The organism is Roseicyclus sediminis, assembly GCF_025515305.1.
Taxonomy (GTDB): Bacteria; Pseudomonadota; Alphaproteobacteria; order Rhodobacterales; family Rhodobacteraceae; genus Roseibacterium; species Roseibacterium sediminis.
Map to the genome: position 1 here is coordinate 1 of NZ_JAOPHT010000007.1, position 54,685 is coordinate 54,685.

58 protein-coding genes (1 of these 58 cut by a window edge) are annotated in these 54,685 nt (G+C 68.6%); 22 read left to right on the plus strand and 36 right to left on the minus strand.

The annotated features are described in order from the left end of the window. A partial coding sequence (locus N8I71_RS10685; protein ID WP_262877972.1) for a 2-oxo acid dehydrogenase subunit E2 occupies window positions 1–904 on the plus strand: 904 nt, incomplete at its 5' end. Window positions 905–1,067: 163 nt separating this feature from the next. Next, window positions 1,068–1,403, plus strand: coding sequence for a carboxymuconolactone decarboxylase family protein (locus N8I71_RS10690; RefSeq protein ID WP_262877973.1), 336 nt, complete (start codon window positions 1,068–1,070; stop codon window positions 1,401–1,403). 51 nt (window positions 1,404–1,454) lie between these two features. Here N8I71_RS10690 and N8I71_RS10695 read toward each other — a convergent pair whose 3' ends face one another. The 4 genes from N8I71_RS10695 to polA are packed head-to-tail and all read right to left on the minus strand — an operon-like array spanning window position 1,455 to window position 5,765. Continuing rightward, the gene (locus N8I71_RS10695; RefSeq protein ID WP_262877974.1) at window positions 1,455–2,018 is read right to left on the minus strand and encodes a YdeI/OmpD-associated family protein; all 564 of its coding nucleotides are present in this window, start codon (window positions 2,016–2,018) and stop codon (window positions 1,455–1,457) included. Beyond that, complete coding sequence (locus N8I71_RS10700) at window positions 2,015–2,596, minus strand: pseudouridine synthase (protein ID WP_262877975.1); 582 nt, start codon at window positions 2,594–2,596, stop codon at window positions 2,015–2,017. Before N8I71_RS10700 ends, N8I71_RS10695 begins: the two co-directional genes overlap by 4 nt. After that, on the minus strand, window positions 2,593–2,952 hold the full coding sequence (locus tag N8I71_RS10705) for an MmcQ/YjbR family DNA-binding protein (RefSeq protein ID WP_262877976.1): 360 nt from the start codon (window positions 2,950–2,952) through the stop codon (window positions 2,593–2,595). The genes N8I71_RS10700 and N8I71_RS10705 overlap by 4 nt, the downstream gene beginning before the upstream one ends. Continuing rightward, the gene (gene polA, locus N8I71_RS10710) at window positions 2,952–5,765 is read right to left on the minus strand and encodes a DNA polymerase I (RefSeq protein WP_262877977.1); all 2,814 of its coding nucleotides are present in this window, start codon (window positions 5,763–5,765) and stop codon (window positions 2,952–2,954) included. The genes N8I71_RS10705 and polA overlap by 1 nt, the downstream gene beginning before the upstream one ends. Here polA and N8I71_RS10715 point away from each other — a divergent pair. Beyond that, entirely contained in the window at window positions 5,745–6,254 is a 510-nt protein-coding gene (locus N8I71_RS10715) for a hypothetical protein (RefSeq protein ID WP_262877978.1), read from the plus strand. The genes polA and N8I71_RS10715 overlap by 21 nt on opposite strands. A gap of 4 nt (window positions 6,255–6,258) precedes the next feature. Here N8I71_RS10715 and N8I71_RS10720 read toward each other — a convergent pair whose 3' ends face one another. The 3 genes from N8I71_RS10720 to N8I71_RS10730 all read right to left on the minus strand — a co-directional run bounded on the left by N8I71_RS10720 (window position 6,259) and on the right by N8I71_RS10730 (window position 8,615). Continuing rightward, complete coding sequence (locus N8I71_RS10720) at window positions 6,259–6,453, minus strand: zinc-finger domain-containing protein (RefSeq protein WP_262877979.1); 195 nt, start codon at window positions 6,451–6,453, stop codon at window positions 6,259–6,261. Window positions 6,454–6,641: 188 nt separating this feature from the next. Further along, entirely contained in the window at window positions 6,642–7,022 is a 381-nt protein-coding gene (locus N8I71_RS10725) for an HIT domain-containing protein (RefSeq protein ID WP_262877980.1), read from the minus strand. A 15-nt stretch (window positions 7,023–7,037) separates the two neighbouring features. Continuing rightward, window positions 7,038–8,615: a beta-1,6-N-acetylglucosaminyltransferase gene (locus N8I71_RS10730; RefSeq protein WP_262877981.1), complete on the minus strand. Its 1,578-nt coding sequence runs from the start codon at window positions 8,613–8,615 to the stop codon at window positions 7,038–7,040. Window positions 8,616–8,798: 183 nt separating this feature from the next. On the opposite strand from N8I71_RS10730, the gene N8I71_RS10735 reads away from it, so the two are divergent. The 3 genes from N8I71_RS10735 (at window position 8,799) to N8I71_RS10745 (ending at window position 11,822) form a co-directional block, all read left to right on the plus strand. After that, window positions 8,799–9,617 (plus strand): sulfotransferase family protein, encoded by an 819-nt coding sequence (locus tag N8I71_RS10735; protein ID WP_262877982.1) that lies wholly within the window; start codon window positions 8,799–8,801, stop codon window positions 9,615–9,617. Window positions 9,618–9,748: 131 nt separating this feature from the next. Further along, window positions 9,749–10,975 (plus strand): tetratricopeptide repeat protein, encoded by a 1,227-nt coding sequence (locus N8I71_RS10740; protein WP_262877983.1) that lies wholly within the window; start codon window positions 9,749–9,751, stop codon window positions 10,973–10,975. Between the two features lies 1 nt (window position 10,976). Further along, complete coding sequence (locus N8I71_RS10745) at window positions 10,977–11,822, plus strand: FecR family protein (RefSeq protein WP_262877984.1); 846 nt, start codon at window positions 10,977–10,979, stop codon at window positions 11,820–11,822. A 9-nt stretch (window positions 11,823–11,831) separates the two neighbouring features. Here N8I71_RS10745 and N8I71_RS10750 read toward each other — a convergent pair whose 3' ends face one another. The 4 genes from N8I71_RS10750 to nth all read right to left on the minus strand — a co-directional run bounded on the left by N8I71_RS10750 (window position 11,832) and on the right by nth (window position 17,237). Next, entirely contained in the window at window positions 11,832–14,027 is a 2,196-nt protein-coding gene (locus tag N8I71_RS10750) for a CHASE2 domain-containing protein (protein WP_262877985.1), read from the minus strand. A gap of 376 nt (window positions 14,028–14,403) precedes the next feature. Then, window positions 14,404–15,114, minus strand: coding sequence for a cyclic nucleotide-binding domain-containing protein (locus N8I71_RS10755; RefSeq protein ID WP_262877986.1), 711 nt, complete (start codon window positions 15,112–15,114; stop codon window positions 14,404–14,406). 453 nt (window positions 15,115–15,567) lie between these two features. Beyond that, window positions 15,568–16,560, minus strand: coding sequence for an adenosine kinase (locus tag N8I71_RS10760; RefSeq protein WP_262877987.1), 993 nt, complete (start codon window positions 16,558–16,560; stop codon window positions 15,568–15,570). Then, complete coding sequence (gene nth, locus N8I71_RS10765; RefSeq protein ID WP_262877988.1) at window positions 16,557–17,237, minus strand: endonuclease III; 681 nt, start codon at window positions 17,235–17,237, stop codon at window positions 16,557–16,559. The genes N8I71_RS10760 and nth overlap by 4 nt, the downstream gene beginning before the upstream one ends. Before the next feature lie 276 nt (window positions 17,238–17,513). Here nth and N8I71_RS10770 point away from each other — a divergent pair, with 276 nt between their 5' ends. The 3 genes from N8I71_RS10770 (at window position 17,514) to N8I71_RS10780 (ending at window position 20,055) form a co-directional block, all read left to right on the plus strand. Then, window positions 17,514–18,368: a bifunctional helix-turn-helix domain-containing protein/methylated-DNA--[protein]-cysteine S-methyltransferase gene (locus N8I71_RS10770; protein ID WP_262877989.1), complete on the plus strand. Its 855-nt coding sequence runs from the start codon at window positions 17,514–17,516 to the stop codon at window positions 18,366–18,368. Window positions 18,369–18,542: 174 nt separating this feature from the next. Beyond that, window positions 18,543–19,196, plus strand: a complete 654-nt coding sequence (locus N8I71_RS10775) for an OmpA family protein (RefSeq protein ID WP_262877990.1) — start codon at window positions 18,543–18,545, stop codon at window positions 19,194–19,196. 91 nt (window positions 19,197–19,287) lie between these two features. Next, window positions 19,288–20,055: an FCD domain-containing protein gene (locus tag N8I71_RS10780; RefSeq protein WP_262877991.1), complete on the plus strand. Its 768-nt coding sequence runs from the start codon at window positions 19,288–19,290 to the stop codon at window positions 20,053–20,055. A 126-nt stretch (window positions 20,056–20,181) separates the two neighbouring features. Here N8I71_RS10780 and N8I71_RS10785 read toward each other — a convergent pair whose 3' ends face one another. Both N8I71_RS10785 and N8I71_RS10790 read right to left on the minus strand, forming a co-directional pair. Beyond that, window positions 20,182–21,402 carry a mandelate racemase/muconate lactonizing enzyme family protein gene (locus N8I71_RS10785; protein WP_262877992.1) on the minus strand — a complete coding sequence of 407 codons (1,221 nt, stop codon included), beginning with the start codon at window positions 21,400–21,402 and terminating at the stop codon, window positions 20,182–20,184. 13 nt (window positions 21,403–21,415) lie between these two features. After that, entirely contained in the window at window positions 21,416–22,498 is a 1,083-nt protein-coding gene (locus tag N8I71_RS10790) for a zinc-binding dehydrogenase (protein ID WP_262877993.1), read from the minus strand. A gap of 155 nt (window positions 22,499–22,653) precedes the next feature. Here N8I71_RS10790 and pcaD point away from each other — a divergent pair, with 155 nt between their 5' ends. The 3 genes from pcaD to N8I71_RS10805 all read left to right on the plus strand — a co-directional run bounded on the left by pcaD (window position 22,654) and on the right by N8I71_RS10805 (window position 26,103). Next, entirely contained in the window at window positions 22,654–23,457 is an 804-nt protein-coding gene (pcaD, locus tag N8I71_RS10795; protein WP_262877994.1) for a 3-oxoadipate enol-lactonase, read from the plus strand. Continuing rightward, window positions 23,454–24,797: a lyase family protein gene (locus N8I71_RS10800; RefSeq protein ID WP_262877995.1), complete on the plus strand. Its 1,344-nt coding sequence runs from the start codon at window positions 23,454–23,456 to the stop codon at window positions 24,795–24,797. The genes pcaD and N8I71_RS10800 overlap by 4 nt, the downstream gene beginning before the upstream one ends. Window positions 24,798–24,864: 67 nt before the next feature. Continuing rightward, entirely contained in the window at window positions 24,865–26,103 is a 1,239-nt protein-coding gene (locus tag N8I71_RS10805) for a TCR/Tet family MFS transporter (protein ID WP_262877996.1), read from the plus strand. A gap of 2 nt (window positions 26,104–26,105) precedes the next feature. On the opposite strand, the gene N8I71_RS10810 is transcribed toward N8I71_RS10805, so the two are convergent. From N8I71_RS10810 to N8I71_RS10820, 3 genes are read right to left on the minus strand one after another with little or no spacing between them, the layout of a single operon-like run. Then, on the minus strand, window positions 26,106–27,077 hold the full coding sequence (locus N8I71_RS10810) for a threonine ammonia-lyase (protein ID WP_262877997.1): 972 nt from the start codon (window positions 27,075–27,077) through the stop codon (window positions 26,106–26,108). Then, window positions 27,074–27,910: an alpha/beta fold hydrolase gene (locus N8I71_RS10815; RefSeq protein ID WP_406676094.1), complete on the minus strand. Its 837-nt coding sequence runs from the start codon at window positions 27,908–27,910 to the stop codon at window positions 27,074–27,076. The genes N8I71_RS10810 and N8I71_RS10815 overlap by 4 nt, the downstream gene beginning before the upstream one ends. Continuing rightward, window positions 27,907–28,596: a haloacid dehalogenase type II gene (locus N8I71_RS10820; RefSeq protein ID WP_262877999.1), complete on the minus strand. Its 690-nt coding sequence runs from the start codon at window positions 28,594–28,596 to the stop codon at window positions 27,907–27,909. The genes N8I71_RS10815 and N8I71_RS10820 overlap by 4 nt, the downstream gene beginning before the upstream one ends. Window positions 28,597–28,771: 175 nt before the next feature. Between N8I71_RS10820 and N8I71_RS10825 the strand changes: the two genes are divergently transcribed. Continuing rightward, entirely contained in the window at window positions 28,772–29,200 is a 429-nt protein-coding gene (locus N8I71_RS10825; protein ID WP_262878000.1) for an FKBP-type peptidyl-prolyl cis-trans isomerase, read from the plus strand. Window positions 29,201–29,273: 73 nt separating this feature from the next. Continuing rightward, entirely contained in the window at window positions 29,274–29,879 is a 606-nt protein-coding gene (locus N8I71_RS10830) for a hypothetical protein (protein WP_262878001.1), read from the plus strand. A 6-nt stretch (window positions 29,880–29,885) separates the two neighbouring features. Here N8I71_RS10830 and N8I71_RS10835 read toward each other — a convergent pair whose 3' ends face one another. Then, window positions 29,886–30,647, minus strand: a complete 762-nt coding sequence (locus N8I71_RS10835; protein ID WP_262878002.1) for a LytTR family DNA-binding domain-containing protein — start codon at window positions 30,645–30,647, stop codon at window positions 29,886–29,888. A 153-nt stretch (window positions 30,648–30,800) separates the two neighbouring features. On the opposite strand from N8I71_RS10835, the gene N8I71_RS10840 reads away from it, so the two are divergent. Beyond that, on the plus strand, window positions 30,801–31,289 hold the full coding sequence (locus N8I71_RS10840; RefSeq protein ID WP_262878003.1) for a helix-turn-helix domain-containing protein: 489 nt from the start codon (window positions 30,801–30,803) through the stop codon (window positions 31,287–31,289). Window positions 31,290–31,313: 24 nt separating this feature from the next. On the opposite strand, the gene N8I71_RS10845 is transcribed toward N8I71_RS10840, so the two are convergent. From N8I71_RS10845 to fabA, 3 genes are all read right to left on the minus strand, one after another. Then, entirely contained in the window at window positions 31,314–32,102 is a 789-nt protein-coding gene (locus tag N8I71_RS10845; protein ID WP_262878004.1) for an enoyl-ACP reductase FabI, read from the minus strand. 9 nt (window positions 32,103–32,111) lie between these two features. Further along, window positions 32,112–33,341 carry a beta-ketoacyl synthase N-terminal-like domain-containing protein gene (locus tag N8I71_RS10850; RefSeq protein WP_262878005.1) on the minus strand — a complete coding sequence of 410 codons (1,230 nt, stop codon included), beginning with the start codon at window positions 33,339–33,341 and terminating at the stop codon, window positions 32,112–32,114. A gap of 148 nt (window positions 33,342–33,489) precedes the next feature. Then, window positions 33,490–33,999 (minus strand): bifunctional 3-hydroxydecanoyl-ACP dehydratase/trans-2-decenoyl-ACP isomerase, encoded by a 510-nt coding sequence (fabA, locus tag N8I71_RS10855; protein ID WP_262878006.1) that lies wholly within the window; start codon window positions 33,997–33,999, stop codon window positions 33,490–33,492. 208 nt (window positions 34,000–34,207) lie between these two features. Here fabA and irrA point away from each other — a divergent pair, with 208 nt between their 5' ends. From irrA to N8I71_RS10870, 3 genes are all read left to right on the plus strand, one after another. Continuing rightward, a complete protein-coding gene (gene irrA, locus N8I71_RS10860) occupies window positions 34,208–34,627 on the plus strand; it encodes an iron response transcriptional regulator IrrA (protein ID WP_262878007.1) in 420 nt (139 codons plus the stop codon). Between the two features lie 141 nt (window positions 34,628–34,768). Then, window positions 34,769–36,589, plus strand: a complete 1,821-nt coding sequence (typA, locus tag N8I71_RS10865) for a translational GTPase TypA (RefSeq protein WP_262878008.1) — start codon at window positions 34,769–34,771, stop codon at window positions 36,587–36,589. A 66-nt stretch (window positions 36,590–36,655) separates the two neighbouring features. Then, on the plus strand, window positions 36,656–37,312 hold the full coding sequence (locus tag N8I71_RS10870) for a hypothetical protein (RefSeq protein WP_262878009.1): 657 nt from the start codon (window positions 36,656–36,658) through the stop codon (window positions 37,310–37,312). 86 nt (window positions 37,313–37,398) lie between these two features. On the opposite strand, the gene N8I71_RS10875 is transcribed toward N8I71_RS10870, so the two are convergent. The 15 genes from N8I71_RS10875 to N8I71_RS10945 all read right to left on the minus strand — a co-directional run bounded on the left by N8I71_RS10875 (window position 37,399) and on the right by N8I71_RS10945 (window position 51,740). Beyond that, window positions 37,399–37,917, minus strand: a complete 519-nt coding sequence (locus N8I71_RS10875; RefSeq protein WP_316249249.1) for a GNAT family N-acetyltransferase — start codon at window positions 37,915–37,917, stop codon at window positions 37,399–37,401. Between the two features lie 4 nt (window positions 37,918–37,921). Next, window positions 37,922–38,731, minus strand: coding sequence for a serine O-acetyltransferase (cysE, locus tag N8I71_RS10880; protein ID WP_262878010.1), 810 nt, complete (start codon window positions 38,729–38,731; stop codon window positions 37,922–37,924). A 203-nt stretch (window positions 38,732–38,934) separates the two neighbouring features. After that, window positions 38,935–39,645, minus strand: a complete 711-nt coding sequence (locus N8I71_RS10885) for a DUF2793 domain-containing protein (protein WP_262878011.1) — start codon at window positions 39,643–39,645, stop codon at window positions 38,935–38,937. Then, on the minus strand, window positions 39,638–42,025 hold the full coding sequence (locus tag N8I71_RS10890) for a baseplate megatron protein TIM-barrel domain-containing protein (RefSeq protein WP_262878012.1): 2,388 nt from the start codon (window positions 42,023–42,025) through the stop codon (window positions 39,638–39,640). The genes N8I71_RS10885 and N8I71_RS10890 overlap by 8 nt, the downstream gene beginning before the upstream one ends. After that, complete coding sequence (locus N8I71_RS10895) at window positions 42,006–42,401, minus strand: hypothetical protein (RefSeq protein WP_262878013.1); 396 nt, start codon at window positions 42,399–42,401, stop codon at window positions 42,006–42,008. The genes N8I71_RS10890 and N8I71_RS10895 overlap by 20 nt, the downstream gene beginning before the upstream one ends. Window positions 42,402–42,635: 234 nt before the next feature. Further along, window positions 42,636–43,799, minus strand: a complete 1,164-nt coding sequence (gene mltG / locus N8I71_RS10900) for an endolytic transglycosylase MltG (protein ID WP_262878014.1) — start codon at window positions 43,797–43,799, stop codon at window positions 42,636–42,638. A gap of 4 nt (window positions 43,800–43,803) precedes the next feature. Beyond that, entirely contained in the window at window positions 43,804–45,060 is a 1,257-nt protein-coding gene (gene fabF / locus N8I71_RS10905; RefSeq protein ID WP_262878015.1) for a beta-ketoacyl-ACP synthase II, read from the minus strand. A gap of 239 nt (window positions 45,061–45,299) precedes the next feature. Further along, complete coding sequence (locus N8I71_RS10910; protein ID WP_262878016.1) at window positions 45,300–45,902, minus strand: VPLPA-CTERM sorting domain-containing protein; 603 nt, start codon at window positions 45,900–45,902, stop codon at window positions 45,300–45,302. A 428-nt stretch (window positions 45,903–46,330) separates the two neighbouring features. Beyond that, the gene (locus N8I71_RS10915; RefSeq protein ID WP_109664228.1) at window positions 46,331–46,564 is read right to left on the minus strand and encodes an acyl carrier protein; all 234 of its coding nucleotides are present in this window, start codon (window positions 46,562–46,564) and stop codon (window positions 46,331–46,333) included. A 185-nt stretch (window positions 46,565–46,749) separates the two neighbouring features. Further along, entirely contained in the window at window positions 46,750–47,487 is a 738-nt protein-coding gene (gene fabG / locus N8I71_RS10920; protein ID WP_262878017.1) for a 3-oxoacyl-ACP reductase FabG, read from the minus strand. 80 nt (window positions 47,488–47,567) lie between these two features. Further along, entirely contained in the window at window positions 47,568–48,143 is a 576-nt protein-coding gene (locus N8I71_RS10925; protein WP_262878018.1) for a hypothetical protein, read from the minus strand. Window positions 48,144–48,148: 5 nt separating this feature from the next. After that, a complete protein-coding gene (gene fabD, locus N8I71_RS10930) occupies window positions 48,149–49,090 on the minus strand; it encodes an ACP S-malonyltransferase (RefSeq protein WP_262878019.1) in 942 nt (313 codons plus the stop codon). 136 nt (window positions 49,091–49,226) lie between these two features. Continuing rightward, window positions 49,227–50,423, minus strand: coding sequence for a hypothetical protein (locus tag N8I71_RS10935; protein ID WP_262878020.1), 1,197 nt, complete (start codon window positions 50,421–50,423; stop codon window positions 49,227–49,229). A gap of 208 nt (window positions 50,424–50,631) precedes the next feature. Next, window positions 50,632–51,288, minus strand: a complete 657-nt coding sequence (locus tag N8I71_RS10940; RefSeq protein ID WP_262878021.1) for a hypothetical protein — start codon at window positions 51,286–51,288, stop codon at window positions 50,632–50,634. A 152-nt stretch (window positions 51,289–51,440) separates the two neighbouring features. After that, window positions 51,441–51,740 carry a hypothetical protein gene (locus N8I71_RS10945; protein WP_262878022.1) on the minus strand — a complete coding sequence of 100 codons (300 nt, stop codon included), beginning with the start codon at window positions 51,738–51,740 and terminating at the stop codon, window positions 51,441–51,443. A gap of 236 nt (window positions 51,741–51,976) precedes the next feature. Here N8I71_RS10945 and rpsF point away from each other — a divergent pair, with 236 nt between their 5' ends. From rpsF to N8I71_RS10965, 4 genes are all read left to right on the plus strand, one after another. Continuing rightward, window positions 51,977–52,345, plus strand: a complete 369-nt coding sequence (gene rpsF, locus N8I71_RS10950; protein WP_262878023.1) for a 30S ribosomal protein S6 — start codon at window positions 51,977–51,979, stop codon at window positions 52,343–52,345. A gap of 15 nt (window positions 52,346–52,360) precedes the next feature. Continuing rightward, window positions 52,361–52,588: a 30S ribosomal protein S18 gene (gene rpsR / locus N8I71_RS10955; RefSeq protein WP_262878024.1), complete on the plus strand. Its 228-nt coding sequence runs from the start codon at window positions 52,361–52,363 to the stop codon at window positions 52,586–52,588. 13 nt (window positions 52,589–52,601) lie between these two features. After that, the gene (gene rplI, locus N8I71_RS10960; RefSeq protein WP_262878025.1) at window positions 52,602–53,222 is read left to right on the plus strand and encodes a 50S ribosomal protein L9; all 621 of its coding nucleotides are present in this window, start codon (window positions 52,602–52,604) and stop codon (window positions 53,220–53,222) included. 104 nt (window positions 53,223–53,326) lie between these two features. Next, window positions 53,327–54,553, plus strand: a complete 1,227-nt coding sequence (locus N8I71_RS10965; protein ID WP_262878026.1) for a PQQ-dependent sugar dehydrogenase — start codon at window positions 53,327–53,329, stop codon at window positions 54,551–54,553. Window positions 54,554–54,626: 73 nt separating this feature from the next. On the opposite strand, the gene N8I71_RS10970 is transcribed toward N8I71_RS10965, so the two are convergent. Further along, on the minus strand, window positions 54,627–54,685 hold the end of the coding sequence (locus N8I71_RS10970; protein WP_262878027.1) for a hypothetical protein. The gene runs 394 nt beyond the window's last position; 59 of the gene's 453 nt are visible here — the last part of the coding sequence; its start codon lies off the right edge, out of view; its stop codon occupies window positions 54,627–54,629.

The following is a 54,685-nucleotide window of genomic DNA, read 5'->3' on the forward strand; positions in this document are numbered from 1 at the left end:
CATCGCGGCTGACAAGGGCCTGGATCTCTCGGCGATCAAGGGGTCAGGGCCCCATGGCCGCATCGTGAAGGCCGACGTCGAGGGCGCGGCCGCTGCTCCCGCGGCAGCCGCCGCACCGGCACCGGCTGCCGCCGCGCAGGCCGCTGCGGCCCCTGCGGCCGCCATGCCCACCGGCCCGGGCGCCGCGCAGGTCGCCAAGATGTACGAGGGCCGCGAATACGAGGAAATCAAGCTCGATGGCATGCGCAAGACCGTCGCCGCCCGCCTCACCGAGGCCAAGCAGACGATCCCGCATTTCTACCTACGCCGCGACATCCGCCTCGACGCGCTGCTGAAGTTCCGCTCGCAGCTGAACAAGCAACTGGAAGGCCGTGGCGTGAAGCTTTCGGTCAACGACTTCATCATCAAGGCCTGCGCCAACGCGCTTCAGGCCGTACCGGACGCCAACGCGGTCTGGGCGGGCGACCGGATGCTGCGGCTCAAGCCCTCGGACGTGGCGGTGGCCGTGGCGGTCGATGGCGGCCTCTTTACCCCGGTCCTGAAGGACGCGCACCAGAAGTCGCTCTCGGCGCTTTCGGCCGAGATGAAGGACCTCGCCACCCGCGCCCGCGACCGCAAGCTGGCGCCGCATGAATACGTGGGCGGCTCCTTTGCCATCTCGAACCTCGGCATGTACGGGATCGACAATTTCGACGCCGTCATCAACCCGCCCCACGGCGCGATCCTCGCGGTCGGCGCGGGCGTGAAGAAGCCGGTGGTGGGCGCGGACGGCGAGCTTGCCGTCGCGACCGTGATGAGCGTGACGCTCAGCGTCGATCACCGGGTCATCGACGGCGCGCTCGGGGCCGAGCTTCTGCAGGCCATCGTCGACAATCTCGAGAACCCGATGGTGATGCTCGCCTGAGGACAGGAACCGCGACGCCGGGGAGGATCGGCGGCGCATCTCGCGGGGCCCGGGCGGAGACGCCCGCGGCCCCGTTTCCTTTGAAGCGTTTGATCTGCCGCAAGGAAATGCCGACGGGGGGCGCCTATGCGGGTCCGGACCGATGCCCCGGAAAGGACCCCAGATGGACTGGAAAGACACGCTCCGCCACACCTCCTCGATCCTGAGGCCGATGCGCGCCGAGGAGGCCGCCACGGCTCAGGGCTTCCATGCCCTGCACGAGGCGGCACTCGCGGAAGGCGCCCTCTCGACCAAGCAGAAGGAGCTGATCGCGCTCGCCATCGCGGTGTCGAAGCAATGCGTCGATTGCATCGGCTTCCACGTGAAGGCCGCGATCCGTGCCGGCGCGACGCGGTCCGAGGTGGCCGAGATGGTGAATGTCTGCGTCCTGATGAACGGGGGCCCGGGCTACATGTATGGCGCCAAGGTGATGGAGGCCTACGACCAGCTTTCGGGCTGAAACGGCCCTGAAAGACCATGGTTTCTTGCGCGTTTCTCCGTGAAACGCCCGCTAGCGTCGGAACGGCGAGGGCCTCAGGCCCTCCCCCGCGCTCTCGACCACGTCGGCGATGCGTTTCCCGCGCGTCTCCGGCGTCTTGGCCGTCTTGATCCATTCCAGCGTGCCGCGCCTGACGCTGCGCGGCCAGCTTTCCCACAGCGGCGCATGCCCGCCCAGGGCTGCGGCGAGGTCCTCAGGCACTTCCAGGCGTTCGACATCGTCGAGGAAGGACCACATGCCGTTTTCCACGGCCAACGCGATCACCGCCTCGCCCGCCGCCGCCATCCGCCCCTCGGCCCGCATCCGCGCCACGATCTCCTTGTTCACGGCCGACCAGGCCGAGCGCGGATTACGCGGCGCGCAGCGATGGCGCATCCGGTCCTCGTCGAGGGCCGCGACCTGCCCGTCGACCCACCCCCAGCACAGGAGCTCCTCCACGGCCTCGCCCCAAGGCAGGTAAGCCGTCGTGTGCTTCTTGTAGCTGGCGATCCAGACGCCGGGCGACGTCGCGTGATGCGCCTCAAGCCAGTCGCGCAGCGCCGCGCGGCTTTCGACGGTGACGATCTCGTCACTCATGCCTGCAACTCCTTCCAGCCGCCGGGCGGCAAACCTTCCAGCGTGTGCGGCCCCACCGACCAGCGGATGAGGCGCAGGACCGGCAGGCCCACATGCGCGCACATGCGCCGCACCTGCCGGTTCCGGCCCTCGGTGATGGTGAGCTTCAGCCAGGCGTCCGGCACCGACTTGCGGAAACGCACCGGCGGATCGCGCGGCCAGAGCCAGTGGGGCTCCGCGACCGCCTCCACCGCGGCAGGCCGCGTCGGGCCATCGTTCAGCGTCACACCCCGGCGCAGCGCCGCCAGCGCCTCCTCCCCCGGAACACCCTCGACCAGCACGAAATAGGTCTTCGGCGTGTTCGCCTTGGGGCTCGTCAGCCGCGCTTGCAGACCGCCGTCATTGGTCAGGAGCAACAGTCCTTCACTGTCGCGGTCGAGCCGCCCGGCCGGATAAAGCCCCGGCATCTCGAGCACCCGCCCCAGCCCCGGCCAGTTCCCGTCATCGGTGAACTGGCTCAGCATGTTCATCGGCTTGTTGAACGCGACGAGGCGGGTCGGACCCCGCTCGCCCCTCGGCCTCGGGCGCGGACGGCTCATGCGGCGCCGGCCTTCCATTTGGCCAGCCATCGCTTCGGCGCCGCTTCCTCCCATGTGCGTCGCAGCCGCGCCTCGGCCCAGTCCCGGTCGATCCGGCCGGCGGCGACGAGGATCAGGCCATGGTTCGCGTAGTGGTCGTGGTGGACGAATGTCTCGGGGTCGGCGGCACGCAGAATCTCGCGCTCCTCGATCGTGCCCTTGAAGACGGCGGCATCGACGTAGGGGCTCCACCAGCACCACATCCTGCCATGCGCCTTGAGGTTCGGGTTGCCCCAGCTGACGGCGTCCTCGACCTTGGGCAGGCCGAGCGACAGGGCGAGGGAGCGCAGCTCCTCCCAAGACGCGATGGCGGCCATCAATGCGCCTCGGCCCAGTTGGCCCCCTGCCCCGCATCGACGACAAGCGGCACGTCGAGATGCACCGCCGGATGCGCAGCCCCCTCCATCACCTCACGCGCCGCCGCGATGAGAGGATCGACGGCCTCGGCGTCGACCTCGAAGAGCAGTTCGTCGTGCACCTGCAAGAGCATCTTGGCAGGCAGGCCGTCGATCGCATCCTCCATCCGGATCATCGCGCGCCGGATCACGTCCGCCGCCGTCCCCTGGATCGGCGCGTTGATCGCCGCGCGCTGCGCGAAGCCCGCCGTCGGCCCCTTGGCGTTGATCTCGGGCGTGTTGATCTTGCGGCCGAACAGCGTCTTCACATAGCCGTTCTTCTTCGCGAAATCCTTGGTCGCCTCCATGTAATCCCTGATGCCGGGGAAGCGCTCGAAATAGCGGTCGATGAAGCCCTGCGCCTCGGCCCTGGGGATGCGCAGGTTCCGCGCAAGGCCAAATCCCGAGATGCCGTAGATCACCCCGAAGTTGATCGCCTTGGCCTGCCGCCGCACATCGGGCGTCATCTGGTCGAGGGGCACGCCGAACATCTCGGACGCGGTGGCGGCATGGATGTCCTGCCCCTCCCGGAACGCCTGTTTCAGCGCGTCGATCCCGGCGATATGGGCAAGGATGCGCAACTCGATCTGAGAATAGTCGAGCGAGACCAGGACCTTGCCCTTCTCCGCCACGAAAGCCTCGCGGATGCGGCGGCCCTCCTCGGTGCGGACGGGTATGTTCTGCAGGTTCGGATCGGTCGAGGCAAGCCGCCCGGTATTCGCGCCCGCGATGACATAGCTCGTATGCACCCGCCCCGTCTCGGGGTTGATATGGTCCTGCAACGCGTCGGTATAAGTCGACTTCAGCTTCGACAGCTGCCGCCAGTCCAGCACCCGCGCCGGCAGGTCATGGGTCGTGGCGAGGTCCTCCAGCACGTCCGCCGGTGTCGAATACTTGCCGTTCTTGCCCTTCTTGCCTCCCTCGAGGCCCATCTTCTCGAACAGGATCTCGCCCAGCTGCGCGGGGCTTCCGACGTTGAAGGTCTCCCCCGCCAGTTCGTGGATCTCCGCCTCCAGCCCCGCCATCTTCTGGGCGAAGGCGTTCGACATGCGGCTGAGCGTGTCGCGGTCGACCTTCACGCCCGACCGCTCCATCCGCGCGAGCACCGGGACAAGCGGGCGCTCCAGCGTCTCGTAGACGGTCGTCACCTGCGTGCGATGCAGTTGCGGCTTGAACAGCTCCCACAGGCGCAGCGTCACGTCCGCATCCTCGGCGGCATAGGGCGCGGCCTTGTCGATCTCCACCCGGTCGAAGGTGATCTGGCCCTTGCCCGATCCGATCAGGTCCTTGATGGGGATCGGATGGTGCGAGAGATACCGCTCGGAGAGCGTATCCATACCGTGACCGTGAAGGCCCGCGTTCATCGCGTAAGACATCAGCATCGTGTCATCGATGGGCGCCACCTCGATCCCGTAGCGCGCCAGCACCTTCACGTCGTATTTGGCGTTCTGCAGGACCTTGAGGACCGCGTCGTCCTCCAGCAGAGGCTTCAGCGCGGCCAGAAGATCATCGAACGCGATCTGCCCCTCGACCAGGCTCGCCCCCTCCGCGAAGAGGTCCTCGCCGCCGCCGCTCACATGCCCCACGGGGATGTAGCACGCACGCCCCGGCTCCACGCAGAGCGAGACGCCCACGAGGTCGGCCACCATCTCGTCGAGCGAGGTCGTCTCGGTGTCGATCGCCACCACGCCCCGCGCCCGCGCCGCCTCCAGCCAGGGCTGGAGAGCTTCCATGTCGCGCACAGTCTCGTAGCTTTCGTGCGCGATCGGCGGGTGCTCGGGCGCGGCCTCCGCCACGCTTTCGGCCTCCGCGCCGCCCGAATCGTTGTCGGCGATCACCGGGGCATCCACCCCGAGGCTCTCCGCGATCCGCTTGGTCAGCGTCCGGAATTCCATCTCGGCCAGGAAGGCCATCAGCCGCTCCGCCTCGGGCTCCAGCACCTCCAGGTCGTCGAGCGTCTCCTCCATCGGCACGTGATCGTCGAGCGTCACGAGCCTTCGCGACAGGCGGATCTGGTCCGCGTTCTCGATCAGCGTCTGGCGCCGCTTGGGCTGCTTGATCTCCTCCGCGCGCGCCAGAAGCGTGTCCAGATCGCCGTATTCGTTGATGAGAAGCGCGGCGGTCTTGATCCCGATCCCCGGCGCGCCGGGAATGTTGTCGACGCTGTCGCCCGCCAGCGCCTGCACGTCGATCACCTTCTCGGGGCCGACGCCGAACTTGGCCTCCACCCCCTCCGCGTCGATCCGCAGGTTCTTCATCGCGTCGAACATCTCGACGCCACCGCCGACCAGCTGCATCAGGTCCTTGTCGGACGAGATGATCGTGACGCGCCCGCCCGCCTCGCGCGCCTGGCGCGCCAGTGTCGCGATGATGTCGTCGGCCTCGAAACCTTCCATCTCCAGGCAGGCGATGTTGAAGGCGCGCGTCGCCTCCCGCGTCAGGGGTATCTGCGGTCGCAGATCCGCCGGCATCTCGTCGCGGTTGGCCTTGTAGAGATCGTAGAGGTCGTTGCGGAATGTATGGCTGCCCTTGTCGAAGACGACCGCCGCATGGGTCGGCGCATCGGCCCCGTGATCCTTGATGATCTGGTTCCACAGCATGTTGCAGAAGCCCGACACGGCCCCGATGGGAAGGCCGTCGGATTTCCGCGTCAGCGGCGGCAGCGCATGGTAGGCGCGGAAGATGAACGCCGACCCGTCCACGAGGTGAAGATGATGACCCTTGCCGAACGCCATTCCGTCCTCCGCACTTGCTCGTTCCGGTTCTACCCCGCGCTCCGCGCCGGTGCGACCGTGTTTTTCACAGGCGCCGCCGCCGCCCTGTCGCAGCAGATGACGCTCGACCCCGAATGCCGCTTCACGATGGACAGCCCCGACAGCTGCTCCCACGTCATCGCCTGCATCGGCACCGAGACCCTTTTCGTCGGCGGCGGCATCGGCTGGGACAGCGGGCGGCTCGAAGGCCGGCTCGACACCGGCGCGGCCTGCATCGGCGACTGGGACAATGCCAAGGGCCAGGCCCGCTTCGCCTGCGAGGACGGGACGGCGGGCACGGTGCAGTATTTCCGCCGCGACGATCCAACCGGCACCGCCATCGGCATCGGCGAGACGGAGGACGGCCGCACGGTCGAGGCCTGGTCGGGAGAGAACGTGCTCGATTACATCCGCCGCGAAACCCGCGAGGTGGTGCTGCAATGCGGCCCCGCGACGGTTCCGCTGGCCTGAACAGTCAGGTCCCGCTGCCGGTCGCGGCGTCCGCGAAATCGGCGTGCACGAACTTCTTGTCGCAATAGCCGCATTCGACGAAACCGGTATCCCGGTCCAGGGACAGCCAGACGCGCGGATGGCCAAGCGCGCCCTCGCCGCCGTCGCAGGACACGCGCCAGGCGGTCACGATCTCGGTCTCGGGGGGCGGGATGGGCATGGGGCTGATCCTCGGTCGCTCGTCAGGGGCCGATATGGCAAATTGACGTCAGCCCGGCAAGTCCGCTCTGCCCCTTTCATCTTTCCCTGAAATACGCCGGGGGAGGCCGCAGGCCCCGGGGGCGGAGCCCCCGAAACCGAGCCGTCAGGCGAGACAGGCGGCGCGCAGCCCCCCCGGGGGCTGCTCCGTCAGGCCGGCTGGAGCATCCGTCCGAGCGGGCGGCCGGCGAGAATGTGCATGTGGTAGTGCGGCACTTCCTGAACCGCATCCATGCCCGCATTCGACAGCGTGCGGTAGCCCGCCCCGCCCTCGCCCGGCGCGATCCCGGCCGCCGCCACGATCCGCGCCGCCACGCGGTGGAAATCGGCGATTTCCTCGGCGCTCGCCTCCGCCGCAAAATGGTCGAAGGTGACGTAGGGCCCCTTCGGGATCACCAGCACATGGACCGGCGCCTGGGGACGGATGTCGTTGAAGGCGAGCGTGTGCTCGGTCTCCATCACCGTGTCGTTGGGGATCTCCCCGCGCAGGATCTTCGCGAAGATGTTCTGGTCGTCATAGGCATAGGCCATCGGCAAAAGCCTCCTTCAGTCGGAGAAGAGATAGGGCGTCTCGGCAAGGGCATACCCGGTGTCCGGGTCCATGTCGAAGCAGCTGCTCAGGACGGCGGCGTTCTCGGCCGTGCTGCGCCCCTCGCGCAGCCGCCAGTGGTTCTGGAACTCCGCCTCGCGGATGCGCACGGACTGGTCGTCGAACTCGTGGCGCAGGGTCGGCAGCATGCGCTGGATCACCTCGTCGGGCGTCTTCTCGGTGGCGAGACCGACACGGCGGGCATGGCCCACGAGATACTGATCGTCGAAGACGCATTGCAGCTCGAGAATGCGTGCGTTGGCCCGGTCGGACATGAAATCCCGCATCAGGTCGATGTTCGCGGGATCGAGGCAGATCATCAGCCGGTCGGTTCCGTAATAGTCGAACAGCATCCGCATCAGCGCGCGGCGGTGGCGGTTGCGCTTCTCCAGCGTGCGTTCGATCCCGCCCAGGTGCGGCACCGGGCAGGCATCCTCGTCGAAGAGATACTCGATCCCCCGGATCGCCAGCCGGTCCTCGGCGGCGTGCAACATGCGCTTGGCGACATGCCATTTCTTGCAGACGATCATGAACAGTTCCCGGTCGGGCCCGAGCGTGCTCTCGCGTTCCCAGAACCGTGTGCCGAAACGCCGCCCGATCCGTCCGCGCCCCGTCAGGAAGGCATGAAGCTTCGGCCCCTCCTGCCCGACGGTGAAATCGGTGCGCCCCGAATCCCAAAGCGCGGCAAGCCGGTCCTTCAACGCGACCGCCTCCGGGCTGATCTTCCGCGCGAATAGGTCGTCCTGTGAAATCAGCAGGTCGTACTGGTCGTTGTAGAAGGTGACCGGCATTCCGTAGTCGCTGAACATCTTGAAGGTCAGCGAGCGGCTGGCGATCTCGCGGTCGGGCACGAGATGGCGCACCAGCGTCTGGAAGAAGGTCTCGTCGGGGATCCATGTGGTGCGGAAGAAGCGCACGACATCGGGCCTTTGCCGGATGAAGTCGAGGATCGCCTCGATCGTGCGGCGTCGCAGGCACCACCACTGGCTGCCGATCATCACCTGGATGTCGGCGGGGATGCGGCGTTCGAGGCCGAGCCGCCGCTGCAGCGCCATCATCCCGTAGAACAGCCGTTTCTGCGTGCGCTCGTTCACGACATGCCGATAGACCAGCCGCTCGCGTTTCAGGCCCGTCTTGATCCAGTCCGAGGCGAAGAAATCGAAACTTTCGATGTAGTCGCGGTCGGCGGCGTCGAGAAAGGCGTGGGCATAGGCCGCCGACTTCACGGGCGCGCAATCCCCTGAAAGCATGTAGAAATGGGTGGCGTCCGGAAACGCCTCGACCGCCGCCTCCACGGCGTTGAGCGTGGCGCGCACCAGGCTCCACTCGCCCCAGCCGCATTTCGCCCGCCGCGCCGCGAAGGTCACGTCCGCCCGATCGGCCAGCGCCTCGCGGATCTTCTGGTAGGCCTCGACCGGGGCGCGGGCATCGAAATGGATCGCCACGCAGTCTCCGGACGCCGTCAGCCGCTCCGCCTGCCGGATGATGGCGTCGGGGTCCTTGTGGCACAGAAGAATGAAGGCGATCTTTGCCATGCTCGAAACGGTAGCGCTCAGAACCTGTTTATTGTTGTGTCAGCCATAACGCAGGGCGATTGAAGAAACACGACTTCTTTGCTTCTTTGTCGCATGACATGGCCCTTGGGGCGCAAGACCGGTTGAACCGCAACAAGAACGACGCGACACACAGAGGCAACAGGCAGAGGCGAGACGGCACAGATGGGCTTCCCCGGAACCTGGATGACGACGAGCGAAAGCGTGGTCTACCGCGTGGTGCCGAAATGCGCCTGCTCGACCATCGGTCAGATCATGTACTACAGCGACAACGGCGAGTTCTTCGACGGCGACATCCACGATGCCACCGCCGGCATGCACAAATGGGCCTTCGACGCGAGCCAGCCGCTGATCGAGGCGAATATCCGTGCGCACAAGTCCTACGCCTTCACCTGCGTCCGCAATCCCTACACCCGCATCCTGTCCAGCTTTTTCGACAAGATCTGCGGCATCCAGCGCAACGGTCGGCGCTACCGCGGGAACCTCGTCCCCCTTCTGATCCAGAAATACGGCATCGATGTGGGCGGCGAGGACGGCAAGGAGGAGTTCGACCAGATCGCGAGCTTCCGCCGCTTCCTGCTGTTCGCGCGCGACACGATCCGCTGGCGCCGCCCGATGGACCCGGACATCCACTGGTCGTCCATGTCCGGCCATATCTCGACCTTCGTGGTCAATGGCGGGCGCTACGACCACATCTTCTGGACCGAGGCGTTCAACGACGGCATGCAGACCGTGCTCGACAATATCGAGATGGCCCATCCCGTCGATCTCGCCGAGGTGCCCCGCTTCAACGAGAGCGAGGGACACGGGCCCAAGCGGCTCCACCCGGTGGAGGACTACTTCGACGACCTGTCGATGCACCTCGTCTACGAGATCTACAAAAGCGACTTCGATCTGTTCCGCTACGATTTCGAGAACCCCGCCAACAAGATGCCGACGGGCGAGATCGACCTCGACGAGGTTCACGCCAAGCTCGGCGACTGACGCGCGCAGCCCGCGTGGCCGATTCGCCTCTGTGGCCGGCGAAGGCACGCGGATGCGGGAACCCGTAGTTGATTCGCTGTCCCGCCGCGTCTACCGTTTCGGCGTTTTTGTACGCTGTACGGTGGGATAGCATGTTCGAGACGAAGGAACCGCAGGTGCCGCAGCGGGCGCGGAAGGTCGTTCTTTGCATGATCGCCGCCGCCCTCCTGGCCGCGCCGGCCGCGGCGGAGGGCCTGGCAACGGAACGTCAGGCCGTGTTCGCCCGGATGCTGGACGCACCGGCCGACCGGGCGCTGATGCTCCGCTACGCGCAGCTTTCGGTCGCGCTCCGCGACTACGAGGCCGCGGTCTCGACGCTGGAACGCCTGATCGACCTCGAACCGGGCAACGCGACCGCCCGGCTGGAGCTTGCGACCGCCTATTTCGCGCTCGGCAACTACCCGCTCGCCGAATACCACCTCGCGGCGGCCTCGGCCTCGGGCGCGCTCGGGCCGGACCAGATCGCCGCCGCCAATGCCTACCGCGAGGCCGCCGCCGAGCGGGACGCGCCCAGCCGGATTTCGGGCTACGTGGCCGCCGGCGTCGTCTCGGCCGATGGCGAGACGGGTCTCGCACTCAGCGGCGCGCTCGACTGGCGGATCGACATGGGCGACGCCAACGCCACCGACTGGGTCACCGAGATGGCGGTCTCCAGCTATCTGCTCGACAGCGATGCGGGCGCGGATGCGGGCGACCGGCGGTCCTTCCGGCTGCGCACGGGACCTGAGCTGCGGCTGACCGGCGACGCCTTCGGTCCGCTCCTGCAACCCTATGTGGAACTGGAAGCCGTCCGGTACCCCGACGCGCCCGCCTCGGACTACGATGCGCTGTCGATCGGCCTGGCCTACCAGAATCCGCACACCGCCACGCTCGGCAGTTTCGCCGACATCTCGGTGGGCTGGGGCGAGTTCCGCACGACCGGCGCCTCGATCGACTTCCACGACATCGACATCGGCCTCGTCTACCGCCTCTCGCGTGACGCTCAGATGCGGCTGACCGGATCTTTCGGGTCCGAGGAAAGCGGGAACCGCGACGAAGACAGTCGCGGCCTGCGCCTGGACTATTCCCACCGGTTCGACGGCCCCGCCTCGCTCGGCGGCGACGACTGGAGGGCGGGCGGCTTCGCCTCGGTCGACTGGCGCGACATCACGGAAGCCGGCACGCCGAGGGACGAGACGCTCAGTGCCGGGGGCCTCTTCCTCCGGGCGGGCCTCGGCGGCGACCTTTTCGTCGAGACCCGCGCGAGCTTCCTCGACAGGGACGGCGCCAATCCCGCCTCCGAGACGGTTCTTTCGGTGCAACTGGGTTGGGAGTTCTGAGATGAACAGGCTTCGCAAGACCCCGCTCGCCGCCCTTCTGCTGGCCACCGCCTTGGGCTTGCCCGCCCTGTCGCAGGAGATCGGTACCGTCGCCTCCAGCGAGCCCACGCTGCGCGGAACGCCGCCCGGCGCCGGGACGCGCACACTGGCGCTCGGCACGGACGTCGTGGCCGACGAGACGGTGCAAAGCTCCGCCACCGGGCGCGGACAGCTTCTGTTTCTCGATCAGACGACGCTGTCGCTCGCGCCGAACACGACGATCGTTCTCGACCGGTTCGTGTTCGATCCGAACCGCGGCACCGGCGAGATCGGCCTGCAACTGACCGAGGGCGCGCTGCGCTTCATCGGCGGCACGCTCAGCCGCGACCAGGAGGCGGTGATCGTCACGCCGACCTCGACCATCGGCATCCGCGGGTCTTCCGCGCTGGTGTTGCACACCAACGGGCGCACCATCGCGATCTTCATCGCGGGCGACCGGCTCTGCATCGTCGTGAACGGCGCGCGGAGCTGCACCAGCCGTCCGGGCGGCGTCCTGACCGAGGATGGCTACCAGGGGCGGGTCGCGCCGGACTTCCTGGCCTATGTCCTCGGCCTGATCGACGGCGCGCCCGTGGTCGTCTCGCGCGGCGGACCGGGGACCGGCCCCGCGGTCGGGCCCGGACAGGGCCCCGCCTCGCCCGACGGGGAGGAGTTCGACCGCCAGATCTTCCAGGACGGGTTCGACGCCGACACGCTGACCGGCCTGATCGATGGTTTGTCAGAGCCCGAGGACCCGACGATCATCGAAGAGGAAGGCGGAGTGATCGAACCACCCCCGCCGGAGATCGGGTTCGACCCCGAGGTCTGAAGCGCGGGCCTACCGCTTGTTCAGCGCAACCTCCGCTCCGTCCCATTCGGGCGGCGGCGGGTCGAGCCGCCATGCGGCGATCCGATCGAGGTAGAGCTGCACAAGCGCGCCCGTGTCGCAGAAGGCCGGCTCCTGCCGGGCAATGTCGCTGAAGGCGTCCTCGGCCGCGTCCCAGTCCTGCGCGAGATAGGCCGCGCGCCCGACGCCAAGCGCGCCCGCGAAGGCGGCGAGGCCGGGGGTATCCTCGGGCAGGACCGTGAAGACCTCGACCGCGCGGGCGAAACCCTTGGCCGCGATCCGGTCGAGCGGCACGGCGATCAGCCCCGGCGGGCACCCCGCCGCCGCCTCGGGCCCCACGCAATTGGTGACGCCGTAGGCCCGCGTCAGCCCCTCGAGCCGGGCCGCGAGCGTCACGCTGTCGCCGATGCAGGTATAGCTCAGCCGGTCGCGCGAGCCCATCAGCCCGACGAAGGCCATCCCGGTGTTGAGGCCGATCCCCACGCGCACCGCGGGCAGGCCCGTCTCGGCCAACTCCGCGGTCGCCCGGGACACTGCCTGTTCCACGGCGGCGATGGCCTCCAACCCAAGGGCGACATGGTCGGGCGCGGCGATGGGCGCGTTCCAGAAGGCCATCACCGCGTCGCCCATGAACTTGTCGATGGTCGCGCCCCGGTCCACCAGCGCCTCGGCCACGGCGGAGAGGTAGGTGTTGACCAGCGCCACGACCCGGTCGGGCGGCATCCCCTCCGTGACGGTGGAGAACCCGCGCATGTCGACGAACATCACGGTCAGCTCGCGTTCGGCCCCGCCCGGCGTCAGCGCGGCCTCCGGGTTCGCCTCGATCCGGCCGATCAGCGAAGGCGGAAGGAAATAGGCAAAGCGCGCGCGAATGGCCCGGCGTGCCCGTTCCTTGGCGAGAAAGCCAAGCGTCGTGCCGGGCAGGAAGACGGCCAGGGCCGTCAGGGCCGGCATCACAGGGTCGAAGAGAACGCCCGCGTGCCGGAACGCGAGCGTTCCGCCAAGAACCACGCCCCCCGCGAGGATCGCCGCCGCCGCGACGCCGAGGACCGGCCTCTCGCGCATCTGCAGCGCGGTCAGCGTCAGGCCCGTCAACACGACGAGCAGCAGCTCCAGCCCCGGCATCCAGTCGGGACGGCTTAGGAAATCGCCCTCGACGATCTGCTCGATGATCTCGGCATGGAGCGTGACCCCCGCGATCGCCCCGTCAAGCGGCGTGGTGCGGATGTCGAACAGCCCCTGGGCGGAGGAGCCGACGAGCACGATCCGCCCCGCGACGCGCGCCTGCAGGTCGGGATCGATCCCCTCGGCCTCCAGCACGCGCCCGACGGGCGTCACCCTCTCGGGCGTGTAGCCCGCGAAATGGATGCGGAAGCGTCCGTCGGCCTCCACCGGGAAACTGAGCGCGCCGGTGCGCATGGCGACCGCGGCCACCGTCCCTCCCGAGACCTCGCCCGAGGCCTCGGAGGTGCGCAGCAGATGCCCCCCCGCCCCTTGCGCCACGCGGAGGAGCTCGGCGGCGAGCGAGGGCATGGGCGTGTCGCCGATCATCGTGACCATGGGAACGGTGCGCGTGACCCCGTCGGCGGTCCGCCCCAGGCTGATCGTGCCGAGCCCTGCGGCGGCGGCGGTCAGGCCCGGCAGGTTGACGATGGCCCCGGGAAAGGCCGTCAGCCCCGCGGGCCAGTCCCCGGTGACCGCGACACCGGCCTTTGGCAAAGGCACCTCGCCCTCGGCCGCGCCCGAGACCGAAAGGACCACCGGCCGCCCCTCGATGGCCTGGGCGAAGACGAGGTCATGGGGCGGCAGGCCGAGATCGGGCAGGACCGGCGGTATACCGGGGCGGAAACGCGTCCAGCTTTCGGCGATGCGCTCGGGCGAGGTGCGGTCGGGCTCGGCAAAGAGGACGTCGTAGCCCACTGCCGCCGCGCCATGTTCGAACAGCCGGTCGGTCATCGCGGCGAGGTAGCTGCGCGGCCAGGGCCATTGCCCGTAGGCGTCGAGCGCGGCCTCGTCGATGTCGATGATGTGCACGGGGGCCGCCGGGTCGTAGGGCCGTGGGCTCGCCCTCTGGTAGCTGTCGAAGACGGCGTCGCGCGCGCGTTCGAGGATAGGTGGCGCCAGCACGGTCAGCGCCACGAGCAGCGCCGTCATCGACAGGCCGAGCGCGAGGGTCAGCCGACGCATGGGCCGCCCCGGCCTGCGGCGGGTTCGCGACCCTGCTTCACGCCTGTCGGCACGCGCGTCACCTCCCTGCCACCACCTGTTACCCAATTCCGGCAAGCATGGGCGAATTCCCGTTCGATGGCAAACTCTTGGGGTCTGGCGCCCGCGACCGCGGCGCGCCGGTGCCGAGGTTCTGATCGGGGAGACACGGTTCCCGGAGCGGCGGGGGCGGCGGCGGTGGCGAGCGAGGACACCGCGCGGGTCCTGCACCTTCCGGGCGAACGTGCTCTGCCCGGGATCGGGGCTCGGCAGGAGATCGCGCTTGCGGCGGGCCATGCACCGCAAGCCGAGGTTCGGCGCAAGCTCGTGGCGATGAGGGCGGCGGCCCCGCCCGCGTTCAGCCCCGCACCCGGAGCGTCTCCGCCCCGCTGAGCGCCCGGGCGTTGGCCGCGCGCTCCATCGGCACGCTGTCGGCGACCTTGCGCGCCAGTTCCCGCCCGAAGAGCGCCACCATCGCGTTCGACAGGGACGGCGCGCGCGCCATCCGCGCCTTCAGCGCCTCGATCGGCAGGCGCACGACGGTCCCCCCCTCGGGCAGCGTGACCCCCGCGCTCGATGGATTGCCGGTCAGAAGCGCGATCTCGCCCACGAAGGCGGGCCCCGCGATCGGGAAGACCGCCCCCTGCTTGTCGATCTCGATGCGGTCGGAGAAGACCAGCATCAGGTCCTCGACCGGCGCCCCCTCGAGCGCCAGGGGCGTACCCGCCTCCACCGTCTCGCGGCGCATGATGCGCTTCAGGCGCCGGAACTGGCCCGGTGTCAGGGTCGGGAAATGGGCGAACAGTTCCCGGTCGGGTTCGGACATGCGCCATGTCGTCCGTTCGGTCACGATCAGGAGAACGAGCGAGAGGTTCACCGAGAACAACAGGACGTTGGCGAAGACGGACTGGATCACGGGTTCGGGGCGAAGCGCATAGAACAGCGCGTCGCACCCGAGGCCCGCCATCACGAGGATCCTCAGCCACAACTCGTCACGCACCGTGAAGCCGATGAACTTGAGCAAGAGGCCCAGCATCAGGATGGAGGTGATCAGGATCGGGTCCGTCATGGCGGAAAAGGGCCCCAAGGACTTGAACTCACGCGTCTTCGACCCTTCCTAGCCGAGCGCGCGCGCATTCCCAAGCGCCGATGTCACGTTCCGCGCCTGCCAGTGCCCCACCCCTGGTCGAGGTCGAGGTCGAGGTGGCATGTCCCGGAACCGAAGCGCGACAATCCGATCGTGCCCGTCACCCATTGCATGGTGCAGACCCGCCGCGTCGCCGACCGTGTCGCGTTGCGCCACTTCGGGCGGCTGGTGGAGATCAGACCGACGGGGGAGGTTTTCAGGCACCAGGGAACGGAGGTGGCCCAGCGGTCCTTCGGTGGCAAAGTGGGCGAGAGCGCCGCCCGGGACCGAGGCAAGGCGCTTCGGGTGCGGTGAACCAGGCGCCTTCGAAAGCGCATCGCACGGGATCGGGAATTCTCATCGCCAGGCCGGTTCGACGAGGCGTCGCCGCATCTCTCAGATCAGGCCCTGCTCGGCGAACAGGTCCTTCAACGGGCGCTTCGGACGCGGGCCGATATGCCGGATCACCTCTGCCGCCGCGGCGACGCCCATGCGGCCCGCCGTCTCCAGGTCCTGCCCCGTCGCCATGCCGTAGAGGAACCCGGCGGCGAACTGGTCGCCCGCACCTGTCGCATCCACCGGCGTGATCCGTTCCACCGGGACCTCGGCGCGCGCGCTCCCCCGGATCAGCTTCACCGGATCGCCCGAATGGGTGCAGACGACAAGCTCGCAGACCTCCGCCGCCCGCGCGAGCGCCGCGTCGAGGTCGTCGGTCTCGTAGAGCGCGAGCCATTCCTCGTGGTTGCCGATGGTATAGTCCATCTCCGCCTCGATCAGCCGGAGGAAATCGGCCCGGTGCCGGTCGACGCAGAACGGATCGCTGAGCGTGATGCCCACCTTCCCGCCCCCGGCCCGGCAGGCGCGCGCCGCGGCCGTGAAGGCGGCCTTTCCTTCCGGCTTGTCGTACAGATAGCCCTCGAGGAACAGCCAGCGCGCCGAGCCCGCCACCCCGGCGTCGACGTCGTCCTCGTCGAAGTCCGCGCCGGCGCCGAGATAGGTGTTCATCGACCGCTCGCCGTCGGGCGAGACGAAGATCATCGACCGCGAGGTCGGCGGCAGGTTGCCCGGCACCGGAGCATTCGGGAAGTCCGTCCCCTGCTCGGCCATGCCCTGCGCGTAGAACCGGCCCAGCGCGTCGTCCTTGACCTTGCCGAGGAACGCGGTGGACAGGCCCAGCGAGCCCACGCCCGCGATGGTGTTGGCCACGGACCCCCCGGGCGTCTGCACCCGGTCGGACATCGCGGCATAGAGAAGCTCGGCCCGCTCGCGTTCCACCAGCTGCATGATGCCCTTGGTGATCCCCATGTTCTCGAGGAAACTGTCATCGCCATGGGAGATCACGTCGACGATGGCGTTGCCGATGCCGACGACGTCGTAGCGGTGGCTCATGCTGGGGTCCCTTTCGCGGGTTTCGGTGACGGCTCCACGGTCTTGTCCTCGAAGGCGCAGAGATCGCGGATCAGGCAGGCGGGGCACTTGGGCTTGCGCGCGACGCAGGTATAGCGGCCGTGCAGGATCAGCCAGTGATGGGCATGGCGCTGGAACTCGGCGGGCACGTTGTCCTCGATGGCGCGTTCCACGGCGTCGACGTCCTTGCCCGGCGCGATGCCCGAGCGGTTGCCCACGCGAAAGATATGCGTGTCGACGGCCTGTGCCGGGAACCCCCACCACATGTTGAGCACCACGTTGGCCGTCTTCCGCCCCACGCCCGGCAGGGACTGCAGCGCCGCGCGCGAGGACGGCACCTCGCCGCCGTACTCCTCCACGAGGATGCGGCTGAGCTTCATCACGTTCTTCGCCTTGTTGCGGAACAGCCCGATGGTCTTGATGTGCTGGATCAGGCGCTCCTCGCCGAGATCGAGCATCTTCTGCGGCGTGTCCGCCACCTCGAAGAGCGCGCGCGTAGCCTTGTTCACGCCCGCGTCCGTCGCCTGCGCCGACAGCGCGACGGCGACAAGGAGCGTGTAGGCGTTCACATGCTCCAGCTCTCCCTTCGGCTCGGGCTCGGCATCCCGGAACCTCCGGAAGATCTCGACCATCGTGTGATAGGGCAATTGGCGGGCCATGGCGCCCTTTTGGCCGCTCCGGCGCGGGGCGGCAAGGGGGGAAGCCCGGGCGCGGCGGACCTGAAGGCCCCCCGCGCCCGGCCCTGCCTCCGGCGGGAGTTTTCTTCCAGGATGAAGGAATGGCGCGGTCCCCCTCCTTCATCCTGGCCGAAAAACTCCGGGGGAGCCGGCGCCAGCCGGCGGGGGCGGCGCCCCCGGGCTCGCCGCCGCGATGGCCCGCGAAAAGCCGCAAGTTCCGGGTCGCGAACGCCTGCGGTCCAGCGTTACCTTCGCCCCATGACACAGGACAACGCCTATCATTACCAGGTCATCCGCCGCGCCATCGACGAGATCGACCGCGCCGAGGAGCCACTCTCGCTCGAGACGCTCGCGGCCCGCATGAACATGAGCCCGGCCCATTTCCAGCGCGTCTTCACCGCCTGGGCCGGCGTCAGCCCGAAACGATACCAGCAGTATCTCGCGCTCGATCACGCGCGCACCCTCCTGCGCGACCGGTTCACCACGCTCAAGACCTCGGGCGCGGTGGGCCTGTCGGGTCCCGGCCGCCTGCACGACCTGTTCCTGACCTGGGAGGCGATGAGCCCCGGCATCTATGCCTCGGGCGGCGCGGGCCTGACGATCCGCTGGGGCCTGTTCGACAGTCCCTTCGGTCCGGCGATCGTCATGGCGACCGAGCGTGGCATCTGCGGTCTCGGCTTCACCGCGGAAACCGGCGAGGCGGCGACACGCGACGACCTCATGTCGCGCTGGCCGAAGGCGCGTTTCCTCGAGGACGCCGGGGCGCTGCGCCCGCTGGCCACGGCGGCGCTCGGCGGCGGCGGCGGCGAGGTACCGCTCGCCCTGATCGGCGCGCCCTTCCAGATCAAGGTCTGGGAGGCGCTCCTCACCATTCCGTCGGGCCAGGTCACGACCTATTCCGAGATCGCCCGCGCCATCGGCCACCCGACCGCGGTCCGCGCCGTCGGCACCGCGGTCGGACGAAACCCGGTCTCCTGGCTGATCCCCTGCCACCGCGCACTCCGGAAATCGGGGGGGCTTGGCGGCTACCACTGGGGCCTGCCGGTCAAGCGCGCCCTCCTCGCGCGGGAGGCAGCCGAGGCCGAGCTTGCCCCGGCGCCCGGATCCGCCTGAGCGCGGTCAAATCCGCGTGAGACCATGGGCGGGTTTCCGCCCGGACGGTTTTTCCCCCTGCGTCCGCCGGATCGGGATGCTATAGACCCCAGCCAGAACGCGCGCGCCCGCCTCCCCCGTCAGAAGGGCCAGGGGGCGCGCCACACGCGACGAGCAAGCAAAGGGCCGAAAACCATGACCATCTCCGCCAAGCTGACCATGATCTGCGCCGCCAGCGCACTGGCCCTGACAGGCTGCGTGTCGAACAACCCCGATCCCAACGCGAACCGCACCCGCGACGGCGCGATCCTCGGCGGCATGCTCGGCGCCTTCGTCGGCGCGGTCTCGAACGACGAGGACCGCGGCCGCAACGCCGTGCTGGGCGCCGCGGCGGGCGCGATGGCCGGCGGCGTGATCGGCGCGGCCCTCGACCGCCAGGCCCGCGACCTGCGCGCTTCGCTGGCAAACGACCAGATCGTGATCCGGAACACCGGCGAGGAACTGGTCGTGACCATGCCCGAGGGCATCCTCTTCGATTTCGACAGCGCCGCGATCCGGGCCAGCCTCCAGTCCGACCTCCGCGCGCTCGCGCGCAACCTGCAGGCCTATCCCGACACAACCGTCGACGTGATCGGCCACACCGATTCCTCGGGCTCGCCGGAATACAACATGGACCTGTCGTCGCGCCGGGCCTCCGCCGTCGCCGGGGTCCTGCTCGAGGCCGGCGTCGCGCCCTTCCGCGTCCGCAGCTTCGGCCGCGGCGAGGAGGAACCGGTGGCGACCAACCTCACCCCCGAGGGCCGGGCGCAGAACCGCCGCGTCGAGGTGATCATCCGCCCGACCGCTTGACCGGGGCAAACCCGGCCCGGGGGCCGCTCCGGGCTGGACTTGTCCGCGAAGGTGGTCATACTCCCTTACCAATCCGGGGAGGGAGGAGGCGATGCCGTTTCAGCGCATCGAGGCTGAGAAGCTGTCGCACTCGGTCGTGCGGCAGATCGAACAGCTCATTCTGCGCGGCATACTGCGCCCGGGCGAGCGCCTGCCGTCCGAGCGCGAACTGAGCGAGCGGCTGGGCGTCTCGCGCCCATCCCTGCGCGAGGCGGTCGCCGAGCTTCAGGCGCGCGGCCTTCTCGCCACCCGCGCGGGTGCGGGCATCTACGTGGCCGACGTGCTCGGCTCCGCCTTCTCGCCCGCGCTCATCCGCCTCTTCGCCGCCCACGAGGAGGCGGTCTTCGACTACCTCGCCTTTCGCCGCGACCTCGAAGGCATCGCCGCCGCGCGCGCCGCGATCCACGGCTCGGACACGGACCTCAAGGTCATCGACACCGTCTTCGCCAAGATGGAGGCCGCCCATTCCAAGCGGAACCCGGCCGACGAGGCGGAACTCGACGCCGAGTTCCACCTCGCCATCATCGAGGCCAGCCACAACGTGATCCTGCTGCACATGATGCGTTCGACCTTCGATCTCCTGCGCGAGGGCGTGTTCTTCAACCGCCAGATCATGTTCAAGAACCGCACCACGCGCGACCTCCTGCTGGAGCATCACCGCGCGATCAACGACGCGCTGCAGGCCCGCGACCCCGAAGCCGCGCGCGAGGCGGTCCGAGTGCATCTCGGCTTCATCGAGCAGGCGCTCGAGACCCAGAAGAAGGCCGAGGCGAACGAGGCCGTGGCGCGGCTGCGCTATGCCCACGAGCAGGACCGCTAGCGCCCGCGGCGCCCCTTCATCCTGGCAGGAAACTCCGGGGGAGGGCCGACAGGCCCAGGGGGCAGCGCCCCCGCAACCCGAGCCGCAGGCGAGGCCAGGGCCGTGCGGCCCGCAGGGCCGTGCAATTCAGTCGGCCGCGCCGCCCGTGAAGGCGTTGCCGTTCTTCCAGTCGCAGGGCGCCTCCTGCATCTCGAGGTGCAGCCGGTCGGTCGTGACGGGGTGTGCCGCGGCCACCGCCTCGTCGAGCTCGATCCCGAGACCGGGCGCTTCGGGCGCCTGCGCGAAACCGCCCTCGACCCGCGGACGGCCGGTCACCAGCGTGTCGTGAAACTGGGTCTCGATCGCCTCGACCATGAGGATGTTGGGGCAGGACACGGCGAGGTGCAGGTTCGCCGCCCATTCCACCGGCCCGGCATAGAGGTGCGGCGCGATCTGCGCGCCCGCGGCCTCGGCCAGCGTCGCGATCTTCCGACCCTCCCAGATCCCGCCCGCGCGGCCCAGTGCGGGCTGCACGATGCGCACGCCATGGGCCAGCGCCTGCGCGAACTCGGCCTTCGTGGTCAGCCGCTCGCCGCAAGCCACGGGGATCGAGGTGGCCCGCGCCACGGCGGCGAGCGCGGGAAAGTCGTCGGGCGGCACGGGTTCCTCGAACCAGAGCGGATCGTAGGGCTCGATCGCCTTGGCCAGCCGGATCGCGCCGCCGGGGATGAACTGGCCATGCGTGCCGAAGAGGAGGTCGGCGCGGTCGCCCACCGCATCCCTGATCGCCGCGCAGAACCCGGCCGACAGCGCGATGTCGGACTTCGCGGGCATGTGCCCGCCTCGGATCGTGTAGGGCCCGGCCGGGTCGAACTTGACCGCCGTCCAGCCCTCCGCGACCCGGTCGGCGGCGGCCTCTGCGGCCATGTCGGGGTCGATCCAGAAGCGGTCTGCGTCCTGTCCCGGCGCGGGATAAAGATAGGTATAGGCCCGGACCCGGTCGTTCATCCGCCCGCCGAGAAGCGCCCAGACGGGCCGCTCCCGCGCCTTGCCGAGGATATCCCAGCAGGCCATCTCCAGCCCCGAGAAGGCGCCCATCACCGTGGGATCGGGCCGCTGGGTGAATCCCGAGGAATAGACGCGGCGGAACATCAGCTCGATGTTCTCGGGGCTCTCGCCCTCCATGTGGCGGGCGAAGACGTCCTCGATCACCGCCTCCATGGCACGGGGACCCACGGCGCTGGCGTAGACCTCGCCCAACCCGGTGATCCCGTTGTCGGCCGTCAGCCGCACGATCAGCCAGTAGCGTCCGCCCCAGCCCGGCGGCGGGGGGGAAACGGCGAAGATCTCGATATCCTTGAGGCGCATCCGCGGCCTCCTTTCAGAAGACGATGACGTTGCGCCGCGCCTTCGCGCCGCGGGTGTCCTCGATCGCGTCGTTGATCTCGTCGAGGCTCCAGGTCCGCGATACCAGCGCGTCGAGTTCCAGCCGCCCCTGCTCGTAGAGGTCGACCATCCATGGCACGTCGCGCGACAGCACGATCTCGCCCATGAGGCTGCCGCGCATCCCCTGCCCCGTGGCCGCGAGGATCACCGGCTCCCAGGCCGAGGTCGCGCCCGAATGGGGCATGCCGACGGCATAGACCGTGCCGCCCGTGGCCAGAAGGCGGGGCGCCATGTCGTAGGCGGGGATCGCACCGACGCAGACGAAGACGTGGTCCGCGCCACGCCCGCCGGTCAGCGCCTTCACGGCGCGCCATGGCTTCTCCTCGGAGGCCAGCAGCACATCGGTCGCGCCGAAGGCCATCGCGTCGTCGAGCTTCATGGGTTCGAGGTCCATCGCGATGATCCGCGCCGCGCCGGCAAGGCGCGCGCCCTGCACCGCGTTCAGGCCCACGCCGCCGCAGCCGACGACGACGACGCTTTGCCCGGGCCGCACGCGGGCGGTGTTCACGACCGCGCCGAGGCCCGTGGGCACGCCGCAGGCCAGAAGGCAGGCGCTGGTCGCGGGGATCGCGTCGCCGACCGGCGCGACCTGGCTGGCATGGACCACGACCTTCTCGGCGAAAGCGCCGCATTTCAGGCCCTTGGTCAGCGCGCGCCCATCGGCAAAGCTCAACTCCGGCGGCAGAGGCGCGTTGCCCGAGCAGTAAACCGGCATCGCCGTGGCGCAGGACTGGCAGGACCCGCAGGCCCGGATGAGCGTGACGATCACGCGGTCGCCCACGGACAGGCCCACGCCGTCGCCCGCCGCCGTCACCCGCCCCGCCGCCTCGTGGCCGTAGACCGCGGGCAACGCCCCGCCCCAGGCGCCCTCCATGTAGGAGATGTCGGAGTGGCAGATCGCCACCGCCTCGAGCGTCACCTCGACCTCACCCGGGCCGGGATCGCGCAGGACCACCGTCTCGATGGTCAGCGGCGCATGGAACTCGTGGCAGACCGCGGCACGGATTTCGCTGGGCATGTCTCGCCTCCCCCCTGTCGTCCTCGGGCCACACTGCGGGGCGGCCCCTCCGCCCGCAAGCCCGATTTCGCCGCCGCAGGGCCGACTTGCGACGCGGTTGCAGCGCCGGGCGTTCTGGCGGAAAACGGAGGTCTCGGGCCCGGGGAGAGGACACCATGGACTGCATCGCCTTCGACGACGTGACACTTCATGTGCGGCAGGACGGAACGCCGGGCGGCCCGCCCGTGGTGTTCGGCAACTCGCTCGGGACGGATATGCGGCTCTGGGACGACGTGGTGGCGCGGCTGCCCGCGGGCCTGCACATGGTGCGCTACGACAAGCGCGGCCATGGCCTGTCGACCTGCCCGCCCGCGCCCTATTCCATGGGCGCCCTCATCCGCGATGCCGAACGGCTGATCGAGGCGCTGGATCTCCGAGACGTGGTCTTTGTCGGCCTGTCCATCGGGGGGATGATCGCGCAGGGGCTGGCGGCCAAGCGCCTCGACCTGGTGCGCGCGGTCGTGCTGTCGAACACCGCGCCCAAGATCGGCACGCGCGCCCTCTGGGACGAGCGGATCGCCCAGGTGGAGACCGAGGGGCTCTCGGCCATGTCGGACGCGATCATGACGCGTTGGTTCTCGAAACCATTCCGCGAAAGCGACGCGGTCAGCCCTTGGCGGCGGATGGTCGAGACAACGCCCGCCGCGGGCTATGCCGGCTGTTCGGCGGCCATAGCGGGAACCGATTTCTACACGACGACCGCGGCCCTCCGGCTCCCCGCACAGGTGATCGCGGGGGATGCCGACGGGTCCACCCCGCCCGACCTCGTGCAGGAGATGGCCGGCCTGATCCCCGGCGCGCGCTACGACCTGATCCGGGGCGCGGGGCACCTGCCCTGCGTCGAGAAGCCCGACGAATACGCCGCGATCCTGATGCGGTTCCTGGGCGAGATCGGCCACCTTCCGGACAGCGCGACATGAGCGTTTCGCCCTTCGACAGCGCGCTTCACCGCGAGCTTTTCGGCGACGCGGAGATCGCGCGGCTCTTCTCGGACACCGCCGAGGTGCGGGCGATGATGCTCGTCCTCGGCGCGCTTGCGAAGGCGCAGGGCGCGGCGGGCACGATCCCGGAGGTCTCGGGCGCCTTCCTGCACCGCGCGATGATGGAGGCCCAGGTGGACCCCGCGGGCCTGGCGCAGGCCACCGGGGCAAACGGCGTGACGGTTCCGGGGCTGGTCGCGGCGCTGAGGAAGGCTCTCGATGCGCCGGAACATGCCCAATACCTCCACTGGGGCGCGACGAGCCAGGACATCCAGGACAGCGCGCTGATGTTGCGGATGCGTCAGGCGCTCATGCTGATCGAGGCGCGGATCGGCGCGGCGCTGACTGCGCTTGCCGACCTTGCCGAGGCCCATGCCGAGACGCTGCAGGCCGCGCGGACCTATGGCCAGGTCGCCACGCCGTCGAGCTTCGGCGCGCTGGCGGCGGCTTGGGGCGGACCGCTTCTGCGGCTTCTCGACCGGCTGGAGGCGTTGCGGCCGCGCTGCCTCTGCGTGTCGCTGTCCGGGGCTGCCGGCACCGCCTCGATGCTGGGCGCGGATCCCGCGGCGCTGCGGGCCTCGGTCGCGGTGGGGCTGGGGCTGTCCGATCCGGGCGGATCATGGCACGCGAGCCGGGACCGGATCGGCGAGATCGCGGGATGGCTTGCGGACCTGAGCACGGCCTGCGGCAAGGCGGGCGGCGACCTCGTGATCCTCACCCGCTCGGAGCTGGGCGAGGTGCGCCTGCCGGGCGCGGGCGCCTCCTCGACCATGCCGCAGAAGCAGAACCCGGTCGCGCCGTCGCTTCTCGTGGCGCTGGCCCGGTTCGCGCCCCCTCAGGCCGCGATCCTGCAGGGCGCCGCGTTGCACGCCGAGGCGCGGGACGGCGCGGCATGGTTCGCCGAATGGCTAACCTTGCCACCGCTGACCGCGGCGGCGGCGAAGTCGGTTGCGGTCCTGGGCGAGATCGCCCGCGGGCTGGAGGCCGATGCCGGCACCATGGCGGCGCGTGCGGGCGACCCGTTGGGCCTGATCCATGCCGAGGCGCTGTCCTTCGCGCTCGCGGCCGGGATGCCCCGCGCCGAGGCGCAGGCGCTGGTCAAGGCGCTTGCGGCAGAAGCGCGGGAGACGGGCACGCCCCTTCCCGCCCTCGTGTCCCGGGAAAGGCCGGGCTTCGGGCTGCCGGACCTCGCGCCGCCCGGCGTGCTGGGCACTGCGCCGGCAGAGGCGCGGGCGTTCGCCCGGTCTGCGCGGGCCCGGGCCGCACGGATCGCGGGCTGAAATCTCCGATTGTCAACCGAGGCGTGTCAACCTAGATTGACACCTGCCAGACATCCCGCGAGACCGCATGCGCCGTTCCTCCGCCCGCCTTCCGATCGTCTTCATCATGATCACCGTGACGCTCGACGCGATGGGCATCGGGCTGATCCTGCCGGTCATGCCGGACCTGATCGCCGAGGTGCGGGGCGTCTCGATCTCGGACGCGGCCCTCTGGGGCGGTATCCTGTCGGCGGCCTACGCGGTGATGCAGTTCGGCTTCTCGCCCACCATCGGCTCGCTGTCGGACCGTTTCGGACGGCGGCCGATCCTGCTCGTCTCCATGGCGGTGATGGCGGCCGATTACGTCGTGATGTCGGTCGCGGGAACGATCTGGATCCTGCTTGCGGGCCGTATCGTGGCGGGGATCGCGGCGGCGACGCACGCGACCGCGCTGGCCTTCATGGCGGACATCACGGAACCGGGCAAACGCGCGCAGAACTTCGGGCTGATCTCGGCGGGCTTCGGGATCGGCTTCATCCTCGGCCCGCTTCTCGGTGGACTTCTCGGCGGGCTCGACCCGCGCGCGCCCTTCGTGGCGGCGGCGATCCTGGCCGCGATGAACTTCGCCTTCGGCTGGTTCGTCCTGCCCGAGTCCCTGCCCAAGGACCGCCGGCGCCCCTTCGACATCCGCCGCGCGAACCCGGCGGGGGGCCTGATGCAGATCGGCGCGTTGCCGGGCGTGCGCCCACTCCTCGTCGTGATGCTTGCCTACCAGATCTCGAACTTCGTCTATCCCGCGATCTGGGCCTATTACACGCAGGAGGCGTTCGGCTGGGACGCGCGCATGGTGGGCCTGTCGCTCGCCGCCTACGGCGTCTCCATCGCGGTGGTGCAGGCCGGGCTGATCCGGCCGATCCTGAGAACGCTCGGCGAGGGGCGCGCGGTCTTCTGGGGGCTGGTCTTCAACACGGTCTGCCTCGTGGTCTACGGGCTCATCACGGAAGGCTGGATGGTCTGGCTCATGGTGCCGATCTCGGCCATGGGCGCGGTGGTGGCGCCCGCGATGCAAGGCGTCATGTCACGAGCCGCCGGGGCCGATCAGCAGGGCGAATTGCAGGGCGTGCTGGCGTCGATCTCGGCGCTGTCGATGATCCTGTCGCCCCTGATGATGACGCAGGCCTTCTTCTGGGCCACGCGCGAGGGTGGTCCGGTCTGGCTGCCGGGCGCACCGTTCCTGCTGTCGGCGGTGCTGATGGCGACGGCCTTCGCGGTCTACACGACGACGTGGCGGCGCGGCGCGCAAACGGCGACGACACCGGCGGAATAGCCTCAGTCCGACAGAACCTCGGCGAACAGCCCGCGGTCGACGTTGCCGCCCGAGATCGTGACGATCGCCGGCCCATCGTCCAGTTCCTGCCCATGGAAGAGCGCGGCGGCGAGCGCCACGGCGCCGCCCGGCTCGGCCACGACCTTGAGCCGCTCGAAGGCATGGCGCATGGCCGCGCGCACCTCCGCCTCGGTCACAACGATCCCCGGCCCGCACAGGCGGGACATGATCGGGAAGGTGATATTCCCCGGCGCGGGCGTCAGGATCGCGTCGCAGAAACCCGCCTCGGGTCCGTTGTTCCGGACGATCCCGCCCGAGGCGAGCGACCGCGCGGTATCGTCGAAGCCCTCGGGCTCAACCGGCCGCACGACCATTCCGGGCGCCCGCGCCTCGAGCGCCAGCGCGATGCCCGCGGTCAGGCCTCCGCCGCCGCAACAGGTCAGCACGGTCGCCTGCGTCACCCCCTCCTCCGCCGCCTGCTCGGCAATCTCCAGCCCGCAGGTCCCCTGCCCGGCAATCACCAGCGGTTCGTCGAACGGCTTGATGAGCGTAAGGCCCCGTTCCGCCTCGAGCCGCGCGCCGATCGCGTTGCGGTCCTCGCCGCCCGCACGGTCGTAGAGCACGACATCGGCGCCCATGGCGCGTGTGTTCTCGATCTTCAGGCGCGGCGCATCGGCCGGCATGATGATGGTGGCGGGCACGCCGTGCAGCTCGGCCGCGCGCGCCACGCCCTGCGCGTGGTTGCCCGACGAGAAGGCGAGCACGCCCCGCGCCCGCACCTCCGGCGACAGCGCCGAGACCGCCGACCAGCCGCCGCGGAACTTGAAGCTGCCGGTGTGCTGCAACGCTTCGCATTTCGCGAAGACCCGCCGCCCGGCGATAGCGTCGAGGAAAGGCGAGGACAGCAGGGCCGTGCGCCGGACAACCCCTTGCGCCCGCTCCGCCGCGGCCTCGATCATGGAAATGTCGGTCATGCCACCTGCTCCAGCACCGCGGCGATCACCGCCTTTGCCTCCGGTTCGTCGAGGAAGGGAACGTGGCCCCGGTCCGGCACCTCGGCATAGGCCATGTCGGGCCTGCGCCGCCGCATCTCGGCGGTGGTCTCCACGGACAGAAGGTTGGAATTCGCGCCCCGGACAAGACCCAGCGGAAGCCCCTCGAAGGCATCGAAGAGCGGCCAGAGATCGGGCGCTTTCGCCCCCGGCTCGAAGGCCGGCGCCACGGCCTCGCGCAGGCGGGGATCGTAGCGCAGGTGCAACCGCCCCCCCTCCTCGCGGTAGAGGCGGCGGGCGAAGTCGTCCCAGGTCGCGGGCGGCACCTTGTCGAAGACGCCCGCGTAGAAGGCGGGGAAGACCGCCGCGACCTCCGCGAGGCTGCGCGCCGAGGGCGGGCGTCCGATGAAGTCCATGATCGCGTTCAGCCCTTCCTGCATGATGTCTGGCCCGATATCGTTCAGGATCACGCCCGAAAGCCGGTCCTTCGCCGTCGCCGCAAGGATCATGGCGACGATACCGCCGCGCGACGTGCCGAGGATCGTGACCTTCGGGAGCCCGAGATGATCGAGGAGCGTCAGGACATCCTGCGCCTCGACCGGCACCTGGTAGGTGGCGGGGTCGGCGAAGTCCGACGCCCCGCGCCCCCGGAAATCCATGCGGATGACCTGCGCGCGGTCTGCGAAGGCCTCCACCACCGGTTCGAAGTCGTCCATGTTCCGCGTCAGCCCCGGCAGGCAGAGGAGCGGCGTGCCCTCGCCCGTCACGTCATAGGCCAGTTTCACGCCATCGGCGGCGGTCACGTGCTGCATCAGTCGATCCCCAGAAGTGCCGGTATGCCGGTCAGGTCCCTCGCCACGTGCCCGGGCCGCCCCGGCAGGCGGTCCACGGGGTCCCCCGCCCGGTTCACCCAGAGCGTCCGGAACCCGTAGGACGCGGCCGAGGCGGCGTCCCAGCCGTTTGAGGAAACGAAGAGAACGTCGGAAGGCTCGCAGGAAAACCTTTTGCCCACGAGGTCGTAGACGGCGCGCGCCGGCTTGAAGATGCCCACGTCCTCGACCGACAGCACGTCATCGAGCATCGGGCCGAGCCCCGCGCTCCCGACCGCGCCATGGAGCATGTCGGGACTGCCGTTCGAGAGGATCGCAGTGGCAAGCCCGGCGGACTTGAGCCGCGACAGCATGGCGGGAACCTCCGGATAGGCCGCCAGCCGCCAGTAGAGCCCCAGGAGCGCCTCGCGCAGGTCCGGGTCCGGCACGCCCGCGCGCTCCAGCGCCCAGTCGAGCCCATCCTGCGTCACCTGCCAGAAATCGCAATGCTCCCCGGTCACGGCACGCAGCCACGAATACTGAAGCTGCTTCAGCCGCCAGTCGGACGCCACCTGCTGCCAGACCTCCGCGAAGGCCTCGCGGCCCGGCTCCCCGGCCAAATCCCGCGCCGCCGCCGACACGTCGAAAAGCGTGCCGTAGGCGTCGAAAACGCAAACCCCGATCCCCTGCATCCCGTGCTCCCCGCCGTTCGCCGGGACCTTGGCACAGGCTTTCGTCCGCGACAATTCGCAACCCGGGGTTCAAATGCCCGGCCCTTGGGCTTATGCTTTACACATCGACACGCGGCAGTCGCGCGCAACACCGCGCCCCCGTGAAATCCACCCCCCTACCGAAAGACGATACCCCATGACCCAGGCCAAGCCGGGCACGACCGTGTCCATCCATTACACCGGCACTCTGGACGACGGTTCCACCTTCGACAGTTCGGCAGGGCGCGAGCCGCTGACCTTCAAGATGGGTGAGGGCCAGATCATCCCGGGCCTCGAATCCGCCCTGTCCGGCATGTCGGTGGGCGACCAGAAGACCGTCACCATCCCCTCCGAGGAAGCCTACGGCCCGCATCGGCCGGAAGCGATCCAGCAGGTCCCGCGCGAGGCGGTGCCCGATCACATTCCGCTCGACCTCGGCACGCAGCTGCAGGTGCAGACGCCCGATGGCCGCGCCCTGCCCGTCGTGGTGACCGAGGTGACCGATGAGCAGGTGACGCTGGATGCGAACCACCCGCTGGCCGGCAAGGACCTGACCTTCGCCGTGGAACTCGTGGCGGTGGACTGACACAAGGCCCCCTGCGCTGGATCAAGGCGCAGGGGTGCGTTTCGTGATGCCTTCCTGCCAGGGAGACAGCATCATGACCGATACCATCGAACGACTGAGGTCGCGGCTGCACGACGCGCGCGAAGCGCTGGAGGCAGAGATAGACGCCAGGCGCGCGCGCTTCCGCTACCGCCTGCGCGGACGACGGGTGGAGTTCGGTCCGGAGGTGCGCGAGGCGCACCGCGCGGCCCGCGAGAGCCTGCGCAGCTTTCTCGCCCGAACCCGGCTGCTGGTCGTGCTGAGCGCGCCGTTTATCTACGCGCTGATCCTGCCGCTCGTGCTTCTCGACATATTCGTGTCGCTCTACCAGGCCGTCTGTTTCCCGGTCTACGGGATCGCGAAGGTCGCCCGCCACGACCACATCGCCATAGATCGCCACCACCTTGCCTATCTCAACGGCCTTCAGAAGCTCAATTGCGTCTATTGCGGCTATGCCAATGGCGTGCTGTCGCTGGCGCGCGAGGTGGCGTCCCGGACCGAGGCCTACTGGTGCCCGATCAAGCACGCCCGCCGCGTGGCGGACCCGCACGACCGGATGCCGGGTTTCGCGGATTACGGCGATGCGGAGGGGTTCAGGCAAGAGACCGCACCGGAAGGCCAGGCCCGCGCGGGCCCCGCGACGCCGTCGGACGGGTCCTGACCTCGGTCACGCTCCGACCTTGACCGGGATATCGAGCTGGGCCAGCACGTCGTCGAGATAGGTCTTGCTGATCGGAAGCTCGCGCCCGTCCGACAGGACGGCAACCGGCTTCTTCGCGCTTCCGGCCACGGCTTCGAGGTGCTTCAGGGCAATCCAGTGCGACCTGTGAATGCGCAAGCCCGGAAGCCCCTCAAGCTCGGCCATGGCGTCGGAGAGCCGGATCAGGACCAGGTGCTTGCCTCGCGGGGTCGTCACCTCGGCATAGTGGTCCATCATGCTGATCGAGACGATGTCGTGCACCTCGCCTGGCGGAAGACGCTTGTTGAAGGCGGTGGCGACGACGGCCGGCCCTGCCGTCGGCCGGTCCACTGCAACCTCCCGGTACTCGAAAAGGCAGGCGATCCAACCGATGGAGGCGACCTGAAACCACAGGTATGGGAAAGCATCGGCGCCCATCGTCGGCTCAACCATCACGCGAAAGACAAAGATGACGACCGCGACGCCGGGAACAGCCGCAAGCATTGCTGCGAACCCAAGCCGCACCGCGCGCGGAAACCGCGCAAGGGACGGCGCGGGAAGCGCGATGGAGACCGAGGTGTGCATCATGAGGCCGATCGCCGACATGATGACCGCCCAGAACACAACGCGCGACCACAACGAAAGTCCTTCATAGGTTCCGAAAGGCCCGAATGCCGCGAAACCGGCGACCAGGACGACGAAGACGAGGATCTTGCGCTCGGTCACGAGCGAGAGGAAATTTTCACGCATCGTGAAAAGTCCGGGTAGTGGATTTAGCGAATTATTTTCAAGTTTCACGAAAACACGCTTGTTTTCAAGAGGCTTGGGGTCGGCACTTCCTATCGCGGCGGAGGTCCGGGGCATGAGAGGAACTCCGGACGCCACGGTCTGGAGGACGGCGAGATGTGGAACGAACGGCGTTTCGAAGAACGGCATCGCATCGCGCGCCGGCTGCGCAAGCTGCGTCTGGAACGGGGACTGACACAAACGGAACTGTGCGCCCGGCTCGGATATGCGCACCCGTCCTCGATCTCGAGTATCGAGAAAGGGCGTCGGCCGGTATACAGGAGTGACCTGCTACGCTTCGCCGAGGCGCTCGATTGCGATCTCGACGATCTTCTCGGCGCGCCCGGTCGCAGGCTGAAGGGTTATCCCCTCGAGCGTGCGGTTCGCATGATGGGGATCGCGCTCATGCTTCTCGGCACCCAAGCGGGCTTCGGCACCGCGTTGGCCGAGGAAGCCGTGCTCGAGCTTGGCCCCGCTGACGGGGTGTCGGGGCTTGCGGAAGGAACGGATGGCGATCGCGGACGCCCACCGGGCCTCAGAATCCCCATCGAGAGCGACAATTGCGATGCACCGCCCACACGGCCCGGTCTGAACGTAGGAAGCTGAGCGCCTGCCCGCACGCAGGGAAGCTCACAGGTTCTCCGGCTGCAACATCCCCAGCACGTGGTAGCCGCCGTCGACGGTGATGATCTCGCCCGTCGTGCAGGCCCCGTAATCGGACGCGAGGTAGACGGCTGTCCCGCCGATCGCCTCGAGCGTGGCGTTGGCGCGGAGCGGTGCATTGGCCTCGGTCGTCTTGAAGGTCTTCCGCGCGCCACCGATGGCGGCACCCGCGAGCGTCTTCATCGGGCCGGGCGAGATCGCGTTGACCCGGATCTTCTGCGGCCCGAGGTCATTGGCGAGGTAGCGGACGGAGCTTTCCAGCGCCGCCTTGGCCACGCCCATGACGTTGTAGAACGGCGTCACGCGGTTCGACCCCTGGTAGGTCAGGGTCAGGAGCGTGCCGCCATCGGGCATGAGCTCGGAGGCGCGGCGGGCCACGTCGATGAAGGAATAGCACGAGATCGTCAGCGAATTGCGGAAGTTCTCGCGGCTGGTGTTGATGAAACGGCCCGTCAGCTCCGTCTTGTCGGAGAAGGCGATGGCGTGGACGACGAAGTCCAGGCTGCCCCATTCGGACGACAGTTTCGCGAAACAGGCGTCCATCGAGGCGTCGTCCATCACGTCCACGTCCACCAGGAGCGTCGAGCCGAGAGAGGCGGCCAGGGGCTCCACCCGCTTGCCGAAGGCCTCGCCCTGGTATGAGAAGGCAAGTTCCGCGCCCTCGGCGTGAAGCGCCTTCGCGATGCCCCAGGCGATCGACCGGTCATTGGCGACCCCCATGACAAGCCCGCGCTTGCCCTTCATCAATCCGCTCATGCTGCTGCCTCACCCATCGTAGCGGGAGAGGAGCATCGAGCCGTTCGTGCCCCCGAACCCGAAGGAATTCGTCATCACCGTGTCGAGCCCGGCGTTCTCGACCAGCACGGTCGCGATCTCGTCCGGCTTCAGCGCCGGATCCAGCGTCTCGACGTTGATCGAGGGCGCGATGAAATCGTCCTTCAGCATCAGGAGGCAGAAGATCGCCTCGAGCGCGCCGGCGGCGCCCTGCGCATGGCCGGTCATGGATTTGGTGGAGCTGACGGGCGGCGTCGTGCCGTCGCCGAAGACGCGGCGCACGGCCTCGACCTCGCCCACGTCTCCGACGGGCGTGGAGGTGCCGTGGGCGTTGATGTAGCTGACGCGCCGCCCCTCGGGCAGGGTCCGGAGCGCGCCGCGCATCGCCCGTTCGCCCCCCTCGCCCGAAGGCGCGACCATGTCGGCCCCGTCGGAGGTGGCGGCGAAGCCCGTGACCTCGGCGTAGATCGTGGCGCCGCGGGCCAGCGCGCGCTCTAGCGGCTCCAGCACGACCATGGCGCCGCCGCCGGAGATGACGAAGCCGTCGCGCCCCGCATCGAAGGCGCGCGAGGCCTTCTCGGGCGTATCGTTGTATTTCGAGGACATCGCGCCCATCGCGTCGAAGAGGCACGAAAGCGTCCAGTCGAGCTCCTCGCCGCCGCCGGCGAACATGATGTCCTGCGCCCCCAGCGCCACCTGCTGCGCGGCCATGCCGATGCAATGCAGCGAGGTCGAGCAGGCCGAGGTGATGGAAAAGTTCATCCCCTTGATCCGGTAGGCCGTGGCGAGGTTCGCGCTGACGGTGGAGGACATGCACTTGGGCACCGCGAAGGGGCCGATCCGCTTGGTCGAGCCGGTATTCAGAACCGTCTGGTGGGCCGCCAGCATGGCCGAGGTGGAGGGGCCGCCCGAGCCCGCGATCAGCCCCGTCATCGGGTTCACGACGTCATCCTCGGAGAGGCCCGCATCGGCAATGGCCTGCCCCATGGCGATGTGGGAATAGGCGGCCCCGGGCCCCATGAAGCGCAAGGTCCGCTTGTCGACATGCTCGGCCACGTCGATGTCGACCGCGCCCGCGATCTGGCTGCGGAAGCCGTGCTCGGCCATGGCCGCATTGGCGGTGATGCCGGACCGGCCCGCCCTCAACGATGCGATCACTTCCTCTGCGTTTGTGCCAATACTGGAAACAATGCCCAGTCCGGTGACGACGACACGGCGCATGCGGCCTCCCTTGGATTATCCTTGCCTGTCTATGGCAAAGGGGGGAACGCGTGCAAGCCGCGCGGCACGCGGCGACCGGACGCCTGCCGGGGCGGCCGGGGCGGAATGCGTATTTGGAGAAAGATGAAGGCGGGGAAAGCCCGGCGCCTCAGCTTTCGCTGAGCGCGACCTTCATGTCCTTGACCTGGTAGATCGTCTCGCCGTCCGCCTCGACCCGGCCGTCGGCGACGCCCATCGTCAGGCGGCGGGTCTGCACGGCCTTGGTGAAGTCCACGTAGTAGGTCAGCATCTTGCGGTCGGGCCGAACCATGCCGGTGAGTTTCACCTCGCCCACGCCGAGGGCATAGCCCCGCCCCGTCCAGCCGCGCCAGCCGAGGTTGAAACCCGTCAGCTGCCACAGACCGTCGAGGCCGAGGCAGCCGGGCATGATCGGGTTTCCGGGGAAGTGGCACGAGAAGAACCAGAGATCCGGCGTGATGTCGAATTCGGCCACGACATGGCCCTTGCCATGGCTCCCGCCATCGCCGGAGATGTCGGTGATCCGGTCCATCATGAGCATCGGCGGCTCGGGAAGCTGCGCATTGCCGGGGCCGAACAGCTCGCCGCGCGCGCATTTGAGCAGATCGTCCCTGTCGAATGACGTCGGATAATTCGCCATGCCTGCCGCCCTCGCCTTTTTATCCCCCCGGCCCGGTCGCCTCCCCGGGACGAGGTCCCGGCCACGTCGGACCCGCATAGGGTCGTCTAGCACCACGCCGGAACGGCTGGCAAGGGCGAGGCGGCCCGGACGGGCGGCGCGCTTTGCAATTGAAAACCACCCCTGTTGCGCCCTATATATCGCAAGGTACTCAGGGAAAGCATTCTCCATGACCCCCCAGGCATTGGAACGCGGGAAGAACTGGCTGGCGAAGGGCGCGCTTCGTCCCACGCGGCAGCGGCTGACGCTCGCCTCGCTGCTGGTGGGCGACGGGGAGAACCGGCACGTCACGGCCGAGGGCCTGCACGACGCGGTCATCCGCTCGGGCGACAGGGTCTCTCTGGCGACCGTGTACAACACGCTGCGCGCCTTCTGTGACGCGGGCATCATGCAGGAAGTCACGGTGGACGGGACGCGCTCCTATTTCGACACGCGCGTCGACGACCACCCGCATTTCTACCACGAGGACGAGGGCCGCCTGTCGGACGCGCCCTCGCGCGGGCTGGAGATCAGCTCGCTCCCCGAGGTCCCCGAGGGCTACGAGATCGCCCGCGTCGATGTCGTGATCCGGCTTCGCAAATCGTCCTGATCGACGTCCGGTACCGGGCGACCTGCCGGAAAAGCCGGCTTTTCCCGATGCGATCCGCCAGCGGGTCGCTTCACCCCTAGCCAAGCCGCCCGGGAGCGGCTAACGGCTCGGGCCAACCCTCCCATTCCGGCCAGAGACCCCATGGACCTGCGCAACATCGCCATCATCGCCCATGTCGACCACGGCAAGACCACGCTCGTCGACAACCTCCTGAAACAGTCCGGCTCGTTCCGCGAGAACCAGGCCGTGGCCGAGCGCGCCATGGATTCGAACGACCTCGAGCGCGAGCGCGGGATCACGATCCTCGCCAAGGCGACCTCGGTGGAGTGGAAGGGCACGCGCATCAACATCGTCGACACGCCCGGCCACGCCGATTTCGGCGGCGAGGTGGAGCGCATCCTGTCGATGGTGGACGGCGTCGTGCTGCTGGTGGACGCGGCCGAGGGCCCGATGCCGCAGACGAAGTTCGTGACGCAGAAGGCGCTCGCGCTCGGCCTGCGCCCCATCGTCGTGCTGAACAAGGTCGACAAGCCCGACGCGGAACCCGACCGCGCGCTCGATGAGGTCTTCGACCTTTTCGCGGCGCTCGACGCGGACGAGGACCAGCTCGACTTTCCGCATCTCTATGCCTCGGGCCGCGCCGGCTGGGCCGACGCAGATCTCGACGGGCCGAGGAAGAACCTCGACGCGCTGTTCAACCTGATCGTCCGCCACGTGCCTCCGCCGCGGCAGCTGAAGCATGTGGACGAGGATTTCCGCATGCTCGCCACCACGCTCGGCGCCGATCCCTTCATCGGGCGCATCCTGACGGGCCGGGTCGAGGCGGGCCGCATCAAGGCCGGCGCGACGGTCAAGGCGCTGTCGCGGCATGGCGAGACGGTCGAACGCTTCCGCGTCTCCAAGCTCCAGGCGTTCCGCGGCCTGTCGTTGCAGGAGATCGAGGAGGCCTCCGCCGGCGACATCGTCACGCTCGCGGGCATGTCCAAGGCCACCGTCGCAGACACGATCTGCGCGCTCGCCGTGGAGGACCCGATCCCGTCCCAGCCCATCGACCCGCCGACGATCAGCGTGACCTTCGGGATCAACGACAGCCCGCTTGCCGGCCGCGACGGCAAGAAGGTGCAGTCGCGCGTGATCCGCGAACGCCTGATGAAGGAAGCCGAAAGCAACGTCGCGATCCGCGTCGCCGATACGCCGGGCGGCGAGGCCTTCGAGGTCTCGGGCCGGGGCGAATTGCAGATGGGCGTCCTGATCGAGAACATGCGCCGCGAGGGCTTCGAGCTTTCGATCTCCCGGCCGCAGGTCATCTTGCGCGAGAAGGACGGCGTGACGGTCGAGCCGATCGAGGAAGTCACGATCGATGTCGACGACGACTATACCGGCGCGGTCATCGAGAAGCTGACCGGCGCGCGCAAGGGCGAGATGGTCGACATGCGGCCTTCGGGCACCGGCAAGACGCGGATCATCGCGCATGTGCCGTCGCGCGGGCTGATCGGGTATCACGGGGAGTTCCTGACGGACACGCGCGGGACCGGTGTCCTCAACCGCGTGTTCCATGCCTGGCAGCCGCACAAGGGGCCGATCCCGGGCCGCCGCGCGGGCGTTCTCATCTCGATGGAGAATGGCCAGTCGGTCGCCTACGCCCTCTGGGGACTGGAGGACCGGGGCCGCATGTTCATCGGACCCCAGGAAGAGGTCTACGAGGGCATGATCATCGGCGAGCATTCCCGCGACAACGACCTCGAGGTGAACCCGCTCAAGGGCAAGAAGCTGACCAACATCCGCGCGTCCGGAACGGACGAGGCGGTTCGCCTGACACCGCCCGTGAAGATGTCGCTGGAAGAGGCTATCGCCTATATCGACGACGACGAACTGGTCGAGGTGACGCCGAACGCGATCCGCCTGAGGAAGCGCTTCCTTGACCCGCACGAGCGCAAGAGGCAGGCTCGGGCCGCGGGCTGAAAACAGGATCGGGCCTGCACAAAGGAAGGCAGGCCCTTGATCTTTCAAGGTTTAACGAGGACGACGGTGGCGGCGGCATGGGCCGCAGCCCTCGCGTTTCCGCTCTCGGCCGAGCCGCTCGCCTGCCCCGGCGGGCGCATCCTGACCGAGGATGCGGGCGCGGATGCCGCGCTGATCTGCTCGCTCGCCGCGCGCGCCACCGAGCAGCTCGCCACCTGCGGGCTGACCGTGCCCACGCCCGTCACGATTGCCGTCGTGCCCGGGCTGGAAGAGCATTGCCTCGGCCTCTACCATTGCGGTGAGGCACGCATCGAGATCCTGGCGCCCGGCGCCTATCCCGAGCGGCGCATGACGGGCGACGGTGCGGCCTTCGGGCCGGTTTCGCCGGAAGCCTTCTTCGAGAGCCTGCTGCGCCATGAACTGGCCCATGCCGCGCTCGAGGACATGCCCTGTCCCTTTCCGTCCTGCATTGTCGGACAGGAATACATCGCCTACACGATGCAGGTTCGTTTCCTTCCGGAGGCCGACCGCATCGCCTTCGAGGCCGAGGCTGCCGTCGAGGGACACGTATCGCGGGACATCCTGAACCCGATGATCCTGATGATGGCCCCGGACATCTTCGCACAGCGCGCCTGGGCGCACCTGAGCCAGCGCGAGGATCCCTGCGCCTTCATCGGCCAGATCGCGCGGGGGGAAGTTCTTCTCGACTACGAACACCCCTGAAAACAGGAAAAACGGCGCCCACATGGGGCGCCGTGTGCCGGTCGCTCGAGTGTGCGAGATGGGCGCCTCGCCGGGCCTTTCGCCGCTCAGACCATCCGCTGAAACCACAGAACGCCGTCCGCGTCCGCATCGGGATCGCGCCGGAACCCGTTCTTTTCGAGAACGCGGGCCGATGCAGCGTTTTCCGGCACCACCGCCGCGTGCAACCGAAGCCCCGAACGCGGTGCCAGTGCCCTGATCGTGCCGCCAAGCGCCTCGCTGGCATAGCCCCGTCCCCAGGCGCGCTCGGCGAACAGGTAGCCCACCGATGCGGCCCCCTCGTCCAGAGCCTTGAGGAAGAACAGGCCGATCCTGTCCTGGTCCTCGTCCTCGTCGCGCAGCGATACCACGGCGACCTCGCCCCCGCTGCTCCGCGCCTCCAGCCAGGCGTCCATGTCGGCGGTCTCGGCAAGCGCGGCCGGCAGGGGCGCGAGAACCGCGGGCGTCAGGATGTCCGCGAGCCACAGCTTCAGCGCCGCGCGGCGCTCCGCGTCGCCAAGCTCGCCCGCCCAGGGCCGGATCGCGAGACGTTCCGTGTCGAAACCCGAACCCAGCAGCGGCGTCAGCGGCTCAGCTTCCTCTCGGCAGAAGGTGGTCCATGCTCATCGACGGCTGGTCGCAGCCCGCCTCGCCGACGATGCGCGCCGGCACGCCGGCCACGGTCTTGCAGGGCGGCACGTCCGCGAGGACGACCGAACCCGCCGCGATCCGGCTGCAATCGCCGACGCGGATATTGCCCAGCACCTTGGCCCCGGCCCCGATCAGGACGCCGTTGCCGATCTTCGGGTGACGGTCCTCGTCCTCCTTGCCGGTGCCGCCCAGCGTCACCGCATGCAGCATCGAGACGTTGTCTCCCACCACCGCCGTCTCGCCGATGACGATGGAATGGGCGTGGTCGATCATGATGCCCTTGCCAATCCGCGCAGCGGGGTGGATGTCGACCCCGAAAACCTCCGACACCCGCATCTGGATGAAATAGGCGAAGTCCTGCCGCCCTTGCGTCCAGAGCCAGTGGCCCACGCGATAGGCCTGCACCGCCTGGAACCCCTTGAAGAACAGAAGCGGCTGCAGGAACCGGTGGCAGGCCGGGTCACGGTCGTGAACGGCGACGATGTCGGCGCGCGCCGCCGCGCCGAGCGTGCGATCGGTGGCATAGGCCTCGTCCGCGATCTCGCGCAGGATCTGCTCGGACATCTCGCCCGATCCCAGCTTCTGCGCGAGCCGATAGGCCAGCGCGCTCTCGAGGTTCTTGTGATGCAGGACGCAGGCATGCAGGACGCCGCCCAGAAGCGGCTCGTCGTCGACGGCGGTGGCGGCCTCGTCGGTGATGCGCTGCCAGACGGGGTCGAGCTCGGAAATGCGGGATTGTGTCCTGGCCATGGGTCGCGGCCTCCTGATGTCGCTCGGGCCCCCCGTACATAGCGCGATCCGCTCCTCCGGTCCAACGCTCCCGTCGCGCGCCGCCCCTGCCCTTTCATCCTGGCAAGAAACTCCCGCCGGAGGCCAAGGCGCGGGCGAACCCTGCCGGAGGCGGGGTGAGGCCGCGCCTCCCCGGGTCGGCGCCGCAGGCGCCGAGGCCCGCGTCACACCGGATCGGGCAACGCCAGGTCGGCATAGTGCGCCGCGAGCCGGATCATGCCGCCCGCGAAATCGCCGCCCGCCGGAGTGACGACGACCGGCGTCGTCTCCCACAGGACCTCCGGCGCAATGGGCCCGCCGACCCAGGAGTTGAGCGACAAGCCGAGGCCCGCGCCATAGCGCACGGGATCGCCCGGAACGCCCAGGTCCCATGCCGTCGCGGCCCCGGTGATGGCCGAGACCACCCGTCCCGTGACCCCGAAGGCGATGGCCCGCGCGGGAAAGGACAAGGCGGTCGTCACGGCCCCGCCCGGGGCCAGGACGACATCCATTTCCGCCACCCGGACCGCCAGCGCCGCGCCCCCCGCGCTCAGGCTCAGCGCGCCGGGCCGCCAGGCCGCACCGTCGAAGATCGCCGGCCCACCGGCATCGAGCACCTGCGCCCGCCAGCCCCGCCGCGCCGGTACGAAGACCCAGCCGCCCGAGACGAAGACAGCGACCGTCCCGCCCTGCCCGGCCCAGGCATTCACGGCACCCGCCGGGACGCCCCAGGCCGCACCCTCGGCCGGGGCCGCCGGCGGGACGGTCTGGCTGACCGAGGAGAGGCAAAGCTGCGCCAGACCATCGAGACGCACCAGCGCCTCGTTCACCGTGACGTGTTTCTGCGCCTGCGCCGGCTGCAGGAGCGGCAGGGACAGGTTGGCTGTGTCAGGCATCGATCTCGATCCTCGCATTGGGGCCCGGCCCGAACCGGTCGGAAAGCTGGGCGACTTCGATGGCGAAAGGCGCGGACGTGCCGTCGGCGGCGCGCATCGCGGCGGTGTAACTGAAGGCGGGCGCGGTCAGCGTCTCGGCCCGCCGGAGCCCCGAGGCGTCGGTTACACGCAGCTGGTAGAGTTCCGCCGCCTCGCCGAGCGGCACCTCGACCCCCTCCCAGCTGTCGGCGTCGAGGCGTCCGCGCCGCACCCAGGTCAGGGCAAGGTCGCCGCCTTCGTGCCGCGCGCGCAGGTGCACCGGCGACAACGGACGCAGACCGATGCCGGGGAAGGCCAGCACCCTCTCGACGTAACTCGGGTCGTCGACCGAGCGCCGCGCGGGCCCGACCCGCCAGTGCCGCGCGAGGCCGCGGGCGGAGACGGGCAGGTCCACCTGCCCCACGGCGGCGTCGAGAAGGACGAAGAGGCTCCCTTCCGGCCAGAGGACGGGCATGTCCGCGTCGCTGCCCGCCTGGCCGCGCAGCAAGCGGCCGATGTCCCACAGCCCCTCGCCCACGAGGCGCGCGTCACGGAACTGGATCACCTCCCAGCCCGCGCCGTCGCCGGACCCGATCGCGGCCACGTTCGCGCCGTTCAGGACCGCCTCGGCCTCGGCCGAGGACAGCGTGCCCGACCCCAGCCGCACGCGGAAACCCGGCCCCCGGTCCCAGAGCCCGGGACGTGCCGCGGCGAGCGGCGTCTCGAGAATCCCCGCGATGGCGCCCCGCTCCACGAGGCGATTGAGTTCGAAGCCGTCGGGCCCCGGCGCGGAATAGACCGCGACCGCACCCGGCCAGGGCGCGGCGGCGACGGCGAGGCGGGGCGCGTGCGGCACCTCCTCCCCGGTCAGGAGCGGCAGGTCGAGGAAGACGGGCGCCACGGGCAGCGGCGGCACGAAGGGCGCCAGCGCCGCCACATCCTCGGTCAGGATGGAGGGCTCGGCCGTGCTGGGCTCCACCCGCACCGCCTCGATCTCGCGCGAGCCTCGGTCCGTCACCCGGTCGATCCGCCAGGTGGAGCCGTCCTCCAGCGCCACCATCGCCCCCGCCCCCACCCCGCGACGCGAGGGCGGAAGACTGAACTTCAGGGTATCGCGGGCCACACGCGCCTCGGCCAGCCGCCGCTCGGCAATCGCGTGCGCTTCGGGCCGGATGAGCGAGAGCGGCAGGTCGGTTTCCGTCACCACGTCCGCGCCGTCGCCCGGATGCACCGCCTCGGCGACGCGCGCGTCATGGCTGGCCTCTGCGTCGGAATAGCCGATGCGCAGGCGCCCCACCGTCTCGGCGCGCGGGGCGCGGACATGGGTGAAGCCGCTCTCCCCTTCCTCGCCCAGCGCCGTCTCCCCGGCGGTCACGACCGCCTCCGCCAGGCGTGGAAGCGGCAGGAAGACAAGCTGACCCTCACGCTCGACCGCGTCGAAGCCATGGACGAGCATCAGCGGCTGCAGCGTGGCACGCGCCGTTCCGGTCTCGCCCGAGACATGCCCGCGCACCAGCCCGAAAAGGCGGGAGACGTCGTAATGCGCAACCCCCGCCTCCTCGCAGATCGCGGCCACCACGAGGTCGAGCGGCACGGCGTCGAGCCGCCCCGTCAGCCAGTGGCCGCGCGCCCAGTTGCGACCGTCCGTCCAGCGCTCGGCGTCATGGGGGAAGGCCGGCCAGGGTCGCGCGTCCCAGGCCCAGCCATGGGCGCGGGCGACGTCGATCATCGGGCCGCCATAGACCGGAGAGACCGGGTTTCGCGCCGGGTCCGACCAGTAGTCGAGCACCGCGCGCAGGTATTGCGCCTGGATGACGTCGTCGCGGCGGGTGGTCGAGAAATGGGGGACATCGCTCTCGTCGCTCTTGGGATCGAGGAAGAGGTTGGGCTGGTTCGTCCCCTTGTCGATGGCGGGACATCCGAACTCATCCGCCCATGCGGCGTCGAACTGAGGGCCGCGAAGCGCCTCGGGGTCATGGGCCGAATAGACCCGCGCCTCCGCTCCGTTCGGCCAGACGAGCCTGCGCTCGGAGGCGACCCAGCGCGGGCGGCGATCGGGCGGGGAACAGGCGAGTATCCCGCTGTCGCCCTTGACCATCACCGCCAGCGCCTGGTCGTAGGTCTCTCCCACCAGCGCCACGCGCCGGGCACGTCCGCGATCTTCCGGGCGCGCACCCTCGACTTCCGCGCGCACCCATTCGGCACCCGCCCGCGTCTTGCCCGCCCCGCGCCCGCCCAGCACCACCCAGGTGCGCCAGTCGCCCAAGGGCGGCCGCTGATGCGGCAACGCCCAGACCTCGAACAGCCAGGCCAGCGCCGCCAGCGCATTGTCCGAAAGCTCGTCAAGGAACGCGGTCTGCAACTCCGGCTGCACGGAGGCGAGCCAGTCGCTCGGCGATCTCTGCCCTTGCAGCCTCGAGGTCGAGTCGTCCGCTCCCCCCGTTTCCTGCCCCTGTCCCGAAATGCCTGCTGCCTGCGACACGCGCCTTCTCCTGCATCTCCATGGCCAGCATCAGGGCGTTGTTCATCGCCCTCACGTCCTTGACGATCTCGCCCTCGCCCGTCTCGGGCATAGATTTCAGCGCCCGGACCGCGTCCTCGAGCGCCTGCACCGTCGTCTCAAAGGCCTTCTGCGCGCGCGCCACAAGCGTTTCGGCGCGCTCGAGCGTCAGCTCCAGCTCGTCGGGCGCCGCGCGTTCGGGCCGTTGCGGACCCGCCGCACTGCCTGTGTCCATCATCGCAAACCCCCGTGTCCCACATGCATTTGGCGGCCACGGGCAGGGCATGAAAAACGGCCCTCGGGGGTATCCCCGGGGCCGTTCACCCACGTCATCCAGCGTGGAAGAAGAGGTGCCATGGACCGCGCGCCCGGTCAATAAGTTTTTTATTATCAGACGGTTAATAGATGATCCGCGCGCTTACGGGTCGTTAACCTCCCGGCGGGCCTCATCGCACGACCCGCGCACCCTGCCTCAGTTGTCGGAGGCCGCGCGTTCCGCCTCGATCTGACGCCAGCGCGCCACGTTCCGGTTATGCTCTTCCAGCGTTTCCGAGAAGGCGTGCCCCCCGGTCCCGTCGGCCACGAAGAACACGTACTCCGTCGCGTCGGGATCGAGCGCCGCCTCGATGGCCGCGCGGCCCGGATTGGCGATCGGCGTCGGCGGCAGACCGTCGATCACGTAGGTGTTCCACGGGTTTTCGTCGCGCAGTTCGGACTGCCGGATACCGCGCCCCAGGACGCCACGCCCATTGGTCACACCATAGATCACCGTCGGGTCGGTCTGCAGCCGCATCCCCCGGTTCAGCCGGTTGACGAAGACGCTCGCGACCTGGCGCCTCTCGTCGGGGACGCTCGTCTCCTTCTCGATGATCGATGCAAGGATCAGCGCCTCCTCGGGACTGCTCAGCGGCAGTCCGTCGACCCGGTTTTCCCAGGCTTCCGCAAGGATCGCCTCCTGCGCCGTCCGCATCCGCGCGAGGATGTCGTTCCGGTCGTCGCCACGCCGTACCTCGTAGGTGTCCGGGGCCAGCATACCCTCCTCGGGAATGTCGACCACCTCGCCCGACAGGAAATCGGCCTGGTTCAGCCCCTGCACGATCTGCCAGCTTGTCAGACCCTCGGGGATCGCGACGCGATAGACCGTGATCTGGTCGCGCTCCACGAGGTCGGCATAGACATCGGGAACCCCGTCCTCGTAGGCGAAACTCGCCAGCTCGACGATCTCGCCGGTACCTGGAACGCGCTCGCGCAGGCGCAGCTCCCCCGTGCCCTCGATCCGCAGGACATAGGTCGCGGCGTAGCGGAAGCTCGAGGGTCCGCCTGCCGTCACGATCTCCAGCACCGTCTGCATCGAGGCCCCCGCCGGGATCTCGTAGGAGCCGAAGCGCAATTCCCCCGCCATGTCGGCATATTCCGTGCCCAGGCGGAAGATCATCGCCGACGACACCGCGCCCGCCTCCTCCAGGCCCTCCGAAACCGCGCGCAAGGATGCCCCGCGCGGCACCTCGAAGAAGATCGCCTGTTCAAGCGGGCCTTCGGCAGACCATTGCCGCTGCCCCCATCCGATGGCCCCCGCAAGCGCGATCGCCACGAGGATCAGGAAGCTCAGGCCGTTGGCGGCGACATGTTTCCACATGGGCTCAGACACGCCCCATGATGAGGCAGGCATTCGTGCCGCCGAACCCGAAGGAGTTCGACTGCACGATGTTGATCTCGCCCTTCTGGGCGGCATTGGCGCAGAGGTTGATCGCTGTCTCGGCGGCCGGATTGTCGAGATTGATCGTCGGCGGCGCCACCTGGTCGCGCATGGCGAGGATCGAGAAGATCGCCTCGATCGCGCCCGCAGCCCCCAGCAGGTGACCGGTCATCGACTTCGTGGAGGACATCATCAAGTTGGCGGCGTGGTTGCCCATCAGCCGCTCGACCGCGCCGAGCTCGATCGTGTCGGCCATGGTCGAGGTGCCATGGGCGTTGACGTAATCGATGTCCGACGGCTGCAGCCCCGCCCGCTTCAGCGCCGCGCGCATCGCCCGTTCGGCCCCTTCGTGGTCCGGCGGCGGCGCCGTGATGTGATAGGCGTCGCCCGACAGGCCGTAGCCAAGGATCTCGGCGTAGATCTTCGCGCCCCGCGCCTTGGCGTGCTCGTATTCCTCCAGCACGACCATTCCCGCGCCCTCGCCCATCACGAAGCCGTCGCTGTCGCTGTCCCAGGGACGCGACGCCTTCTCCGGCTCGTGCCCGCGCTTGGTGCTCAGGGCCTTGCAGGCATTGAAGCCCGCGATGCCGATGGCGCAGATCGGACTTTCCGCGCCGCCAGCCACCATCACGTCGGCATCGTCCAGCATGATCAGACGCGCCGCGTCGCCGATGGCATGAGCCCCCGTGGAACAGGCCGTGACGACGGCGTGGTTCGGCCCCTTGAAGCCGTAGCGGATCGAAACCTGCCCCGAGATCAGGTTGATGAGAGCGCCGGGCACGAAGAAGGGCGACACGCGGCGCGGTCCCTTCTCGTTCAGCGTGATGGACGTGTCCGCGATGGAGCTCAGCCCGCCGATCCCAGACCCGATCAGACAGCCCGTGCGCTCCCGCTCCTCGGTCGCGGTGGGGGTCCAGCCCGCATCCCGGATCGCCTGGTCGGCGGCGGCCATGCCATAGAGGATGAACTCGTCGACCTTGCGCTGTTCCTTCGGCTCCATCCAGTCGTCGGGATTGAAGGTGCCGTCCGTGCCATCGCCGCGTTTGACTTCGCAGGCGTAGGTCGTCGCGTAACCGGTGGTGTCGAACCGCGTGATGGGGCCTGCGCCCGACTGCCCGGCGAGAAGCCGCGACCAGGTTTCCTCGACCCCCGTCGCCAGCGGCGTCACCAGCCCCAGCCCCGTCACAACCACTCGCCGCATGCGTCCCGCCCCTTTTCATGGTCCGATCATGTCGGGCCCTGATACCGCCAAGGGACAAGCTTCGGCAATCCCCCCGGGCGGACCGAGGCCACCATCGGCGTTCATCCGGGCCGGGACGGTCGATGCCTCCGCGCCGACCGACGCGGTCTGCGGATAGCCCGGAACAGAAAAAGGCGGCCCCCGAGGACCGCCTTTTCCACACATGTCACCCGTGGCAGCGGGTCATGACATGGCAGCCCTCAGGCCGCTTTCTTGCGCGAGCGCGCCACTGCCAGGCCACCGATGCCTGCCAGGAGCAGCCAGCCAGCGGCCGGCAGCGGAACCGGCGCGACGTCGATCGATGCGACGGTGAACGAGTCGTTTCCGCCGAGGCAGAGGAACGTGCAGTCGTTGCGGATATCGCCATAGGCGATGACCGTCAGACGGCTCGAGACATAGCCGCCCAGGTCGACGACCGGCGAGTTGCCGGTGTACTGAACCGAAAGGCCGTTATCCGCCTCGAGACGCGCATCATCGTTGCGGTCCCAGCGGCCGAACGTGATGTTGTTCCAGCGCATGTCCTGTGCGAACGACAGGGTGATACGCTCCGAACTGAAGATCGGCGAACCGTCGATCTGGTCGGGCTGCGTATCCGGGTTCCCGTTAACGCCCAGTCCAGCGTTGTTGTACGTCACGCTGCAACCGCTGTTGAAAATCCCGAAGGCGTCGCACGACAGGCTGACGCCGGAGCCAGCTCCGGTGCCCCCTCCCGTGAAGTCGATGACGGTTGCTGATGCGGCACCGCCGCTCAACATCACCGCGCCGACGCACGCCAGGACCAATTTCTTTAGGTTTCGATACATTTCTTCCCCACTTGGCAAAGACTTTAGGACGGAGCCGCCCCAGCCCAAACGGAACGCAGACAACCCCGCCATTAAAATACCGCAATTCCGCCCGGATTGGCGCACAATTTCATTAGGCCGGTCAATGCGTTATCTGTTTCCCGAACAGGGACAATCCCGAAGGGCGAATCGCGCCCGGGAACTCCAACGTTTTCAGGGGCAGGATTCGAAGGACGCGACGATCCTTCGAAGGTCACGTGTCTCCGCCGACCCATCCGGCAGAGCTTCGGGCGATCTCCGCCTCCCTGCGCCATTTATCCCCGCAGACCGATTGGGTTTTTTTCTTGCGCGCCGGAAGGATGGCGAAGGTTCGCCATGCGGGCACGCGCCGTACCAAAGAAAAACGGCGCCCCGGGGGGCGCCGTTTTCTTTCCGGTGAGGATCGCCGCTTACTGGGCTTCCTTGATGAACTTCACCGCGTCGCCGAAGGTCTGGATGGTCTCGGCGGCGTCATCGGGGATCTCGATGCCGAATTCCTCTTCGAAGGCCATGACCAGCTCGACCGTGTCCAGCGAGTCCGCGCCAAGGTCGTCGATGAACGAGGCGTTCTCGGTCACCTTGTCCTCTTCCACGCTCAGGTGCTCGACCACGATCTTCTTCACGCGCTCTGCGATGTCGCTCATCTGTTTTCCTCGTCTCTTGTGTGCGCCGCCGTTTCCTGCCGCGCCGGTTTGGATTCCTGCCTGTCCGGCCGGTGAAATGCCCTCCCGGGGCGTACCGGCAGGCGGATGCCCCCCGGCAAATCTGCGCCGCCTATAGCATAGTTATATGCGAAGGCAATGGCCGCTAAAGCCAAAAGCCCTTCGCGTCAGAGCATCGCCATGCCGCCGTTCACGTGAAGCGTCGTGCCGGTGACATAGGCCGCCTCCGGACTCGCGAGATAGAGGACCGCGGCGGCGATCTCCTCGGGGGTTCCCATCCGGCCGGCGGGGATCTGCCCGAGGATCTTCCCCTTCTGGTCGTCGGTCAGCTTCTCGGTCATGGCGGTCTCGATGAAACCCGGCGCCACGCAGTTCACCGTGATGCCACGGCTCGCCACCTCGTAGGCGAGGCTTTTCGACATGCCGACCATGCCGGCCTTGGACGCCGCATAGTTCCCCTGCCCCGGATTGCCGGTCGCGCCGACCACCGAGGAGATGTTCACGATCCGGCCCCAGCGGGCCTTCATCATGCCGCGCAGGCTGCCGCGGCACAGCCGCATGGTCGAGGTCAGGTTGACCTCCAGAACCTGCCCCCATTCCTCGTCCGACATCCGCATGAACAGGTTGTCGCGCGTGATGCCCGCGTTGTTCACGAGGATGTCGAGGCTTCCCATCGCCTCGATGGCGCGCTTCGGCAGCGCCTCGACCGCCTCGGCATCCGACAGGTTGCAGGGCAGGACATGGGTCCGCTCGCCGAGTTCGGCCGCCAAGGCCTCCAGCGGCGCCTCCCGCGTCCCCGACAGCGCGACCGTCGCGCCCGCATCATGCAGCGCCCGCGCGATCGCAGCGCCGATCCCACCCGATGCCCCCGTCACCAGTGCAGTCTTTCCGACCAGGTCGAACATGCCTGTCCCTCCGCCCGTCTTGTCGCGTTCCGCGCTCTCCTAGCAGCAAGGCCGGGTCCGCGCCATACTTGCGGCCGCCCCTATTGCGAGGTGACGACGTTCATCACGACCTGCTCGACCGCCGTCATCTCGTGCCGCCCCCCTGCTCCCGCCTGCAGCGCGAACCAGTAGAAATCCTCGTTCCCCAGCATGCGGCGCACGTAGTCGAGGCGTTCGGCATGGGCGGGATGCTCCCGCGGCAGGGCCGACGCAGGACCGTCTCGCGTCTGCCAGTCGGTGACGGCAAGCCCCGAGTTTCCACCCAGCCGCCGTTCGACGCCCGCAAGGAAGAGGTACACCGCATCTCCCTCCAGCGTGACGCCCGGCGCGACCTCGGTCGAAAGCCCGGCCGCGCGGACAAGCCCGCCCTTCTGAAAAAGCGCCGTCGCGTCGCTGCCCGGCGCGATGTCGCCCAGAACCAGGGTCGAGAGATCCCCGTTCTCCTCCAGAAGCCGGTCAAGCCGCTCGGTCGAGGCCAGCGTCAGCTGCCCGGAGACGAGAAGCCTGTCGCCATCGGTCTCGAAACGGGCCGAAGTCGCGGTGGTCAGCCAGAGGAGACCGGCCGTCGCGGCACCGATGACGAGCGCGCCACCAAGCAAGATGAAAACTCGACGCATCACCCTCAGCCCGCCAGGGCCGCAGCTGCGTCGCGGACCTCGGCGGCGGTGCCGACCGCGCGCGTGGCGACGTCCCGGTCGATCCGCCGGACCATGCCAGACAACGCCTTTCCGGCACCGATCTCCCAGATTTCGGTCACGTCATGCGCGGCCATCCAGAGCACGCTTTCGCGCCACCGCACCCGGCCGGTGACCTGGGCGATCAACTGGTCGCGGATCAGCGCGGGCGCGCTTTCGGCCTCCGCCGTGACATTGGCGACGAGGGGAACAGAGGGCGCGAGAATGTCGACCTCATTCAACGCATCGGCCATCACCCGGGCGGCGGGTTCCATCAAGCCGCAGTGGAACGGGGCGGAGACCGGCAGCATCACGGCGCGCTTGGCGCCACGTTCCCTGGCGATCTCGACGGCGCGGGCCACCGCGGCCGCGTGGCCGGAGACGACCACCTGCGCGGGGTCGTTGTCGTTTGCCGCGGCGCAGACCTCGCCGCCCGCGGCCTCCTTCACGACCTCCGACACCGTGTCGAAGTCGAGGCCGAGGATCGCCGCCATCGCGCCCTCGCCCGCCGGGACAGCCTGCTGCATCGCGTCGCCCCTGACCCGCAGAAGCCGCGCGGCGTCCGCAAGGCCGATCGCCCCGGCAGCGGCCAGCGCCGAGTATTCGCCCAGGGAATGCCCCGCGACATAGGACGCGGCCGTCACGTCGACCCCTTCGGCCTTCAGCGCGGCCATCACCGCCATCGAGGTCGCCATCAGCGCGGGCTGCGCATTGCGCGTCAGGGTCAGCGTCTCGATATCGCCGTCCCAGATCAGGGCCGACAGCTTCTCGCCGAGCGCTTCGTCGACCGTGTCGAAGACCGCGCGTGCCTCGGGCCAGGCCTCGGCCAGGTCGCGGCCCATTCCTATGGTCTGGGCGCCCTGTCCCGGAAAAACGAATGCCAGTGCCATGCGAGCCTCCCTCCGCGATCTTTCGGACCGGGAGTAATCGAGGCCCCCGCAAGGCGCAATCGGCAAGCCCATCGACGCGATGAAGCGCCGCGCGGATGGGCGCGGCGCTTCGGAGATCTTCGGCTGGTCCGGCGGCTCAGTCGCGCAGGCGGATCCGCAGTTCGACGTCGTCGCAGGTGCCGCCGCCGTAGGTGCCGATCCAGATGTTCACCCGGCCTTCCAGGTCGTCCATGTCGTAAAGCCGGATACGGGAGTTCAGGCTCGGGCCGCTGTCGTCGTCGAAGTGGTATGTCCCGCTTCCGTCCTGGACCAGGAGCGTCGTGTCGCAGCTGGAGTCGAGCCGAACCTCGAACCGGTCGAAATCCTCCACGTCGCGAAGGTCCAGAGTGTAGGTCGGGTTGGCGAAGAAGTAACCGGTGCCGGGGACCCCGGAGCAGTTGCTCAGGTGCGTCGGCGCACCACCGGCCTCCATGTTGCGAATGCGGATCTGGCTGTCCTCGAGCTGGTCGCCGGTGCGCGACACGGGCTCGGCGATCCAAGCGCCGGGATTGGGGCAGCCAATGACGTTGCTTTGCGCGACGACCGGGCCCGTCGGGGCATCCTCGTCGTCATCGTCGTCGTCGTTGCCATTCCCGTTGCCGTTGCCCTGGTTGCCGTTGCCACCGCCGTTGCCGCCAGAGTTTCCGGGCGTGCCGTCGTCGTCGGTATGATCGTTCGGATCGTTCGAGGCGCCGGGATTCGAATCGTCGTTGCCATCGGCATCGTTGCCATGGCCGTTGTTCCCGTTGGCGTTGCCGTTGCCCGGCGTGCCGTCGGCATCGGTGTCATCGTTGGGATCGTTCGAGGCGCCGGGGTTCGAGTCGTCGTTGCCGTCGGGATCGTTGCCGTGGCCGTTGTTGCCGTTGGGATTGCCGTTGTCGTTGGGGTCGCCGTTGCCGTCGTCCCCGCTGCCGCCGTTCCCGATGCCGTTCCCGTTGTTCCCGTTGCCGTTGCCGGTGCCGCTTCCGTTGCTCCCACCGTTCCCGTTGCCGTTCCCGTTGTTGCCGTTCCCGTTGCCGTTGCCGTTGTCATCGCCGTCGCCGGCGGTCGGCATGACGTTGGACACGTCGGGGAGGCCCTGACCGGAGGGACCGACGGGGATGTTGTCGACCCAAGCCGTCTCGAAGTGGTTGTTCTGCAACTCGCCGCGCACGGTCTGGCTTTGCTGGCTGAGCGTGTCGGTGGTGATCTCGAGCACAACAAGGCCCGAGGCCGACAGACCGCCCAGGATTATGAGCCAGTCAATCGTCGTTACGCCCCCACGTTCGTCTCGAATGAACTGCTTAATGGACATTTTGGGATAACCCTCCTACCCGCCTAACATTTTGCCATCCGCGCGTAGACCGGAGGCAGCGTTTCTTGCGGAAACACGGGCCGGGCGCAAAACCGGATGGGATTAATTCGCAGATTTATCTGTTTGAATTTGGGCGCATCGGGGGAAAGGTCATGTCGCCACGCAGGGCGCCGCCTTCTTGCCGCCGTCCCGACGTCCGCCGGACGCCTCAAACCTGCCCGAAGACCTCCGAGAGCCAATCCCAGAACATCTGGAACGGATTTCCCCGACCGTTTCCGTTTCCGGGGACGTCGGCATGCGCCAGCGCGGAGTTGCCCGGCGTCCCGTCGTCATCGGTGGTATCGTCGGCATCGTTCGAGGCACCGGGGTTGGAATCGTCGTTGCCGTCGGCGTCGTTGCCGTGGCCGTTGTTCCCGTTGCGTGTATCCGTGCCCGCATCCGAACCCGTGCCGGCATCGGTCGCCATGTCCGAACCACCCGGGGCGCCATCGTCATCGGTGGTGTCGTCGGGATCGTTCGAGGCACCTGGGTTGGAATCGTCATTGCCGTCCGCATCGTTGCCGTGGCCGTTGTTGCCGTTGCCATTGCCCGGCTCTTCCTCGGTGTAGATCACCTGGGTGACGTCGGGCATGCCCGCCCCGGAGGGACCGACCGGGAGGCTGTCGACCCACGCCGTCTCGAAGGTGTTGCCCTGCAACTCTCCCTGGATGTTGGCGGAATGAGTGGTCATCGTGTCGGTCGAAACCTCGACGACGACAATCCCCGTGGCGGTCAGGCCGGCCAGGATCACGAGCCAGTCGATGGTCGCCACGCCGCCGTCATCCGAGGCAGCGAAGGCACGGATACGCTTGTTGAATGCGGACATGTCGAAACCCCTGTCGACGGGACGGTCTGCGCAGACCCGGACCTGAAAATCCCGTTCGTCGGGTTACGACACAAGCACCGCGATTTCGCCCGAATTACGGCGAGCGCCGGACATGTTCGGGCAATTTTCCTCGCTCCGCCGGAAGCGGCGTCTCACTGCATGGAGGGCGGCAGGACAGCCACGTTGTCGAACCAATCGGTTTCGAAATGCGGATCCTGAAGCTCTCCTCGCATGTTCTGCGAGTGCACGCTCAGCGTATCGGTCGTGAGGGCCGTCAGGGCAATGCCCGCACCGGTCAGCGCGGCGAGCATTACCGTCCAGTCGATCGTGACCACGCCGGCTTCGGCGCGTAGAAATTCGGGAATGGACATGGCAGCAATCCAGTCAATGGCAGCAAATGGGGCGCGGCCCGAGCAATTGACCACGCAAAAGCCATGTTCCGGCCCGATCATGGCCTAAATTCGGCATAAATGCGGCATTTCAATGTCGAATGGCCCGTTTGGGACGGAATTCATTGGACCCGGCCTCCGTCCACTGCCCGCGAAGGGCTTGTCAGCCCTGCCCGCCCCGCGTATACGCCGCGGGTCTCCGCCGCAACATTCCGAACGGCGTGCTCCCTCGTGGCCGGGAGGGCGGAGCGCGACAGACCCGGCCTTTGAAACGCGCCTGCAACAGAACTGGAGATGACATGCCTCTCTACGAGCATGTGTTCATTGCGCGTCAGGACCTTTCCAACGCGCAGGCCGAGGGCCTCATCGAGCACTTCGGCACGATCCTCAAGGACAATGGCGGCGATGTGGTCGGCTCCGAATACTGGGGCGTGAAGACCATGGCCTACAAGATCAACAAGAACCGCAAGGGGCATTATGCCTTCATGCGCACCGATGCACCCTCCGACGCGGTGCAGGAGATGGAGCGCCTGATGCGCCTCCACGACGACGTGATGCGCGTGCTGACCGTGAAGGTCGATGGCCACGACGACGGCCCCTCGGTTCAGATGCAGAAGCGCGACGAGCGTGACCGCGGCGACCGCGGCGACCGCCGCGAACGCCGCTGAGGAAAGGACAGGACCATGGCAGCCAAACCGTTTTTCCGCCGTCGCAAGACCGATCCCTTCGAGGGCGACAGCGCCCCCGCGATCGACTACAAGGACGTGCGTCTCCTGCAGCGCTACATTTCCGAGCGCGGCAAGATCGTTCCCTCCCGCATCACCGCGGTCGGTGCCAAGAACCAGCGCAAGCTCGCCCAGGCGATCAAGCGCGCGCGGTTCCTGGCACTCCTGCCCTACAGCGTGAAGTAAGGAGGACCCCGACATGCAAGTGATCCTTCTGGAACGCGTGGCCAAACTCGGCCAGATGGGCGAGGTCGTTTCCGTCAAGGACGGCTATGCCCGCAACTACCTTCTGCCGCAGAAGAAGGCGCTGCGCGCGAACGAGGCCAACCTCAAGGCATTCGAGACGCAGAAGTCGCAGCTCGAAGCCCGCAACCTCGAGACGAAGGGCGAAGCCGAGAAGCTGGGCGCGCAACTCGCCGGCCAGCAGTTCGTCATCATCCGCTCGGCCTCCGACGCGGGTGCGCTCTACGGCTCGGTCACGACCCGCGACGCAGCCGACGCCGCGACCGAGGCGGGCTTCAGCGTCGACCGCAAGCAGGTCGCGCTGACCCGTCCGATCAAGGAGCTGGGCCTACACACCGTGCACGTGAACCTGCACCCCGAGGTCGATGTCGAGATCGTCCTGAACGTGGCCCGCTCGCCCGAAGAGGCCGAGCTTCAGGCCTCGGGCAAGTCGATCCAGGAACTGGCCGCCGAAGAGGAGGCCGCGGCCGAATTCGAGATCGCCGAGCTTTTCGACGATATCGGTGCGGCGCAGCTCGACGACGACGAAGGCATGCCGGCAGCGCCCGCGCCCGAGGCGTCCGACGACGAGAACTGAGCCGGTTCCACCAGCTCACGGACTTGCGAACAGATCAGGCCGTATCCCTCGCCGGGATGCGGCCTATCTCTTTTCATGGACCGAATTCAGACCGGAGACTGCCCATGCCGACCCGCCCCTTCCTGCTCGCAGCCGCCGTGGCACTCTTTGCCCCTGCCCTGGCCTCCGCCCAGGCCCCGGTGGCGGACGCGGCCCCCAACCGCCCCGAGATCCGGCCGGCCTTCCCGCAGCAGACCGAGGCGCCGGAGGTCCGGTCGTCCTTCGTCGCCGCGCCCGAGCGGATCGCGGGCGGACTGTCCCATCCCTGGGCGATCGGGGTTCTTCCGGACGGCATGGGATGGCTCGTGACCGAGCGGCCGGGCCGGCTGCGCCATATCGCCCGCGACGGCACCGTGTCGTCCCCGATTTCCGGCGTGCCGGATGTCTTCTCAATGTCGCAGGGCGGGTTGCTCGACGTCGCGATCGCCCCTGACTTCGCCGAAAGCCGCAGGATCTACCTTAGCTTTTCGCGGCCGCTCGGCATGATGCGTTCGGCCACCTCCGTCGTGCGCGCCACCCTGTCCGGGGATTTTGCCCGGCTCGACGACGTGGCCGAGATCTTCCGGCAGTCCCCCGCCTCGGTGATCCCGATCCACTACGGTAGCCGGGTCGTGCCCATGGAGGACGGGACGATCTGGATCACCACGGGCGAACGGGGCGGCACGCCCGACGCCCGCGCGCAGGCGCAATACCTGACCTCCACCTATGGCGGCGTGATGCGCGTGACCGAGGATGGCCACCCCGCACCCGGCAATCCCTTCCTCGACCGGCCACAGGCATTGCCCGAGCGCTACACGCTCGGCCAGCGCAACATCCAGGGCGCGGCGATCGAGCCGTCCACCGGGCGGCTCTGGACGGTCGAGCACGGTCCCGCGGGCGGCGACGAGCTGAACCTCATCGAGGCAGGCGCCAACTACGGCTGGCCGCTGGTGAGCTACGGCGTCAACTACAACGGCAGCGAGATCGGCGACGGGCGCGCCGCCCATGCCCCGGAATACGTCGAACCGGTATACTATTGGGATCCGGTGATCGCGCCGGGCGGGATGGCGTTCTACGCTCTCGAGGCCGGAGACGAGATGTTCCCCGAATGGTCCGGCGACCTCCTGATCGCGGGACTTCAGGCGCGCGCTGTGGTGCGGCTCGGCATCGAGGACGGCCGCGTCGTCGCGGAAGAACGGCTGGCGCAGGGCATCGGCCGTGTCCGCGACGTCGCGATCGACGAAAGCGGTGCGGTGCTTTTCGTCACGGACGATGCATCGGATGGCGGCCTCTACCGCCTCGGCCGCCGCTAGGCTTCCCCTTGACGCAAGCGGCCCGCCCCGGGGCGTCCGGGACGGGCCGCGATGGCATCGACCGGCTCGGACGTCAGAACGTCTCGAGCGTCAGCGTCGCGCCGCAGGTGCCGGTGCCGTAGGTACCGACCC

Coding starts and splice junctions, on each gene's coding strand:
- N8I71_RS10690 (WP_262877973.1), top strand. CDS start 1,068: ATGGACTGGAAAGACACGCTCCGCCACACCTCCTCGATCCTGAGGCCG.
- N8I71_RS10695 (WP_262877974.1), bottom strand. CDS start 2,018: ATGAGTGACGAGATCGTCACCGTCGAAAGCCGCGCGGCGCTGCGCGAC.
- N8I71_RS10700 (WP_262877975.1), bottom strand. CDS start 2,596: ATGAGCCGTCCGCGCCCGAGGCCGAGGGGCGAGCGGGGTCCGACCCGC.
- N8I71_RS10705 (WP_262877976.1), bottom strand. CDS start 2,952: ATGGCCGCCATCGCGTCTTGGGAGGAGCTGCGCTCCCTCGCCCTGTCG.
- N8I71_RS10715 (WP_262877978.1), top strand. CDS start 5,745: ATGACCCTTGCCGAACGCCATTCCGTCCTCCGCACTTGCTCGTTCCGG.
- polA (WP_262877977.1), bottom strand. CDS start 5,765: ATGGCGTTCGGCAAGGGTCATCATCTTCACCTCGTGGACGGGTCGGCG.
- N8I71_RS10720 (WP_262877979.1), bottom strand. CDS start 6,453: ATGCCCATCCCGCCCCCCGAGACCGAGATCGTGACCGCCTGGCGCGTG.
- N8I71_RS10725 (WP_262877980.1), bottom strand. CDS start 7,022: ATGGCCTATGCCTATGACGACCAGAACATCTTCGCGAAGATCCTGCGC.
- N8I71_RS10730 (WP_262877981.1), bottom strand. CDS start 8,615: ATGGCAAAGATCGCCTTCATTCTTCTGTGCCACAAGGACCCCGACGCC.
- N8I71_RS10735 (WP_262877982.1), top strand. CDS start 8,799: ATGGGCTTCCCCGGAACCTGGATGACGACGAGCGAAAGCGTGGTCTAC.
- N8I71_RS10740 (WP_262877983.1), top strand. CDS start 9,749: ATGTTCGAGACGAAGGAACCGCAGGTGCCGCAGCGGGCGCGGAAGGTC.
- N8I71_RS10745 (WP_262877984.1), top strand. CDS start 10,977: ATGAACAGGCTTCGCAAGACCCCGCTCGCCGCCCTTCTGCTGGCCACC.
- N8I71_RS10750 (WP_262877985.1), bottom strand. CDS start 14,027: ATGCGTCGGCTGACCCTCGCGCTCGGCCTGTCGATGACGGCGCTGCTC.
- N8I71_RS10755 (WP_262877986.1), bottom strand. CDS start 15,114: ATGACGGACCCGATCCTGATCACCTCCATCCTGATGCTGGGCCTCTTG.
- N8I71_RS10760 (WP_262877987.1), bottom strand. CDS start 16,560: ATGAGCCACCGCTACGACGTCGTCGGCATCGGCAACGCCATCGTCGAC.
- nth (WP_262877988.1), bottom strand. CDS start 17,237: ATGGCCCGCCAATTGCCCTATCACACGATGGTCGAGATCTTCCGGAGG.
- N8I71_RS10770 (WP_262877989.1), top strand. CDS start 17,514: ATGACACAGGACAACGCCTATCATTACCAGGTCATCCGCCGCGCCATC.
- N8I71_RS10775 (WP_262877990.1), top strand. CDS start 18,543: ATGACCATCTCCGCCAAGCTGACCATGATCTGCGCCGCCAGCGCACTG.
- N8I71_RS10780 (WP_262877991.1), top strand. CDS start 19,288: ATGCCGTTTCAGCGCATCGAGGCTGAGAAGCTGTCGCACTCGGTCGTG.
- N8I71_RS10785 (WP_262877992.1), bottom strand. CDS start 21,402: ATGCGCCTCAAGGATATCGAGATCTTCGCCGTTTCCCCCCCGCCGCCG.
- N8I71_RS10790 (WP_262877993.1), bottom strand. CDS start 22,498: ATGCCCAGCGAAATCCGTGCCGCGGTCTGCCACGAGTTCCATGCGCCG.
- pcaD (WP_262877994.1), top strand. CDS start 22,654: ATGGACTGCATCGCCTTCGACGACGTGACACTTCATGTGCGGCAGGAC.
- N8I71_RS10800 (WP_262877995.1), top strand. CDS start 23,454: ATGAGCGTTTCGCCCTTCGACAGCGCGCTTCACCGCGAGCTTTTCGGC.
- N8I71_RS10805 (WP_262877996.1), top strand. CDS start 24,865: ATGCGCCGTTCCTCCGCCCGCCTTCCGATCGTCTTCATCATGATCACC.
- N8I71_RS10810 (WP_262877997.1), bottom strand. CDS start 27,077: ATGACCGACATTTCCATGATCGAGGCCGCGGCGGAGCGGGCGCAAGGG.
- N8I71_RS10820 (WP_262877999.1), bottom strand. CDS start 28,596: ATGCAGGGGATCGGGGTTTGCGTTTTCGACGCCTACGGCACGCTTTTC.
- N8I71_RS10825 (WP_262878000.1), top strand. CDS start 28,772: ATGACCCAGGCCAAGCCGGGCACGACCGTGTCCATCCATTACACCGGC.
- N8I71_RS10830 (WP_262878001.1), top strand. CDS start 29,274: ATGACCGATACCATCGAACGACTGAGGTCGCGGCTGCACGACGCGCGC.
- N8I71_RS10835 (WP_262878002.1), bottom strand. CDS start 30,647: ATGCGTGAAAATTTCCTCTCGCTCGTGACCGAGCGCAAGATCCTCGTC.
- N8I71_RS10840 (WP_262878003.1), top strand. CDS start 30,801: ATGTGGAACGAACGGCGTTTCGAAGAACGGCATCGCATCGCGCGCCGG.
- N8I71_RS10845 (WP_262878004.1), bottom strand. CDS start 32,102: ATGAGCGGATTGATGAAGGGCAAGCGCGGGCTTGTCATGGGGGTCGCC.
- N8I71_RS10850 (WP_262878005.1), bottom strand. CDS start 33,341: ATGCGCCGTGTCGTCGTCACCGGACTGGGCATTGTTTCCAGTATTGGC.
- fabA (WP_262878006.1), bottom strand. CDS start 33,999: ATGGCGAATTATCCGACGTCATTCGACAGGGACGATCTGCTCAAATGC.
- irrA (WP_262878007.1), top strand. CDS start 34,208: ATGACCCCCCAGGCATTGGAACGCGGGAAGAACTGGCTGGCGAAGGGC.
- typA (WP_262878008.1), top strand. CDS start 34,769: ATGGACCTGCGCAACATCGCCATCATCGCCCATGTCGACCACGGCAAG.
- cysE (WP_262878010.1), bottom strand. CDS start 38,731: ATGGCCAGGACACAATCCCGCATTTCCGAGCTCGACCCCGTCTGGCAG.
- N8I71_RS10885 (WP_262878011.1), bottom strand. CDS start 39,645: ATGCCTGACACAGCCAACCTGTCCCTGCCGCTCCTGCAGCCGGCGCAG.
- N8I71_RS10895 (WP_262878013.1), bottom strand. CDS start 42,401: ATGATGGACACAGGCAGTGCGGCGGGTCCGCAACGGCCCGAACGCGCG.
- mltG (WP_262878014.1), bottom strand. CDS start 43,799: ATGTGGAAACATGTCGCCGCCAACGGCCTGAGCTTCCTGATCCTCGTG.
- fabF (WP_262878015.1), bottom strand. CDS start 45,060: ATGCGGCGAGTGGTTGTGACGGGGCTGGGGCTGGTGACGCCGCTGGCG.
- N8I71_RS10910 (WP_262878016.1), bottom strand. CDS start 45,902: ATGTATCGAAACCTAAAGAAATTGGTCCTGGCGTGCGTCGGCGCGGTG.
- N8I71_RS10915 (WP_109664228.1), bottom strand. CDS start 46,564: ATGAGCGACATCGCAGAGCGCGTGAAGAAGATCGTGGTCGAGCACCTG.
- fabG (WP_262878017.1), bottom strand. CDS start 47,487: ATGTTCGACCTGGTCGGAAAGACTGCACTGGTGACGGGGGCATCGGGT.
- N8I71_RS10925 (WP_262878018.1), bottom strand. CDS start 48,143: ATGCGTCGAGTTTTCATCTTGCTTGGTGGCGCGCTCGTCATCGGTGCC.
- fabD (WP_262878019.1), bottom strand. CDS start 49,090: ATGGCACTGGCATTCGTTTTTCCGGGACAGGGCGCCCAGACCATAGGA.
- N8I71_RS10935 (WP_262878020.1), bottom strand. CDS start 50,423: ATGTCCATTAAGCAGTTCATTCGAGACGAACGTGGGGGCGTAACGACG.
- N8I71_RS10940 (WP_262878021.1), bottom strand. CDS start 51,288: ATGTCCGCATTCAACAAGCGTATCCGTGCCTTCGCTGCCTCGGATGAC.
- N8I71_RS10945 (WP_262878022.1), bottom strand. CDS start 51,740: ATGATCGGGCCGGAACATGGCTTTTGCGTGGTCAATTGCTCGGGCCGC.
- rpsF (WP_262878023.1), top strand. CDS start 51,977: ATGCCTCTCTACGAGCATGTGTTCATTGCGCGTCAGGACCTTTCCAAC.
- rpsR (WP_262878024.1), top strand. CDS start 52,361: ATGGCAGCCAAACCGTTTTTCCGCCGTCGCAAGACCGATCCCTTCGAG.
- rplI (WP_262878025.1), top strand. CDS start 52,602: ATGCAAGTGATCCTTCTGGAACGCGTGGCCAAACTCGGCCAGATGGGC.
- N8I71_RS10965 (WP_262878026.1), top strand. CDS start 53,327: ATGCCGACCCGCCCCTTCCTGCTCGCAGCCGCCGTGGCACTCTTTGCC.